This is a genomic window from Microbispora sp. H10836 (assembly GCF_012999525.1).
GTDB lineage: Bacteria > Actinomycetota > Actinomycetes > Streptosporangiales > Streptosporangiaceae > Microbispora.
In genome coordinates, this window is sequence record NZ_JABBWU010000010.1 from 57672 (window position 1) to 115201 (window position 57530).

Consider the following 57530-nt stretch of genomic DNA (forward strand, 5'->3'; position numbering starts at 1 on the left):
CCACCCAGCCGCTGATTCCACACATAAGGATGACCCCCCGATCATCGCCCCCGAAGATGGTTAGTACACCTAAATAACGGACTAATCACCTCTTTTATGCCCAAAGCGGACAGCTCTAAGGGACCGCGGAGTGTCGGCCCCGGCCTCTAAGGTGGGGGACGTGGCTGAGGACAAGCAGACCCCGTCGGACAAGCAGACCCCGTCGTACGAGCAGGCCCGCGAGGAGCTGACCGACGTGGTCCGCCGCCTGGAGACCGGCGGGCTCACGCTGGAGCAGTCGATAGAGCTGTGGGAGCGGGGAGAGCGGCTGGCCGCGATCTGCGAGGAGTGGCTCCAGGGCGCCCGCGCGAAGCTGGCCGCCGCGATGGCTCAGCGGCAGGAGCCCCAGCCCAACGGCCCGGAGGAAGCGCCCTTCTGACTCCTGGGCTCGGCTGCGACGCGTCCGCCTTGCTCCACGCTCGCGAGGGGCAACAACTGCCGGACCCTCAGGCGTTCCAGAGGGCGGCGAGCTGCCGGGTGGCCAGCCGGGACGGCACGGCGCGCAGCAACGTGTCGCGCAGCCACGCGGCGATGCCGGTCCGGGAGGTCAGCCGTGACTGCCGGGACGCCGCCCGCATCATGTGGTTGGCGCGGGGCCTGCGCTCGGCGTCGTAACGCAGGAGCCGCTCGGCCACATCCACCGGCTCGGCGTTGCCCAGGTGGCGGCACAGTGCGGCGGCGTCCTCGAACGCCTGGCTGGCACCCTGACCGAGGTCCGGTGACATGGCGTGCGCGGCGTCGCCGAGGAGCGCGATCCTGCCGGCCGCGAACGAGGACAGGGGTTCGGCCAGGCAGGCGATCGGATCGACGTAGACGGCGGCGGGCGGGGTGGCCTCGATCAGCGTCGTGACGAGGGGGTGCCAGTCGGCCATCAGCGACAGCATTTGGCGGCGCGCCTCGTCCGCGTCCGGCGGCGTGCCGTGCAGGGCGGAGTCGGTGAACCAGTACAGGCGGTCCTCGCCGACGGGGAACAGGCCGAACATCGCCCCACTCCGGCGGTCGACCAGCTGGCCGGCGAGCAGATCCGGGTCCAGGCCGGGCGGACGGGGCAGCATGCCGCGCAGGTCCATCCGGCCGGTCCGCCGCAGCCCGGGGTGGGCGGGGAACAGCTGTGCGCGCAGCGTGCTTCCGATGCCGTCGGCCACGATCACGGCGTCCGCTCTCGCGACGGGGTTTCCCTCGCTGATCACCGTCACTCCGGTGGGGCCGGGCTCCAGGCGTTCGACCGGAGTCGCGGTCCGCACCAGCTCGGACGGCAGCGGGGCGCGAAGCGATCGGTGCAGTTCCGCTCGCTCGATCATGGCGGGCGCCCCGATCTCCTGCCGCGCCCGGGCCATGTCGGTGACCAGCAGCGGCCGCCCGCGCCAGTCCCGCAATCCCCCGCGGGTCACCCGCATCACGTGCCCGCGGACGTCTTCGGCCAGCCCCAGTGCGTCCAGAGCGCGTAGCCCGTTGGGCATGACCACGATCCCGGTGCCCGCTTCCCTCAGCTCGGCGCCCCGTTCGAAGAGTGTCACCTCATGACCCAGGCGATGCAGCCCCACCGCCGCCGCCACTCCGCCGAGCCCGGCGCCGACTACCACGACCCGCACGAGACCTCCCAGTAGATTCACTACGCTCGTACTACTACGGGTATTGGTAACATGACCCCATGCCGCCCACCAACGCGGCCCGGCGCCGGGCCCTGGCCGATGCCGCCATCGGCTTGCTGGCGTCGGCGGGCGTGCACGGCCTGACCCACCGGGCGGTGGAGAAAGCGGCGGACGTCTCACCGGGAACCGCTTCGAACTACTTCCGCAGCCGGGAAGCGCTGCTGGTGGCCGCCGCGGAGCGCATCGCCGAACTGCATCACGCGGACACCGGCCAGGCCGTCGAACAGCCGGCGACACTGGTCGACCTGCTGACGGAATCGTTGTTCACAGCGGCGACCACACTCCGCAGCCGCTACCTGGCGATCTTCGAACTGCAACTGGAGGCCGCGCGCCGGCCGGTGCTCGCATCGGCGCTCGCGGGCCTGCGGGACACGGCGTCGCTGGTCACCGCCGGGCACCACGACGAACTCGGCCTCGACATTCCACGCGAGAAGATCCCCGCCCTGATCGCGCTCTACGGCGGTGCGCTGTTCACCTTGGTCGGCGCACCACCGGAACACGTCAGCAGGGACGTCGTGCGCAGCATGGTCGAGGTCATCGTGCACGGCTGTATTCCGCGGACGTGAGCGTGGGTCCGGCGTGACGGCAGGGGTCGTCAGACGCCGGACCGCCGCGCGTCCACCTCGATCTCGATCTTCATACGGGGGTCGGCCAGGCCGCACGCCAGCATCGTGGCGGCCGGCCGTACCTCGCCGAACCGGCGGCGCAGGACCGGCCAGCACGGCTCGAAGTCGGCCCGGTCGGGCAGCAGGTAGCGCACCCGCACGACGTCGGCGAAGGTGCACCCCGCCTCGGACAGCGCCGCCTCGATGTTCCGCAGGCACTGCTCGGCCTGCTCCACCACGTCCTCGGAGATCGTCATCGTGGCGTAGTCGAAACCGGTCGTCCCGGAAACGTGCACCCGGTCGCCGTCCACCACGGCACGGGCGTAGCCGATCTGCTCCTCGAACGTCGAACCGCCGAGGATCGCGCGTCGCTCTGTCATGCGCCAGAACGCTAGGCCGAGGCATGTCGATACGTCTAATACATCCTCAGACATCGCCTGATATCACTGGGCATATGGAGCGCCCCGAACTCCCCCTGGCGCAGTTGCACGCCTTCGTCGTGCTCGCCGAGGAACTGCACTTCGGCCACGCGGCCGCCCGCCTGGGCATCGCCCAGCCGCCGCTGAGCCAGCAGATCCGCCGCCTGGAGGACAAGGTCGGTCACGCGCTGTTCGCCCGGGAACCGGGACGTGTCGCGCTGACCGCGGCGGGTCGCGAGCTGCTGCCCGCCGCCCGGCGCGCCCTCGCCGATCTCGCCGACGGGCTGTCCGCCGCCAGGGCCGCCGGCAGCGGCCGGATCGGCCGCCTCCGTATCGGCTTCGCCGCCTCCGCCGCCCTGACCGTCCTGCCCGACCTGCTGCGCGCGTTCCGGCGGCGTTACCCCGGCGTCCGCCTGGACATCCAGGAGATGACCACCGCGCCGCAGATCGCCGCCCTGCGCGACAGGACCATCGACGTCGGACTGCTGCGCGAGCCCCCCGCGGACGAGCCGGACCTGAACTTCCGGACGGTGCTCACCGAGCCCTTCGTGGCCGTGCTGCCGTCCGCCCACCCGCTGGCCGCCCTGCGGTCCGTACGGCTCGCGCAGCTGGCGGACTCGCCCTTCGTGCTTCTGCCCCGCGCGGCCGGGCCAGGACTCCACGATCAGATCGTCGGTCTGTGCGCGGCGGCGGGCTTCACACCCCGGGTCGCTCAGCGCGCGGTGGAATGGCAGACCGTGTGCGCCCTCGTGGAGACCGGCCTGGGCGTCTCCCTGGCCCCGGCGAGCATCCGGCGCATCCGCCTCAAGGGTGTGGCCTTCCGCACGATCGAGTCCGGCGCGCGTACCCGGGTCGCCGTCGGCTGGCGCGAGGACGACCGCAGCCCCCTGGTCGCGCATCTGCTGGCGGCTGTCAGCCCGGCTCCCGAATCAGCCCGCTGACGGCGTCGCAGAGGGTTTGGCCTGGGGGGCGAGGGTCCGGACGAGGGCGGTCAGCTCGTCCCAGTCGGCCGACCCGGTGACGACCACCGCGTGGTCGGGGAAGACGCGGACCAGCGTCCGCTGGTTCTTGTCCTGGCGGAACCGCTCCTCCCAGGTCACGCCGTCGATCTGACGGCTTCCGCCGGGCTTGTCGGTGTTGGCCATGCGGTTGACGAATTCCGCGGACGGCCTCTCGTCGCTCTGGGCGAGCATGGCGTGCTGGCGCTTGGCGGTCGCGAACCCCAGCCGCCACGTCACGACGCCGTTCTTCTGGGTCAGCGAGGAGCTGTTGGGGACCCAGTTCTCCGGGACCCGGCCCGGGGCGACGACCTCGTACGGCGCGGTGCGCGCCGCGTTGACCTGGTCGATCGAGAAGTCCACCCGCGGGATGTGCTCGGTGCGGTTTTGCGGCGTGATGAGCAGGAACACGCCGACGGCGGCGAGGCAGACGAAGAGCGCGAACGCGTAGCCGTAGAGTCCCTGGGTGAATCGTCCCACGTAATGCGAGATTAGTCGGTGAAGCGGGTGGTGGCCGTACCGGCCGTCACGGGTGCCGAATATCGCCGATGATGCGAAGAGCGTCCTCGGCCATCCTCCGGGCCGCCTCCGGGTCGTCGGACAGCGTCACCTCCTGCACGACGGCCGCCAGGGCGCCGGTGACGACGACGACCAGCGCGTCCTCGTGCTCGAACAGCGCCGCGGTGCGCCTGGCCCACTGCCGGAGCCGGTCGCGCATGATGACCTCGAACCCGGGCGGGGCGTCGCCGCGCAGGAAGAGCGCGGCGAGGTCGCGCTCGGCGAGGCAGCCCTCCAGATAGGCCCGCGCAGCGGCGAGGAACTGGGGCATCGGGTCGGTCTCTCCGGCCCCCCGGGCCTCCTGCACGGCCTGCCGGGTGCGCTGGGCCTGCCGCTTCTGGAACTCCTCGAACAGCGTCAGGTAGAGGTCGGCCTTGCCGGAGAAGTGGTGGTAGAGGCTGCCGACACTGGCGCCGGCCCGGGCCACGACGTCGGTGACGCCCGCCTCGGCGAAGCCGCTCGTGATGAAGGTCTCCTTCGCGGCCTCCAGGAGGGCTCCCCTGGTCGCCGCGCCCCGCTCCGACGTGCGCATCGTCACTGGTCGTTCTGTGTCGCTGCTCATGCGGCGACGATATCCCCGAGCCGTCCGTTCCGGGGGTCCGCACTCGCAAATGGCCTCCTACCTGGCCCAACAGGTCCAGACCAATCGGACAAGAACGGCTTCGCGAACTACGATCGCTGGAACGGCACCTACCTAAAAGGGGACTAATGGCTGATCACGTACCGGCCGCTCTGGCGACGGGGGAACGCGCACCCGACCGCAATCTGGCTCTGGAACTGGTCAGGGTGACCGAGGCGGCGGCGATGGCGGCCGCGCGCTGGGTGGGACGGGGAGACAAGAACGGGGCGGACGGCGCCGCCGTGAACGCCATGCGTCAACTGATCAACACGGTCTCGATGAAGGGCGTCGTGGTGATCGGCGAGGGCGAGAAGGACAACGCCCCGATGCTGTTCAACGGCGAGGACGTCGGCGACGGGACCGGCCCCGAGTGCGACGTCGCCGTGGACCCGATCGACGGCACCCGGCTGTGCGCGCTCGGCATGAACAACGCGATCTCCGTGATCGCGGTCAGCGAGCGCGGCTCGATGTACGACCCGTCCGCGGTCTTCTACATGGAGAAGCTGGTCACGGGCCCGCAGGCGGCCGAACATGTGGACATCAACGCCCCGGTGGGCGACAACATCCGCGCCGTGGCGCGGGCCAAGGGCGCCAAGCCGTCCGACGTCACCGTGGTGATCCTGGACCGGCCTCGGCACGAGCGGATCGTCAAGGAGATCCGGGAGACCGGCGCGCGGATCCGTTTCATCACCGACGGCGACGTGGCCGGCGCGATCATGGCGGCGCGCAGCGGCACCGGCGTCGACCTGATGCTCGGCATCGGCGGCACGCCCGAGGGCATCGTCGCCGCCTGCGCCCTCAAGTGCATGGGCGGCGTCATCCAGGGCAAGCTGTGGCCGCGCGACGAGGAGGAGCGCCGCAAGGCCCTCGACGCCGGGCTCGACCTCGACCAGGTGCTCACCACCGACGACCTCGTACGCTCCGACGACGTGTTCTTCGCCGCCACGGGCATCACGGACGGCGAGCTGGGGCACGGCGTGCGGTTCCAGGGCGGCGCGGCGGTGACGCACTCCCTCGTCATGCGGGGGCGGTCGGGCACGATCCGGAAGATCGAGAGCGAGCACCAGCTCTGGAAGCTCGGCGCCTACAGCGCCATCAACTTCGACACAGCGGTCTAACGCCCGAACAGGCGGCGGCGGGGGCGCTTCGGCGAGCGGGCGACGACCTTGCCGCCGAAGACGAACCCGGCGAGCTCGATCACGGGCGCGTCCGGCGCGAAGTCGGTCGCGCCCGGCGGGAGCCGTACCTCGTTCCTGAACGACCGGACGCGGGCGTCCGGGGCGGTCACGATCCGCACGCCCTCGGGAACCATCAGGTTGACCGTGCCGGCCATGACGGCGAGCTGGACCACCACGTGCCGCGACTGGAGCAGCGCCTCGCACAGGTCCATCGACACCGTGCCGCCCAGGGACGTCACCGGCACCTGGGAGGGCACGACCCACCGGCCGCCGCGGGTCTCGGTGCGGAAGAAGGCGGTGACGGGACGGCTGTCCATGCGGAACGGCTGGCTCTCCGGCGGCAGCAGGTCCACGGTCAACTCGGCCAGCTCACCGAGGGTGCGCGCGGCCCACACGCGCTCGATCCGTTCCTCGTGCTCGATCGGGGTGAGCCGCCCGTCGGTGACGGCGTCCGCGAGCACCGCGACGATCCGCTCCCTATCGGCGTCGGAGGCCCGTAGCAGGGAGGGGTCCGGCGTGTCGGCGGTGCGCGGCGAGAGAAAGGCGGAGATCCACTTCACGGCTGAGGACTCGCTGCTGCTCACACCATCGAGAGTAAGCGGTCTTCACGCGGCGGTCACCACGCGACGCGGCGCCCGGCCCCGACCGGCGGCGACGTTGACCGGGGACTCGTGGCCGCTTAGCGTGAGGAGGTGGTCGCGGGGGCGGTGACACGGCAGGTCGGCAACCTTCCGGCCGACCTGACGAGTTTCGTCGGCCGCAGGCGTGAGCTGGCCGAGATCAGGCGGCTGCTTTCGGCGTCGCGCCTGGTGACCCTCACGGGAGTGGGCGGCGTCGGCAAGACCCGGCTGGCCCTGCGGGCGGCCGCCGAGCAGCGCCGCGCGTTCGACGGCGTCTGGCTGGTGGACCTGAGCACCGTCGGCGACCCCGGGCTCGTCGCGGAGACGGTGGCGGCGACCATGGGCGTACGGGACGAGGCCGCGGCCTGCCCGCTGGACGCGCTGGAGCGGGTACTGTCCTCCCAGCGCACCCTGCTCGTGCTGGACAACTGCGAGCACCTGCGCGACGCCTGCGCCGTGCTCGCCGACCGGCTCCTGCGGGCGGCTCCCGAACTGCGCATCCTCGCGACGAGCCGGCAGTCGCTCGGCATCACCGGCGAGCACCGGATGAAGATTTCGCCGCTGCCCGTCCCGGAGCCGGACCGGCCGCTCGACCGCAGGTCGCTGGAGTTGTACGACGGGGTCAGCCTGCTGACGGAGCGGGCGGCCGCGGTCCTGCCCGGTTTCGCCGTCACCGAGGACAACCAGGCGGCCGTCGCCGAGCTGTGCCGCCAGCTGGACGGCATCCCCCTGGCCATCGAGCTGGCCGCGGTGCGGCTGCGGGCCCTGTCGGTGAAAGCGCTGGTCGAGCGCCTGCGCGACCGCTACCGCCTGCTCACCGGAGGCAGCAGTACGGCGGTGCCGCGGCAGCAGACCCTGCACGCGCTGGTCGACTGGAGCTTCCAGCTGCTGCCCGCCGCCGAGCGGACGTTGTGGACCCGGTTGTCGATCTTTCCCTCGCACTTCGACCTGGACGCCGTCGAGGCGGTGTGCACCGGCGACGGCATCGAACGCGACGACGTGCTCGACCTGCTCGACGCGCTGCTGGACAAGTCGCTGCTGCTGCGTGAGGAGCACGCGGGCGCGGTCCGCTACCGCATGCTGGACACCCTGCGCGAGTTCGGCCGCAAGCGTCTCGGCGGCCCCGCGGAGCGCCGGTCGCTCCAGCGGCGGCACCGGGATCGGTATCTCCTGCTGGCGCGGCGGGCGGCCGCCGAGTGGTTCGGCCCCGACCAGCTCTCCTGGTCGAGGCGGCTGAACCTGGAGCAGGCGAACCTGCGCGCCGCGATGGAGTTCTGCCTGCATGAGCCCTGCGAGGCGGAGATCGGGCTGCGCATGGCGACCATGCTCATCGACCCCTACTGGATACCCAACGCCTTCTACAACGAGAGTCGCCACTGGCTCGACCGTGCGCTGGCGGCGGTGCCGCGACACACGGTGCTGCGCGCCCGCGCTCTGCTCTTCGACGCCTTCCTGGCACTCATGCAGGGGGACACCGCGGCGGGCCTGTCCCTTCTCGACGAGGGCCGGGCGCTGGGCGAGGAACTGGGCGATCGAGACGTCCTCGCGCACGCGACCCTGGTCGCCGGGCTGGCGGCGCACTGCGTGGGCGACTACCCGAGCTGCGCCGAGCTGCTGAATCGGGCCCTCGCCGAGCAGGAGGCCGCGGGTCACAAGATCGGGACACTGATGTCCCTGAACACGCTGGCGGCGACGGTGGGCCACCTCGGCGACCGCGAGCGCGCGACGGAGCTGTTCGAGCGGAGCCTCGAGCTGTCCAGGAGCCACGGAGAGAGAGCCGGCCTGGCCTGGAATCTGACGATCTTCGCGATCCACCTGTGGCAGTGCGGTGACGACGAACGCGCGACCGAGCTGGCGCGCGAAGGGCTGGCTCTGGGCCGCGTCTTCGGCGACCGGCTGAACGCCGCGACGAACCTGCAGACGCTCGCCTGGCTCCTGACGAGGAAAGGCCGTCACGCGGACGCCGCGCGCCTCCTCGGAGCCGCCGAGGAGATCGGGCGCGCGATGGGCCTGACCCCGACCAGGGTCAAGCGGCTCGCCGAGTTCCGTGAGAGCTGCCTGGCCGTGCTCCGGAGCGTTATGGGCGACAAGGCCCTCGGCAGGGAGCTGCGCCGGGGCCGCCGGATGACGCTGGACGAGGCGATCGAGGAGGCGCTCGGCGAGCGGGCCAAGGCCATGCCCGCGCGCCCGGACGAGACGGCCGCGGTGGCAGAGCCCACGCGGCCCGCGCCGGTGACCCCCGCGGCCGAGCCGTCCCCGCTCACCCGGCGGGAGCGGGAGATCGCCGAACTGGTCGCCCAGGGACGGAGCAACAAGGAGATCGCCTCGGCCCTCGTCATCTCGCAACGCACGGTGGAGGGCCACGTCGAGCACATCCTGGACAAGCTCGGCTTCGCCTCCCGGGCCCAGATCGCCGCCTGGGTGGCGGCACGCGAAGCAGGCGGCAGGCCCTGACCGGCGCACCCCATTGACCGGGCGGGTGGCGGATCCTACGCTGGCGAAAACTTGAACCCCCCTCATGTTTCGGAGGCCCGCGGTGTCAGCAGAGGGCACGGTGCCCACTCCTCGGCCCACTCCTCGCGACCGGCAGGCGCGCCTCGCCACGTTCGCGGTGTTCTTCGTCCAGGGCCTCACCTTCGCCACGCTGCTCACCCAGGTGGCGGCGTTGCAGAAGAAGCACGGCCTGACGGACGGTGAGCTGACCATCCTGCTCCTGGTCGTCCCGGTCATCGCGGGGGCCGGGAGCGTGCTCGCCGGCGCCGCCGCGTCGCGGTGGGGCAGCCGGCTGATCCTGCGCCTGGTGCAGCCGCTCGCCTGCGCCGCCGTCGTGCTCGCGGGCCTCGCCGCGAACGTCCCCATGCTGGTGGCGGCCAACGTCCTGTTCGGCCTCGGCCTGGGCGGGGTGGACGCCGGCATGAACATGCAGGGCGTCGCGGTCGAGCGGGAGTACGGCCGGGCGGTGCTCACCGGGTTCCACGCGCTGTGGAGCGTGGCGGCGGTCATCGGGTCGCTGTGGGCCTCGGCGGCGGCCACGTTCGGCCTCGGCCTGCCAGTCACGTTCACGATCGCCCTCGTCCCGGCCGCCGCGCTCGCCGTCCTGTCCTCCCTCTGGCTCTACCGGCCGCAGGAGGAACACCGCGCGCCCGCGGACCGCGACGAGCACGCGGACGCGGACGGGCCGGCCGGGGTCGCGTGGCGCCCGATCATCCCTCTCTGTCTCGCGATGGCGTTCCTCTACGTCGGCGACTCGTCGGTCTCCAACTTCGGGACCGTCTTCATGGACAAGGTTCTGCACGCCTCGGCGACCGTGATCCCGCTGGCTCTGGGGGCCTACCAGCTCACGACGTTCCTGGTGCGCGTCGGCGGCGACTTCGCGGTGCGCAGGTGGGGCCCGGCGGCGATCGTGCGCGCCGGGGGCGCCGTCGCGACGCTGGGCTTCGTCGCGATCGTGGCCGCGCCGTCCGTGCCGCTGGCGATCGCGGGCTTCGCCCTCACCGGGATCGGTCTGTCCGTCGTCGCCCCGCAGTCGTTCTCCGCGGCCGGCCGCCTCGACCCGGCGGGCACCGGCGTGGCGATCGCCCGGGTCAACATGTTCAACTACGTGGGCTTCATCGTGGGGGCCGCGCTCGTCGGAGGCGTCGCGGACGCCGCCGGCTTCCGCGTCGCCTTCGCCGCTCCGCTCGCGCTCGCCGCCGCGATCATCCTGCTCGCGCGCGGCTTCCAGCCCCGTACGGCCCGCCCGGCCCCTACGACGGCTCCCCTGACGTCCTAGCTGGGGAGCGTGGCGGCCAGGGCGCGGACGGCCTCGGTCACGCGGTGGGCGGGCAGGCGGGCGAAGCCGATCACCAACCCCGGCGACCCGTGGGCCGGCGTCACGACCTCGGCGGACAGGCCGGCGGCGTGGGCGGCCGCCACCAGTGCGGACGGGTCGCCGTCCGGCTCGGCGTACAGGTGCAGCCCCGCCGAGATGCCGTGCACGGTGACCCGTGGCAGGTGCTCGGCCAGGGCGCGGACCAGGGCGTCCCTGCGCCGCCGGTACTCGCGGCGCATGCGGCGCAGGTGCCGGTCGTACGCGCCGACGGCGATGAGGTGGGCGAGCGCGTACTGGTCGATGACCGGCGAGCCGAGGTCGAGCTCCCCGCGCGCGAGCCGTACGGCACCGGCGACGCGCGGGGGCGCCGCGACCCAGCCGAGCCGCAGCCCCGGGGCGAGGGCCTTGCTCACGCTGCCCGAGAGCACGACCCGGTCGGGCGCGAGGCCCTGCAGGCACCCGACGGGGTCCCGGTCGAAGCGCAACTCGGCGTCGTAGTCGTCCTCGAGCACGAGGGCGCCCGTGCGGCCCGCCCAGTCGACCAGCGCGGCGCGGCGGGCCGGAGACAGGACGACACCGGTCGGGTACTGGTGCGCCGGGGTCACCAGCACGGCGTCGGCGTCGCCGGGCAGGGCCCCGACGACGATCCCCTCCCGGTCGACGGGCACGGGGACGATGTCCGCTCCGGCCCGCCGGAGCAGCGGAAGCTGACGGGGGCTCGTCGGGTCCTCGACCGCCAGGACGACCCTGCGGCCCAGATCCCGCGCCAGCGCCTGCACGGCGAGGCTGAGCCCTTGGGCCACCCCGGTCACGATCACCACGTCATCCGCCGGCGCGTCCGCCGCGCGCACCCGGCCGAGGTACGCGGCGAGTTCGCGGCGCAGGGTGGGCACCCCACCCGGGTCGCCGTAGTCGAGCGCGTCGTTCGGCAGCGTGGCCAGGACGTGGCGGACGGCGGCGAGCCAGGCCTGCCGGGGGAAGGTGCCGAGATCGGGCGAGGTGGGCCGATGACCGTAGTGGGGCCGGCCGTCCCGATCCTGCGGGGTCTGCTCGGCGGCGTGCCGCCCCGCCCCCGCCGCGACCCGGGTGCCGGCGCCCGTCCTCGACTCGAGGACGCCCTCGGCCACCAGCTGCTCGTACGCCTCGACCACGACGCCGCGCGACAGGCCGAGGTCACGGGCGAGGTCGCGGGTGGCGGGCAGGCGGGTGCCGGGGGCGAGCCGGCCGGACCGGACGGCCTCCCGCACCTCGCGGGCTATCTGGGCGGCGAGCCCGCCCGCGGCCCTGTCGACCACAAGGTGAAGATCGGCCATTGGTCCACGATAACGCGCCACGATTGGACCGGTTGCGAGGACCAAGGTCTTCCTAGCATCGCCAGACATGAACACTCATGTCGCCGGCGCCGCCGGGGCGATGTTCCTCGTGGGGACGCTCGCGGCGGTCTCGGATGTCATCGCCGGCTATCCGGTCTACGGCGGCCAGGCGCTCCGCTACGCCCTCGCCGCCGTGATCCTGCTCGCCGCCGCCCGGACGCGCGGCCTCGGCCCGGTACGACTGCGGCCACGCCAGTGGGGCCTGCTCGGCGCGCTGTCGCTGACCGGGCTCGTGCTGTTCAACGTCTGTGTGATCGAGGCGACCCGGGCGGCCGGGCCGGCGCTGCCCGGCATCGTCCTCGGCGCGGTGCCGCTGGCGCTCGCCCTCGTGGGGCCGGTCGCGACGGGCGCCCGGCCGTCGCCACGCGTCGTGGCGGCGGGCCTGGTCGTGGCCGCCGGGGCGGTCCTGGCGACCGGCGCCGGCAGCGGGAACCTGGCCGGGCTGCTGTGGTCTGTCGGCGCCCTGGCCTGCGAGCTCTGCTTCTCGCTGCTGGCCCTGCCGCTGCTGCCGGTGATCGGGCCCGTCAGGGTGTCGGCCTGGTCGGCCGCGCTCGCGGTGCCGTTCCTGCTGGTCGCCGGCGTCGCCCTGGACGGCCGTCACGTGCTGCGCGTGCCGACCGCCGCGGAGGCGGCCGGTCTGGCCTACCTCGCCGTGGTGGTGACGACCGTGGCGTTCTTCCTGTGGTACCGCTCGCTGCCCCGGCTGGGCGCTGACCGGGCCGGGCTGTTCGCCGGGATGATCCCCGTGGGCGCGATCGCCACGGCGGCTCTCCTGGGCGTCGCCATACCCTCCGCGGCCGACCTGGCCGGAGCGGCCCTCGTGATCAGCGGGATCGCCCTCGGGCTCCGTTCGTCCTCACCTCGTCCGCCGGTTCGGGTCGCGGCTCGCGAGATGCCCTGACCTGGTCCGCGGCCTCGCTCGACGGCGGCCACTCCCCGGAGGGCCGCCCCGCGCCGGGAGAGGACAACCATGTGATGTCGCCGTCCTTGACCTGCCGCAGCACGAGCGTGAGCAACGACACCGCCAGGGCCACGAGGATGCCGATTGCGAATATGACCATGACCCATACTTCGCCGTCCATGGCCCCTCCCCTCTCTATGTCTCAATTATCCCCTTTTATGCTCGGATATTCAGTATGAACTTATTCAAAAGCTACTCATAGCCCGGACATGATGACCGCGGCCCGCGCGCCGTACGCTGTGCAAAGACCATGGGCGGTCCGCGCGGCGGGCGCGCCCGACCAGGCAGACCACGAGGAACCGAGGACGATGCCGGAGTTCGACTACACCGACCTGCTCCCGCTTGGACCGGACGAGACGGAATACCGCCTGATCACCACCGAGGGGGTGCGGGTCACCGAGGCGGCCGGGCGCAGGTTCCTGGAGGTCGAGCCCGAGGCCCTGCGGCTGCTCACCGAGACCGCGATCCACGACATCTCGCACTACCTGCGGGCGTCCCACCTGGCACAGCTGCGCAAGATCGTCGACGACCCCGAGTCGAGCGGCAACGACCGCTTCGTCGCCCTCGACCTGCTCAAGAACGCGAGCATCTCGGCCGGCGGCGTGCTGCCGATGTGCCAGGACACCGGCACCGCGATCGTCATGGGCAAGCGCGGCCGCCACGTGCTCACCGACGGGCGCGACGCCGAGCACCTCAGCCGCGGCGTGTACGACGCCTACACCCGGCTCAACCTGCGCTACTCGCAGATGGCCCCGCTGACGATGTGGGACGAGAAGAACACCGGCTCCAACCTGCCGGCCCAGATCGAGCTGTACGCCGAGGACCCGAACGGGCACCCGGACGAGTACAAGTTCCTGTTCATGGCCAAGGGCGGCGGCTCGGCCAACAAGTCGTTCCTCTACCAGGAGACCAAGGCGGTGCTCAACGAGAAGCGCATGCTCGCCTTCCTTGAGGAGAAGATCCGCTCGCTCGGCACCGCCGCCTGCCCGCCGTACCACCTGGCGATCGTCGTGGGCGGCACCAGCGCGGAGTACGCCCTGAAGACGGCGAAGTACGCCTCGGCCCGCTACCTCGACTCCATCCCCACCGAGGGCTCGCCCGCAGGGCACGGCTTCCGCGACCTGGAGATGGAGAAGAAGGTCTTCGAGCTGACCCAGAAGCTGGGCATCGGCGCGCAGTTCGGCGGCAAGTACTTCTGCCACGACGTGCGGGTCATCCGGCTGCCGAGGCACGGCGCGTCCTGCCCGGTCGCCATCGCGGTGAGCTGCAGCGCGGACCGGCAGGCGCTGGCGAAGATCACGCCGGAGGGCGTCTTCCTCGAACAGCTGGAGACCGATCCCGCCCGGTTCCTCCCGGACACGACGGACGAGCACCTCGGCGGCGACGTGGTGAGCGTCGACCTCAACCGCCCGATGCCGGAGATCCTCGCCGAGCTGAGCAGGTATCCGGTCAAGACCCGGCTGTCGCTCACCGGCCCCCTCGTCGTGGCCCGCGACATCGCCCACGCCAAGATCGCCGAACGGCTCGACGCCGGCGAGGACATGCCGCAGTACATGAAGGACCACGCCGTCTACTACGCCGGTCCGGCCAAGACCCCCGAGGGCTACGCGTCCGGTTCCTTCGGCCCCACCACCGCGGGGCGGATGGACTCCTACGTCGAGCGCTTCCAGGCGGCGGGCGGCTCGATGGTGATGCTGGCCAAGGGCAACCGGTCCAAGCAGGTGACGGACGCGTGCCAGAAGTACGGCGGCTTCTACCTCGGCTCCATCGGCGGTCCGGCCGCCCGGCTGGCCCAGGACTGCATCAAGAAGGTCGAGGTCCTGGAATATCCGGAGCTCGGCATGGAGGCGGTCTGGAAGATCGAGGTCGTGGACTTTCCCGCGTTCATCGTGGTGGACGACAAGGGCGACGACTTTTTCACCGATACGACCGGGCCCGTCCTTACCATCGGACGACGCTGATCCTGCGGGGAGGTTGTCAGGATCTTTGACAGAAGATCTCAACAATTTCCCGGCATGGTCTCTACAGGTCGCACTACACAAATCGGTAAGCTGCCACTCATGCGTGCGCCGTCCGGATACCTGCTAGCCGCGCGCTATCGGCTGATCGAGCCGGTCGGGCGCGGCGGGATGGGCACTGTGTGGCGCGCGCGTGACGAGCTGCTCGACCGCGAGGTGGCTGTCAAGGAGGTGCGCCTCCCCCTGGTCCTGGACGAGGACCTGCGGGCGGAGCTGTGCGCGCGCACCGAACGCGAGGGCCGGGCGACCGCCATGGTCGCCCATCCCTCGGTCATCACGGTCTTCGACGTCATCACCGAGGACGACCGTCCCTGGATCGTGATGGAGCTGCTCAGGGCGCGCTCGCTGGAGGAGCTCATCCGCCAGGAGGGCCCGCTGCCGCCACGCCGAGTGGCCGACATCGGCCGGCAGGTGCTCGGCGCGCTGCGCGCCGTCCACGCCAAGGGCATCCTGCACCGCGACGTGAAGCCCAGCAACGTGCTGGTGACCGACGACGACCGGACCGTGCTGACCGACTTCGGGCTGGCCGCCCTCGAAGGCGACGCCTCCATCACCCAGGCCGGGATCGTCCTCGGCTCCGCCGGGTACATCGCCCCCGAGCGCGTCCTCGGCGACAAGGCGAGCCCGGCGGCCGACCTCTGGTCGCTGGGCGCCACCCTCTACACCGCCGTCGAGGGCCGCGGCCTGCACGGGCGCCGGACGGCGGCGGCCGCGCTCGCGGCCCTGACAAGCGGCGCTCCCATCCCCATGGAGAAGGCCGGCCCGCTCGCCCAGGTCCTGCGCGGCCTGCTCCAGATCGACCCCGCGGCCAGGCTCGACGGCGTCCGCGCGGCCCACGCGCTGTCCAGGATCGCCGCCGGAGGCTCGGCCGAGGACCCCTTCGCCTCCCCGCTCCGCGGCGGCCGTTCCACACCGCCGCCGACCGCCCCGCAGCCCACGGCCCCGGAGACCCGCAAGCCGCCGCAGCGCAGCCAGCGGGGGCAGCACCGCGCCGAGTCGCGGCCCACGCCCAAGGTGACCCCGCGCGACCGCGACTCGGGGCCCCACCGGCAGCCGGGCCCGTACGGCCAGCCGTACCGGCCGGCGGAGTACGGCCAGCCCCACCCGTACGACTCGTACGCCTCGGGGCGCTACGACCTGTACGGCTCCCGCGGGCAGTCGGGACAGTACGGGCAGTTCGGCCAGAGTGGTCAGCTACGGCACAACGGCTCCTACACCGGGAGCCACAGCGGCTCCCACAGTGGCTCGTTCAGCGGCCCGCATCCGCAGTACGCGCAGTCCGGCCACCACCACCGGGAGATGCCGGCCGTGCCGTCCCCGCGCCGGCGGCCGAGCGAGGGCCTGCACCGCAAGCCGTCGGAGCCCGCTCTCCACCACGTCGTGCGCATCCCCATGATGCGGCACGTGGCGAAGATGATCAAGATCCTGCTCCCCCGCCGGTATTGGCCCAGAATCTTCATCAAGTAACCGGAAAGCGATTTTCAAGACAGAATCGCTATCTTTCTAACTATGCCGGAACAGCATTCGCCGCTGCTCGCCGACCGCTACGAGCTGCGCACCCGAATCGGCCGGGGCACCATGGGCACCGTCTGGCGTGCGTACGACCGGTCGCTGGGCCGGGAGATCGCGGTCAAGGAGATCCGCCAGGACCCCTCGCTCAGCCCACGGCAACGTCAGGAGCTGCGCGAACGCATGATGCGCGAGGGCCGTATGGCCGCGCGCGTCAGCCATCCCTCCGTCGCCACCATCCACGACGTGATCGTGTCCGACGGCATCCCGTGGATCATCATGGAGCTCGTCGAAGGACGCTCGCTGGAACAGGTGATCGACGAGGAGGGGCCGTTGCCGCCGCGTCTGGTGGCGGAGATCGGCTACGACCTGCTCGGCGCGCTGCGCGCGGCCCACGCGCGCAACATCCTGCACCGTGACGTCAAGCCGGCGAACGTGCTGCTCACCGAGACGGGCAGGGTGGTGCTGACCGACTTCGGCATCGCCAAGGCCCTGGGCGACAACGCGCTCACCCAGACCGGCATGGTGATCGGTTCTCCGGGTTACACCGCCCCGGAGCGGGCCCGGGGCGAGTACACCGGCCCCGAGTCCGACCTGTGGTCGCTCGGCGCGACGCTGTACTTCGCCGTCGAGGGGCGGCCGGCGTACGAACGGGCGACCGTGGGCGAGACGCTGGCCGCGTTGATGACGGAGAAAGCGGACCCGCCCAGGCAGGCCGGGCCGCTGCGGCAGGTCCTGGACGGGCTGCTGGAGAAGGACCACACCGCGCGCCTCACGCCCGAGCGAGCCGCCGCGATACTGCGGGTGATCGCCGACACCCCAACGGGCGCCATTCCCGCGGTGCCTCCGGCGCCCCCGGCGCCGTCCCCTCGCCCCGCATCCGCTCCCTCCGCCGCGCCTGCCGGGCCCGTCGCGCCCGTCGCGAGGCAGGACGGCCCGGCCGGGGCCGACGAGGACGACGCCAACCGCACGATGGTCGTCGTCCGTCCCAAGGGCGGGCTGCGCATCCCACCGCCCGGCGAGGCGCGGCAGTCCGGGCAGGACGTACAGGACGACGCCGCCCGGCCGCCGGCCGGCAACGGCTCGGAAGCCGCCGACAGGCACAGCACCACGGTCCCCGGGAGGCTCCCCGGCCGGGGACCGGCGACGCCCCCGCCACCCGGCCCCGCCGCCGGGAACCGTCCGGCGCCCGTTATGCCGGGACAGCCCGCCGGTCCGCACCCACCGCACACTCCGCACCCGCCGCACCCCGGCCCCTTCTTCCCGCCGGGGAACGGCGTCCCCGGCCGACCGCCCAGCCTGGGCACCGATCTGTTCACGATGCGCGGCCCCGACGAGCCGGACACCGGAACGCGGGTCCGGGTGCTCGTGACGATGGGGATCGTGCTCGTCGTCGTCCTCGTGTTGATCCTCCTGGGCGTGTTCTTCTTCTTCGCGAGGTGATGTTGCGCCGGGCGCCCGGACACTGCTAGCAAGGTCACGAACACGTTCGGTTTCCCCCTGGAGTGACCGGTGCGCAAAGGGATCAGCTACGCCGACGCCGTCCGCCTGCTCGGCCAGGAGAGCACGGTGGCGAAGGTCCTCACCGGCACCCTCGTCGGGGCCGTGCCGGTGCTGTCCCTGCTCGACGTCAAGGACGAGGCCGTACGGCTGGCGGGCGAGGCGAGCGGCAGGCTCCGCGACCGGCTGACCGGCCTGAACCGGTACGACCGCACGGCCCGGCTGGAGGCGGCCCAGACCGTTCTCGTCGTCGCGGCGTTCTTCGAGGCCCTCGGCGAGCTGTCCCTGCCGTTCGATCCCAAGGAACTGCGCATCACCGGGGACGAGCAGGCGACGCTGGCAGGGTCCGGCGCGGTTGAGGGATCATTCGTCGACAGACTGAAGGCGATCGAGCCGGCGGGCTTCCGTGCCGGCCACTCCTATGCGGAAATGGTCGACTCGATCGACGCGTACTACCGCACGCTCGGATCGGCGCTGACCGGGTTCATCGTGAAGCTGGCGGTTCGTGACCGGCTGAACGCGACCGAGTGGGCGCGCGCCAAGGCGGCGATCGAGGAGGAGCTGCCCGAGGCCGCCCGCCGGAAGTACGAGGAACTGCACCGGCGGCTGGCCCTGGACGTCCCCGAGTTCGCGCTGTGGCAGCAGATGATCGACCGGCAGCGGGTCGCCACCGGCCTGGGCGAGCTGGAAGCGCTGCTCACTCAGGTCGCCGCGCGGACAAGGACCCCGGAGCACCGGCACACGCTGTCGCGCGCCCACCGGGCCCTGTTGCACCGCCCGATCGCGCAGTCCGGCGAGGTCCCCTCCGGCATGCGCATGCCCACGCTCGTCGACGCGTACGTGAACCCGGACTTCCGGCTGGCCGAGTACGGCGAGCAGGCCGATCCGAGCGCGGAGTGGTGGTGGGACAAGGCGGAGCCGAGCGACGACATCGCCGGCTTCCTGGCCCATTACCTCACCTCACCCGAGGCGGCCAGGATGCCGCTGGTCGTGCTCGGCCAGCCCGGCGCGGGCAAGTCGGTGCTCACAAAGATCCTGGCCGGTCGTCTCCCCGACGGCGACTTCCTTCCGGTGCGGGTGCCGCTGCGGGAGGTGCCGGCCGACGGGACGATCCAGGAGCAGATCGAGGCCGCGGTCCTGGACGCGACCGGCGAGCACGTCAGCTGGCCGGAGCTGACGAGGTCCGCGGACGGCGCGCTGCCGGTCGTCATGCTCGACGGGCTGGACGAGCTGCTCCAGGCCACCGGAATCCACCGGTCCGACTATCTGACCAAGGTGGTCGAATTCCAGCTCCGGGAGGCGGAGCTGGGCCGGCCGGCGGTGGTGCTCGTGACCACCCGGACGGCGGTCGCCGACCGGATGCGCTTCCCGCCCGGGTGCCTGACGATCCGGCTGGAACCCTTCAAGGAGGAGCAGGTCCGCCGCTGGCTGACGGTGTGGAACGCCGCGAACCAGGACTACTTCACCGCTCACGGCCTGAGACCCCTGCCGCCGGAGACGGCGCTGGCGCAGGGTCAGCTGGCGTCGCAGCCGCTGCTGCTGCTGATGCTCGCGCTGTACGACGCCGACGGAAACCCCCTCCAGCGCGGCGAGACCGGGCTCAGCCAGGCCGAGCTGTACGAGCGGCTGCTGACCCGCTTCGCCCGCCGGGAGGTGGACAAGCACCAGCCGGGGCTCCCGGATTCCCAGGCCGCCCAGGCTGTGGAGATGGAACTGCGCACGCTGGCCGTCGCGGCGTTCGCGATGTTCAACCGGGGCAGGCAGTGGGTCACGACCGACGACCTCAACGGCGACCTGGCCGCGCTGCTCCCGGCGCCCCCGAGTCAGACAACGAGCTTCCAGACGCCCTTGTCGCAGGCGGACAAGGTGATCGGGAAGTTCTTCTTCGTCCACCAGGCGTCCGCCGTCCGCGATCACGCCTCGCTGCAGACATACGAGTTTCTGCACGCCACCTTCGGCGAGTACCTGATCGCGCGGATGACCCGCGACGTCCTGCGCCGCATGGTCACCCGCGAGATCGCGACCGCGGCCGATCCGTTCCTCGGCCGCCCACAGCCGGACGACGGGCTCCTCTACTCGCTGCTGTCGTTCTCCGTGCTGACCGAACGCCACCCGATCGTGGAGTTCCTCCACGGCCTGCTGCCCGCCCTCGACCGCGAGCCCACCGTCGACCTGCTCGTCCGCCTGCTGCACGCCGCCGAGACCCGCACCGGCGATAGTTACCCCGGCTACCAGCCCAAACGGTCCACCTTCATCACGCGGTACGCCTACTACACGGCCAACCTGGTGATCCTCGCCTCCCTCACCGCCGGCGGTATAGCGGGCAGTGCGCTGTTCCCACATGAGGAGAATCCCCGCCTCGCGTGGTCTCGCATGGCAGTTCTGTGGCACTCGCGGTTGAGTGAGGACAGCTTCGACAGCCTGTTCCTGCACTTTGGGATCGAGAGAGTGACGCAGAACGACGCCTTCGACCTGATCGTCCGCCACATTCTCGACACCGAGTACCAGCCGGAGGCAACTGGCTACAGGTTGAGGTGGCCACGTGATCAGCAGGGTTTCGCACCAGACACGCGAGCGCTCGACGTGGCCTATTTCCTCTGCAACCCACTAGCGGACAGCTTGGCCGGGGCCGCCGAGGCACCACTCATGGCGGAGGAATTCCACTCCGTGGTCGACTACCTCTACAGCGATGCAGATCCTGTGCTGTATCTGAGCGAAGCGTGGCATCTCACAGAGAGAATGCGGAACACGGCCGAGGACATCATCGCCAGACTGCGCGAGGAGTACCGAAAAGATCCCGAACGGGTCGCCGTCACCTTCCGGAAGGTGACGGGAGCGGAGCTGCCCGACGCGGTGCTCGAGACCGACCGTTCGGACGGCGCGGATCCGGGCAGGAACGATGCGATTAGGGACGGGCTGAAGGACTGAGACATGGATGAATTCCGCATCGAGCACGACTCCATGGGCGAGGTGCGGGTGCCCGCCCGCGCCAAGTGGCGGGCGCAGACGCAGCGGGCGGTGGAGAACTTCCCCGTGTCCGGCCGGGGGCTGGAGCCCGCGCACATCGCCGCGCTCGCCCGGATCAAGGCCGCCTGCGCGAAGGTCAACGCCGAGTACGGCGTGCTCGGCGAAGACATGGCGCAGGCGATCCAGGAGGCCGCCGGCGAGGTCGCCGAAGGCAGTTGGGACGACCAGTTCCCCGTGGACGTGTTCCAGACCGGCTCGGGCACCTCGTCCAACATGAACATGAACGAGGTCGTCGCCACGCTCGCCCAGGAGCGGCTCGGGCAGCCCGTCCATCCCAACGACCACGTCAACGCCGCCCAGTCGTCCAACGACGTCTTCCCGTCCTCGATCCACGTCGCGGCGACGTACGCCGTGGTGCACGAGCTGACGCCCGCGCTGGAGCATCTGGCGACCGCGCTGGAGGAGAAGTCCATCGAGTTCGCCGACGTGGTGAAGTCGGGCCGCACCCACCTCATGGACGCCACGCCGGTCACGCTCGGCCAGGAGTTCGGCGGCTACTCCACCCAGATCGAGCTGGGCATCGAACGGCTCCAGGCCGCGCTGCCGCGCCTGGCCGAGCTGCCGCTGGGCGGCACGGCCGTGGGCACCGGGGTGAACGTGCCCGGCCCCGGCTGGGCGCAGGCCGTGATCGCCGAGCTGAGCCGGACGACCGGCCTGCCGTTCACCGAGGCGAGGGACCACTTCGAGGCGCAGGGCGCGCGTGACGGGCTGGTCGAGCTGTCGGGCATGCTCAAGGTGATCGCCGTCTCGCTCAGCAAGATCGCCAACGACCTGCGGTGGATGGGGTCGGGCCCGCGCGCCGGACTGGGCGAGATCAACCTCCCCGACCTCCAGCCCGGCTCGTCGATCATGCCGGGAAAGGTCAACCCCGTGATCCCGGAGGCCGTCACGATGGTGGCCGCGCAGGTCGTGGGCAACGACGCCGCCGTCACGATGGGCGGGGCCTCGGGATCGTTCGAGCTCAACGTGATGCTGCCGGTGATGGCCCGCAACGTGCTGGAGTCGATCCGGCTGCTGGCCGGCGTGTCGCGACTGCTCGCCGACCGGTGCGTCGCCGGGATCACCGCCAACGTGGACCGCCTGCGCGAGTACGCCGAGTCGTCGCCGTCGATCGTCACCCCGCTGAACCGGTACGTGGGATACGAGGAGGCGGCCAAGATCGCCAAGCAGGCGTTGAAGGAGCGCAAGACGATCAGGGAGGTCGTCATCGAGCGCGGCCACGTGGCGAACGGCACGCTGACCGAGGAGCAGCTCGACCGGGCACTGGACGTGCTGTCCATGACCCGCCCCACATAGGAAGGCAGGCATCTATGTCGCCCACCGCCATGTGCCGGCAGCGGCGCGCTTTCTATCGTGAGGCGTCATGAGCCTTGAAGGGCGTACGGCCCTCGTCACCGGCGCGGGGAGCGGCATCGGCCGGGCGTGTGCCCGGCGCCTGGCCGCCGAGGGCGCGCACGTCGTCGTCGCCGACATGAACGCCGAGGCCGCGGGCAAGGTGGCGGCCGAGATCGGCGGTACGCCGGTGGCCGTCGACCTGTCCGACCCGGAGTTCCTGGTCGCCTGGCGAGGCCAGCTCCCGCTCTCGCCGGACACCCGCCTGCACGCCGACATCGTGGTGAACAACGCGGGGTTCCAGCACGTAGCCCCGATCGAGGAGTTCCCGCCCGAGATCTTCAGCAAGATCATGCGGGTGATGGTCGAGGCGCCGTTCCTGCTCGTGCGGGCCGTGCTGCCCGGCATGTACGAGCGCGGCTGGGGCCGGATCGTCAACATCTCCTCGGTGCACGGCCTGCGTGCCTCGCCGTACAAGTCGGCCTATGTTACGGCCAAGCACGCGCTGGAGGGCCTGTCGAAGGTGATCGCCCTCGAAGGGGCGCCGCACGGCGTGACCTCCAACTGCGTCAACCCCGCCTACGTGCGCACGCCGCTGGTGGAGAACCAGATCGCCGACCAGGCGCGCACCCACGGGATCAGCGAGGACGAGGTGGTGGAGCAGATCATGCTCGCCCCGGCGGCGATCAAGCGGCTGATCGAGCCGGACGAGGTGGCCGAGGTGGTGGCCTACCTGTGCGGGCCGCAGGGATCGTTCGTCACCGGCGTCTCGATCCCCATCGACGGAGGATGGAGCGCGCGCTGACCCCGAAGGCCTCGAGAAAGACGGACGGCGCCTACGCGTACCTCGACCTGCTTGCCCGGGAGGCGTCGGCGGTCGAGTTCGAGGGGCCGATCCTGCAGGCCAGGGCGGCCGGGGCCGACTCCGCCACGCTGGAGGAGCTGGAGCGGGCCAAGGTCGCCGCACTGCAGGTGCGGGCCGCGCTGCGCCGGCGGGCCAAGCGCGAGGCGGAGCTGTCGGCGCTGTTCGACACCGCGAGCGACCTGGCCGGGCTGCGCGACCTCGACGCGGTGCTGGAGGCCATCGTGCACCGGGCCAGGCAGCTGCTCGCCACCGACATCGCGTACATGACGCTGAACGACCCCGAGCGCGGCGACACCTACATGCGGGTGACCGACGGGTCGATCTCGGCCAGCTTCCGGCGGCTGCGGCTGCCGATGGGCGCCGGGCTGGGCGGGCTGGTGGCGCAGAGCGGCACGCCGTACAACACGGCGGACTACTTCGCCGACCCGAGGTTCCGGCACACGAACACGATCGACGTGGCCGTCCACGAGGAGGGCCTGGTGGCGATCCTCGGGGTGCCGCTGCGGCTCGGCACGCAGGTCATCGGCGTGCTGTTCGCGGCCAACCGCAGCGCCAGGCCGTTCGTGCAGGAGGAGGTGGCGCTGCTGTGCTCGCTGGCGGCGCACGCCGCGGTCGCCATCGACACCGCCCGGCTGCTGCAGGAGACCCGGGCGGCGCTGGCCGAGCTGAGCGAGGCGAACACGCTGATCAGGGCGCACAGCGAGTCGATCGAGCGGGCCGCGGACGCGCACGACCGGATGACCGGACTCGTGCTGCGCGGCGGCGGGGTCGAGGACGTCGCCGCGGTCGTCACCGAGGTGCTGGGCGGCCGGCTGACCGTGCTGGACGAGGAGGGCCGCCCTCTCGTGGGCGAGTCCGGCGATCTCGACACAGGCGTGTTCGACGCCGCCCAGTCGTCGCGGGCCCTCGGCCGCACGGTCAAGCGGGGCGGCGCGTACGTCGCCTCGGTGGACGTCGGCGCGGCGCCGCTGTGCACGCTGGTCCTGCGGACCGACCACCCGGTGTCCGACACCGACCAGCGGATCCTGGAGCGCGCAGCGATCGTCACCGCGCTGCTGCTGCTGTTCCGCCGCAGCGTGGCCGAGGCGGAGGGGCGGGTGCGCGGCGAACTGCTCGACGACCTGGTCTCCCGCCCGGAGCTGCGCGGGCTGGACGACCGGGCACGACGGCTCGGCGTCGACCTCGGCGCGCCGCACGTGCTGGTCGTGGCGCGGCACGACGGGCAGCGGGAGCGCGCCGCCTTCTGGGCGTCGTCGCAGGCGACGCTGGCGCACGGCCTGGCCACCGCCCGGGGCGACGAGGTCGTGCTGCTGCTGCCCGGCGACCGGCCGGGCGCGCTGGCCCGGCGCGTCGCCGCCGAGCTGAGCGCCTCTCTCGGCCGCCCGGCCACGGCGGGGGCCGCGCCGGCCTCCGGGCCGGTGACGGCAGTCGCCGCCGCCTACGCCGAGGCCCGGCGCTGCGCCGGGGCGCTGGTCGCGCTGGGCCGTACGGGTGACGGCGCGAGCGCGGACGAGCTGGGCTTCGTCGGCCTGCTGGTGGGCGAGCGGCGCGAGGTGTCCGGCTTCCTGTCCGGCGCGCTCGGGCCGGTGCTCGACTACGACGCGCGCCGGGGAACCGCCCTGGTCAAGACGCTGAACGCCTATTTCGGCACGGGCGGCTCGCTGTCGCGTACGGCCGAGGCCCTGCACATCCACGTCAACACGGTGACCCAGCGGCTCGACCGGGTGGGGCAGCTGCTCGGCGCGGACTGGCAGGAGCCCGAGCGCGCGCTGGAGATCCAGCTCGCCCTGCGACTGCACCGGCTGCGCACCCACATGCCGGATGCCTGAGGTGTGTGGCGACGCCCCATAGGAGTGACCTCCGTCACTGCGTACGGTGGCCGGAACCCCCCATCGGAGGAGTTCCCATGGCAAACACCCCACCCACCCGGATCGGAAAGGTCGTCGGGGCCAGCCTGATCGGCACCACGATCGAGTGGTACGACTTCTTCCTCTACGGCTCCGCCGCGGCCCTGGTCTTCAACAAGCTGTTCTTCCCCACCCACGACGAGCTGACCGGCACGCTCCTCGCGTTCCTCACCTACGCCGTCGGCTTCGTCGCCCGGCCCCTCGGCGGGCTGGTCTTCGGTCACTACGGCGACCGGCTCGGCCGCAAGCGGCTGCTCGTCATCAGCCTGCTGATGATGGGCGGCGCGACGTTCCTGATCGGCCTGCTGCCGACGTACGCCACCCTGGGCGTGGCCGCGCCCCTGCTGCTGACCCTCCTCCGCCTGGTGCAGGGCTTCGCCCTGGGCGGCGAGTGGGGCGGCGCGGTGCTGCTGGTCTCCGAGCACGGCCACCCCCGCAACCGGGGCTTCTGGGCGTCCTGGCCGCAGGCAGGCGCTCCCGGCGGGAACCTGATCGCCACCGGCGTGCTGGCGCTGCTGGCCGCGGTGCAGCCGGACGACGCGTTCCTCGCCTGGGGCTGGCGGATCGCGTTCCTGCTGTCCGGCGTGCTCGTGCTGATCGGCCTGTGGATCAGGCTCACGGTCGCCGAGTCGCCGGTGTTCCAGGAGGCGCTGGAGCGCCAGGAGGCCGCGCCCCAGGCTCCCATCCTCGGCGTGCTGCGGCACCACTGGCGCGACGTGCTGGTGGCGATGGGTGCCCGGATGGCCGAGAACGTCTCCTACTACGTGATCACCGCGTTCGTGCTGGTCTACGGCACCACGGCGGCGGGCCTGCCCAAGGGCACCGTGCTCAACGCCGTGCTGATCGGCTCCGCGATCCACTTCGTCACGATCCCGCTGTGGGGCGCGCTGTCGGACCGGCTCGGCCGGCGGCCCGTCTACCTGATCGGCGCGGCCGGAGTGGGTCTGTGGGCGTTCGCGTTCTTCCCGCTGATCGACACCAAGAACTTCGCCCTGGTCACCGTAGCGGTGACCGTCGGCCTGGTGCTGCACGGCGCGATGTACGGCCCGCAGGCGGCGTTCTTCTCCGAGCTGTTCGCCACCCGGATGCGCTACTCCGGCGTGTCCATCGGCTACCAGCTCGCGTCGATCGTGGCCGGCGGCGTAGCCCCGCTGATCGCGGTCGCCCTGCTCGACGCGTACGGATCGAGCGTGCCGGTCTCCGTCTACGTGGTGGCGGCGGCGATCCTCACGATGATCGCGGTGATCGCCTCCAGGGAGACCCGCGACCGCGACCTGTCCGCCATCGAACCCACCTCCGGCGCCGCCCAGGCCGCCGCGATCGCGAAGGAGGCCTGATGAGGGCTCTGGCCGTCCTGGCGCTGGCGCTCCCCTTAGCCGTCGCCGTCCCGTCCGAGGCCGCCGCCTGCCCGAAGGTGACCGTGCCGGGCGCGGCCAAGCAGGTTACCGCGTGCCTCGACGACCTGACCACCAAGGGCACGCTGGCCTCGGGCCACACCGACCAGTCGGACTGGTCGGGGCTCAACTCGGCGGGCGCCGTCAACCCCACCGGCGTCCCCGGCATGCAGATCGACGGCTACTTCCCCGACACCTCCACCGGGAACACCAACCACGGCTGGAACCACGACGCCCAGTTCGTGATCCGGCTGCCGCAGCAGTGGAACGGCGGCCTGGTCGTCGCCGGGTCGCCCGGCAACCGGGAGACCTACGCCAACGACTTCACGATCTCCGACTGGGCGCTGGCCAAGGGCTACGCGTACGCCGCGACCGACAAGGGCAACACCGGCGTCAACTTCTATCGTGACGGCGTACGGCCCGGCGACGCGGTGGCCGAGTGGAACCACCGGGTCAGCGAGCTGGCGGTCGCCGCCAAGGCCGTCGTACGGCAGCGGTACGGCAGGCCGGCCCGCACGACGATCGCGGCCGGCCAGTCGAACGGCGGCTACCTGGTCCGCTGGCAGATCGAGAACCGTCCCGACCTGTTCGACGGCGGCGTCGACTGGGAGGGCACGCTCTTCACCGCCGACGGGCCCAACCTGCTGACGTTCCTGCCGCCCGCGCTGCGCGCGTACGCGAAGGGCGACGCGGCCGGGGTCGCGGCGGCGGGCTTCGCCCCCGAGTCCGACTTCCTGTGGCCGTTCCACTACCAGTACTACTGGGACTTCACCCAGCGCGTCTTCCGTGAGGAGTTCGACCCGACCTACGACGGCGACGCCGAGGCGGGCACGCCGTTCTGCGCCTCCGGCACGCCCGGCTGCGACACGGACTACGACTACGCCTCCAGGCCCGCGGCCGTGAAGCAGGCGATGGCGCGGGTGAGCGTCACCGGGAAGATCAAGCGCCCGCTGATCGTCGTCCACGGCACTCTGGACGCGCTGCTGCCGATCCGGGAGGATTCGGACATCTACGCCAAGATGATCGCCGACCGGCACCGCGACCGGCTGCTGCGCTACTACCGCGTCGAGGACGGCACTCACGTCGACAGCCTCTATCCGGCCTTCCCCGACCGCCTGCGGCCCCTGCTGCCCTGCTTCCGCAGCGCGTTCACCGCGCTGGAGGCGTGGATCGGCACGGGCACGCCGCCGCCCCCGAGCGCCACCCTGCCCCGGCCGGCCACGGGCGACCTCGAGAACACCTGCACACTGGGAGCGACACCATGACCCTGCTCATATCCGCCGAGCGTGTCGGCACGCCCCGGCTGACCCTGAACGTCCTGTCCGTCCCCGGCTCGTCGGGCGACCCGGTGCTGTTCGTGCACGGCAACGTCTCCTCCAGCGCGTTCTGGCGCTCGACAATGACCGCGGTCGCGGCGGAGGGCTTCCGTCCGTACGCCGTCGACCTGCGCGGCTTCGGCGACTCCGACCCCGAGCCGGTGGACGCGAGCCGGGGCGTGCGCGACTACTCCGACGACGTGCTGGCGCTGCTCGACCAGATCGGACCGGCGCACCTGGTGGGCTGGAGCCTCGGCGGCGGGGTCGTCATGCAGGCCCTGCGCGACCGGCCCGCGGCGGCCCGCAGCGTGACGCTGGTCAACCCCGTCTCGCCGTACGGCTTCGGCGGCACCGTCGGCCCGGACGGCGTGCTCACCGGCTCCGACGGCGTCGGCTCCGGCGGCGGCGCGGCCAACCCCGACTTCGTGGCGGCGCTGCGGGCGGGCGACCGGTCGGCCGACTCCCCCGTCTCGCCCCGGAACGTGCTGCGCGCCACGTATGTCGCCCCCGGCACCGACCTGGGCGAGGAGGAGGACACGTACGTGGAGTCGATGCTGTCCACCCGGATCGGCGACGACCACTACCCGGGCGACTCCCTGCCCTCGGACGCCTGGCCGAACGTCGCCCCGGGCAAGCGCGGCGTGCTCAACACGATCGCGCCGACCAACTTCCGGATCGACGACCTGCACGAGATCGACCCGAAGCCGCCCATCCTGTGGATCAGGGGCGACCAGGACGTGATCGTCTCGGACACGTCGCTGTTCGACCTCGCCCACCTGGGCGCGATCGGCGCCGTGCCCGGCTGGGACGGCACGCCGGCCCAGCCCATGGTGACCCAGACGCGGGCCGCCCTGGACCGCTACGGCGTATACCGCGAGGTGGTCATCGAGGGCGCCGGCCACGGGCCGCAGCTCGACAAGCCCGAGGAGTTCCGCGCGGCGCTGCTCGCGCACCTGCGCCGATAGCCGGCGGGTAGCTATCGGCGGTCGCGCAGGACGCGTACGGCGATGCGCCGCAGCAGTGAGGGGGCCTGCGGCGAAGCCCCGGCGGGCAGGACGGACACCTGCCCGCCGCGGCGCACCGCCAGCCCGAACAGCAGGTCCACGTCCTTCTGGTCGACCCGGAGCGCGGGCCGCCAGGAGCCCGGGCCGAGGCAGTCGTCCCCGCCGATCCGGCTCACCGGCACCCGGGCGACGAGCTGCCCGGCCACCCTGCCGGGTATGCCCGGCTCGACCAGCGCGGGCACGACCATGCTGCGCCCGCGCCCGTCCTGCTCGCGCAGCACCAGCTCGGCCGGCGGCCCGCCGCTCGGCGGCACGTACGGCACGGGCACGACGACGAAGACGTGCCCCTCCTGCCGGGCCACGGTGGCCCGGGACGAGACCAGCGCGATCGACTCGGGAAACGACTTCGGCTCCACGCACACGCCCAGCTCGCCGTGCTCCGACCAGCAGGGCACCACGAGGCGCCTGGGCTCCCCGGCGAGCGCGCCCGCGCAGCTCATCGGCAGGGCGGGCCGCGCCACCCGGGTGCGGCCCGCCTGCACGCCCCGCATGCGCACGTGGACCTCCCACAGCCCGGCCGGCAGCGGCCGTCCGAGGGCCGCCGCTCCGGCGTCGAGGCGGGCCTGGCCGCTCACCCAGACCCGCACCTGGCCGCCGCCCGCCCGGTCGCCCAGGCCGGCGCGGCCCACGGAGCAGGTCACCGGCAGGGAGTGGACCACCCCTGTCTCCACGTGGCGGACGCAGACCTCGACGCGGGCCCTGCGCACCGCGTCGGTCATGTCGGCGCCCTCGTCGTCGAGCAGGCCGTCGAGCAGGCCCTCGACCGAGGGGGGCGGGGCCCACAGCAGCCGGTCGTCCCGCTGCCGCAGCCACACCGGGGCGCCCCCGGCCCGCAGGATCTCCACGCTCAGGTCGAGCAGCAGCACGCCCTGGTCCCAGCGCAGCTCCCGCAGCTCCGCGCTGAGCCTGGTGCCCCGGGACGCCTCGGCGAGGGCGACCAGCGCGTCGAGACGGTCCTGGCGCAGCAGCGCCGTACGGGCGCGCAGGTGCGCGGGCAGGTGGACGTCGAGCGCGGCGGGGAAGCGGTCGAGGGTGAAGCGGCGCAGGAAGGAGAACAGGACCATCCGCTCGTCCGGCTCGGCCGCGAGGAAGCGCGCGCCCGCAAGCCGGCGCAGCCCGAGCGTCCGATACCAGTGGGCGTGGATGCGCTCACGCTGCGAGCCCGGCTCGGTGTAGGCGTCCACCACGTCGAAGACGGCGTTCAGGCCGTCGAAGAGCGCCTCGCCGTCCGGCCCCTCCTCCTCCGCCGCCGTCCCCGCGGACGCCGGGGCCAGGTGGCAGCAGATCTCGCCGGCCAGCACGGCGATCACCTTCGCGGCGAGGTACGCCCTGGTCACGAAGGCCTGCTCGGACAGCGGCCGGTCGGCGAAGCGGAGCTGGCAGGTCTCCAGGAAGTCGCGGCTGAACAGCTTGTGCGCCGTGGGCAGCGCGAGGAGGTGGTCGCGCAGGACGTCCGCCCGGTCCCGGTCGCGGGCGAAGGCGGCCGCCGGCGGCCCCTGGCTCGCGAGCCTGCCGATCAGCACGTCGGCGTCGGTCTCCACCGCCCTGTCGTACATCACCTCCAGGGCCCGCGGCTCCAGCCTGTCGTACTGGCCGAGCAGGTAGACGTACTCGCCGCGCGCCACCGACAGGCCGACGTTACGGCCCCGCGCGGGCGAGCCGCTGTGGTCGAGGTGCAGGACCCGCACGTTGTCGCGCTGCCCGGCGATCGCGTCGAGCCGCCTGCGGGTCCCGTCCGTCGACCCGTCGTCCGCGAAGATGACCTCGTACTCTTCCGGCGGCAGCGACTGCTCCAGCACCGAACGCACACACGCGCCGAAGGCGTCGTTCGACAGCCCGGGGTTGGACACGGGCATAACCACGCTGACCTTCACACCCATGAGCCCAAGGGTGCAGTGCGACCCCCCGCCGGACGCGCGGGCTTGCCGAAAGGTCGAACAACCCTGACCAGAGTTTCGCGGATCAGGCGCCTCGACCGGCAGGAGCTAGTACCAGCCGGTGGACTGGGAGTGCGCCCAGGCGCCGCAGGGCGTCTTGTAGCGGCCGGCGATGTAGCCGAGGCCCCACTTGATCTGCGTGGCGGGGTTGGTCTGCCAGTCCGAGCCCGCGCTCGCCATCTTGCTGCCGGGCAGCGACTGGGGAATCCCGTATGCGCCGCTGTAGCGGTTCATGGCCCGCTCGTTCCAGTGGCTCTCCTTGTCCCACAGGCGCTCCAGGCAACCCCACTCCGCGCCGGACCAGCCGCGGGCCGCGGCCATCTCCTTGCCGACGGCCTTGTTGCTGCCCGGGTCGGGCGTGGAGCCGGGCGGGAAGTCGGCCGGGTTGAAACCGCCGCCGCCGGGGGCCTTCTCGACGATGTCGACCGGGTCGAGGCCGCCCTTCCGGTCGCGGGTCCGCTCCAGCCTGGCCTTGCGCAGCGCCTGGACCGCGTTCTCCTTGAGGATGTCGGCCTCGGGGTCGGGCGCGTTCGGGTCGAGGGCGAGGAAGCTGTCCGGCTCCAGCACCTTCTTGGGCGCGCTGTTGTTCGCCACCGAGGTGCGGTACAGGAAGGTCCCGCCGCCCGCGACCACGGCCACGCTGACGGCGAGGATGGCGACGCGCTTGAGGGTCAGCCGGCCGGGGCCGGAACCGTTGTCTCCTCCCCGCCGCGACCGGGAGGCGCGGGAGCGATCCTTCAACTGCTGACCAGAGCTCACGGCTTATGAGCTTGCCCTGTGTTGGGGGGTGGTCCGCAACCGATTCGTGGTACCTGTTGGGTGACACCTTGACCCGACCATCGATCACATGGACTTTCCCGCAGCATGTGATTTTGGTCACACTTTACGCGGCGTCGAGCGGCACGGCCTCCCGGCACCAGCGTGCTCCCCCTTCTTGACGATGAGGTGTGGACCAGTTCACAGGACCATGACAAATAGGGAATTGGTGCGGTCCGCACCATAATGACCGAGTGGCAGGCATCCTCCTGGTCGAAGACGACCCCTCGGTCCGGGCCGGACTCGAGCTCGCGCTCACCCGGCAGGGCCACTCGGTGACCGCGTACGCCACGGGCGAGGAGGCCCTCGAACACATACGCTCCCGGCGTCCGGAGATCGCGATCCTCGACGTCATGCTGCCCGGCATCGACGGGGTCGAGGTGTGCCGCCGCATCCGCAGGCTCGACCCGCTGCCCGTCATCCTGCTCACCGCCAGGGGCGACGACCTGGACGTGGTGGTGGGGCTGGAGGCCGGCGCGGACGACTACGTGGTCAAGCCCGTCGAGCCGCGGGTGCTGGACGCCCGCATCCGCGCCGTGCTGCGCCGCCTGGAGTCGGCCTCGCCCGACCGCCTCACCTTCGGCGACCTCGTGATCGACCGCGGAGCCCTCAAGGTGAGCCTCGCGGGCAAGGAGATCCACCTCACCCCCACCGAGCTTCGCCTGCTGCTCGAACTGGTCCGCCACCCCGGCCAGGTCCTCAACCGCCGCTACCTCCTGCGCGCCGTCTGGGACCACACGCACGTGGCGGACTCCCGGCTGGTCGACGCGTGCGTGCAGCGCATCCGCGCCAAGATCGAGCCGGTGCCCGCCGACCCCGTCTACATCCACACCGTGCGCGGCTTCGGGTACCGCTTCAGCCCGCCATGACCTGGGTGCCCACCGGGTTGCGGGCCCGGCTGGTGATCACCTTCCTGCTGGTGGCGATCACCGCGTCCGCCATGGTCGCGGGCCTGGGATACCAGATCGTCCGCCGGGGGCTGCTGGAGCGCGCGGAGCGGGGCGCGGTCGCCGACGTGCGCGAGACACTCTCCAGGATCACGCTGCCGATCGGCGCGAGCGAGGTGGTCTGGCCGAGCGACGCCACCGTCACCGACGAGGACCTCGACGGAGTGGTGCGGGCGCTGGAGGCCCCCGAGCGGACCGTCATCGTGACCTACGGGGACCACCGGCGCGCCAACACCGGGGCCCAGTTCACCATGACCGACGTGCCCGACCAGCTCCGCTGGCAGGCGGCGCGGCGGCTGGTCTACCAGAGGGTGCTGTTCAGGGACCGGGCCTGGCTGATCGTCGCCACGCAGATCCAGCGGGCCAACCGCGACGGCGTGCTACGCCCGACGGGCCTGACCGCCTATGTCTTCGTGCCTCTGTCGGACGAGGAGGCCGTGTTTACCCGCCTCAGGACCGCACTCGCGCAGGCCGGAGGCATCACGCTCGTCGTGGCGCTGACCCTGGCCCTGCTGTCGGCCCGGCGGGTGCTGCTGCCCGTACGGCGGCTGGGCGCGGCCGCCCGCGCGCTCGGCGCAGGGGAACTGCACGTCCGCCTCCCCGTACGGGGCAGGGACGAGCTGGCCGAGCTGACCGCGACGTTCAACGAGACGGCGGCGGCGCTGGAGGACACGGTCTCCGAGCTGCGGACGCTGGAGTCGACGTCGCGGCGGTTCGTCGCGGACGTCTCCCACGAGCTGCGCACGCCGCTGACCGCGATGACCGCGGTGACGGACATGCTGTCGGAGGACGCCGAGGACCTGCCGGACGACGCCGGGGAGGCCGTGCGGATCGTCGTCCGCGAGATCGACAGGCTCCGGGTGCTGGTCGAGCACCTCATCGAGATCAGCAGGTTCGACGCGGGCGCCGCCACGCTCCGCCGGGAGACCGTCGACGTGGGCGACACGCTGGCCGACTGCCTGGAGGTGCGGGGCTGGGCCGACCGGGTGAAGCTCACCGTGCCCGTCGGGCTCACGTTCTCCCTGGACGCCCGGAGGTTCGACGTGATGGTGGCCAATCTCGTCGGCAACGCGCTGAACCACGGCGCGCCGCCCGTCGTGGTGAGCGCGCGGGTCGCGGTCGGCGGCAAGGCCCACGGATGGCTGGAGGTGACCGTGCGCGACCACGGGAGCGGCATCCCCGAACAGGTCCTCCCCCTCGTCTTCGACCGCTTCTACAAGGCGGGCACCGACCGGGCCAGGAGCGCGGGCAGCGGCCTCGGCCTGGCCATCGCCAAGGCCAACGCGGAGCTGCACGGCGGCTCGATCACGGCCGAGCGGTGCGAGCCCGGCACCCTCTTCCTGCTGCGGATTCCCAAGCCATGAGCGCGCCGAGGCTCAGAACGGCGCTGGCGGCCCTGCTCGCAGGGCTCCTCGTGGTGCCGGCGGCTGCCTGCGGGGTCGCGCCGACCGGGGTGACCGACGCCGGTCCCGCGCCGGTCATCAGCGGCACCCCCACCCTCGTCACGATCTACCTGCTGCGGAACGGCCGCTTGGCGCCGACGCGGGTCGCGGCCCGGTCGCCGCACGTCAACGACGTGCTCGACGCCCTGTTCAAGGCCAGTGGACGGTCGTCGAACCGGCTGTCCACGGCGCTGACCGGGCTCACGCCGACGCAGGTGCAGCTCGTCAGGTACGCCCCGGACGCGGGCAGCCGCAACGACCCCGACAACACCCTCAGCCTGCGGGTGCGGCTGTTCGTGACCGGCTGGAAGATCACCAGGACCGCCATGGCCCAGATCACCTGCACGGCGCGGCTGCGTCCCGAGATCTGGGCCGTGGAAATCGCTCACGCGACTCCTGGCAGGAACGGGCCCCTCAAGACCCACACCTGCCAGGAGTTCTGGGATCTGGCCCCGAAGGACGGCCATCTCCCGCCGTGAGGGAGTTCTAGAGCGTGATGTCCTCCAGCATCTCGGTCACCAGGGCGGCGATCGGCGACCGCTCGGACCTGGTCAGCGTGATGTGGGCGAACAGCGGGTGGCCCTTGAGCTTCTCCACCACCGCGACGACGCCGTCGTGCCGGCCCACCCGCAGGTTGTCCCGCTGGGCGATGTCGTGGGTGAGCACGACCCGCGAGTTCGCCCCGATGCGGGACAGGACCGTCAGCAGCACGCCGCGCTCCAGCGACTGCGCCTCGTCCACGATCACGAACGCGTCGTGGAGGGAACGGCCGCGGATGTGGGTCAGCGGGAGGACCTCCAGCATGCCGCGGTCGATGACCTCCTCGATGACCTCGGGAGACGTCACCGCGCCCAGCGTGTCGTAGACCGCCTGGGCCCACGGGCCCATCTTGTCGTTCTCCGTGCCGGGCAGGTAGCCCAGCTCCTGGCCGCCCACGGCGTACAGGGGGCGGAACACGATGATCTTGCGGTGCTGGCGGCGCTCCAGCACCGCCTCCAGGCCCGCGCACAGCGCCAGCGCGGACTTGCCGGTGCCCGCCCGGCCGCCCATCGAGACGATGCCGACGTCGGGGTCCATGAGCAGGTCGAGCGCGATGCGCTGCTCGGCGGACCGGCCGTGCAGCCCGAAGACCTCCCGGTCGCCCCGGACCAGCCGTACCGACTTGTCCGGCAGGACGCGGCCGAGCGCCGAGCCGCGGCTCGACAGCAGCCGCAGGCCGGTGTGACACGGCAGGTCGCGCGCCTCGTCGATGTCGGCCGTGCCGGACTCGAAGAGGGCGTCCATCTCCTCCGTGGTGACCTGGAGCTCCGCCATACCGGTCCAGCCGGACTCGACCACCATGCCGGCGCGGTACTCCTCCGCGCTGAGGCCGATGGACGCGGCCTTGACCCGCATCGGCAGGTCCTTCGACACCAGCACCACGTCCTTGCCCTCCACCGCCAGGTTCTGGGCGACGGTGAGGATGCGGGTGTCGTTGTCCCCCAGGCGGAAGCCCGCCGGGAGGCAGGACGGATCACTATGGTTCAGCTCGACCCGGATGGTCCCGTCGCCGATCGGCATGGGCTCATCCAGCCGTCCGTACCGCACTCTGAGGTCATCGAGGAAGCGCAGCGCCTCCCTGGCGAAGTAGCCCAGCTCGGGGTGGTGGCGCTTGGCCTCCAGTTCCGTGATGACGACGATCGGAACGACGACCTCGTGCTCGGCGAAGCGGCTCATCGCCGCCGGGTCGGCGAGCAGGACGGACGTGTCCAGAACGTAGGTGCGGGATGTGGACGGGTTGCTCGAGGACACTGCCACGCGTTCTCCCCCGGGCGCCTGAGGTGTGCGCCCTGCCTTGACTGGTGGTGAACGGACCGGGCCCGTGACCTGCGAGGGCAGACCGGGGCTCCGGCCCTCCTCGCATGGTGGTCGCGCAAGGACGGGCCCTCTCCCGAGGTGGTGGCCGCCGATCTCCTCGACGGCCGCTCAGCTACCACGGTACGTAACGAATCTCCCCGGCCCAATAGGTCTGCGCCGTTTGGAAGATGCTGGTCACGTACCGTCTCAGGAGCCGTACCGACGGTGCCGTGCGGCGTACGAGCGGAGCGCCCGCAGGAAGTCGACTCTGCGGAAGTCGGGCCAGTAGGCCTCGCAGAAGTAGAACTCGGAGTGGGCGCTCTGCCAGAGCAGGAATCCGGAGAGTCGCTGCTCTCCCGAAGTCCGGATGACGAGATCCGGGTCGGGCAGGCCGCGCGTGTAGAGATGCTCCGCGATGTGCTCGACGTCGAGGACCTCGACGAGGTCCTCGATGCTCGCGCCCTTGCTGGCATGCTCCTGGAGGAGGGAGCGCACCGCATCAGCGATCTCACGCCTTCCTCCATACCCAACGGCAACGTTCACAATCAGGCCTGGACGATGCGATGTGGTTTCTTTTGCGTGTTTGAGGACACGAGCCGTGTGATCGGGCAGAAGGTCGAGCGAACCCATGGGGTTGAGGTGCCATCCCTGGTCCACGAGATCCTGCACGAGGTTCTCGATCACCTGGAGCAGCGGCTCCAGCTCGGCCTTGTCCCTGGTGAGGTTGTCGGTGGAGAGCAGCCACAGCGTCACGTACTCGACGCCGGCCTCGCGGCACCACGCGACCAGCTCGGAGATCTTGTCGGCGCCCTTCTGATGGCCCCGGCTGACGTCCCGCAACCCCATGGCCCGCGCCCACCGGCGGTTGCCGTCCACGATGACGCCGACATGGCGGGGAATCTGGTCGGAGGACAGCTTCCGTTCGAGCCTGCGCTCGTACAGCTTGTACACGAGATCGCGCACGCTCATGCCACCTCCTCGCCTGTCGGCTCGGAGTTCGGTCGTGCCGGAGGCGCGCAGGTCAGCACTTCGCGAAACGCGCTGTGTTTATCGATTCGCTCGCTGCGCTCGCTCATGCAACCCTCTTCCTCGCGACCGGTGGGGCTCGATCACCAATTATCGCGGGCGAACAGGCATGCCCTGCCCTCTCCTCAGAGGCTTTCCAGGGCACGGCCGGAGTAACCCGCGTCGCGTGTCCTGAGGCGTCCGCGGGCCCGCAGCCAGGCGGTGAAGTCCCGCGCGTCCGCCCTCGGCCCGCCCTCGGGCTTCACGTTTCCGGCGGCGTACGCGGCGAACAGACCGGCGAACTCGGCGCCGAGTGCCTCGGCGAGGTCAGGGGCGGCGCGGGCGACCGAGCCGCACCGCTTGGCCAGCAGCCCGCGGGCCTGGACGGCCAGCCTGCCGGGATCGAAGCCGTCCGGCACGCGTCCGCCCGCGACCAGGGCCGCCACCAGCTCCGCCTGGGCGGCGGCCAGCGCGGCCCGCGCGCGTGTCGTGCCAGAGGCCGTCGTGGGCGTGCCCGCCCGCCACGTGCACGTACGCGACGGCCTCCAGCGGCAGCGCGTCGAGCGCCCGCCGCGCGTCCAGACCGAGATTGACCTGGTTCGTGTAGAGGTTGGCCACGTCGACCAGCAGCCGCACGCCCGTACGCTCGACCAGTTCGCCGAGAAACCGCGCCTCGGTCAGTTCGTCGTCCGGCCAGCCGAACAGGGCCGCCACGTTCTCGAGCGCGAGCGGCACGGGAAGCGCGTCCTGCGCCTCCCGCACGTTCTCCACGATCACCGACAGGGCCTCCCGGGTGCGCGGGACCGGCAGCAGGTGGCCGGCCTCCACGCCCCCGGCCCGCACGAAGGCCACGTGCTCGCTCACGAGAGGCGCGTCCAACGCCTCGGCACACGCCGCGAGGCGCGCCAGCCGGGCTGGATCGGGACGGTGCGCCCCGCCGACACCCAGGCCCACGCCGTGGGGCACGACGGGCACCCCGGCGGCGCGCAGCACGGTCAGGGACTCGGGCGGCCGGGCCGGATCGACGTTCTCGGCGATCACTTCGACGAACCCGACGCCGGGCAGCCGCTCCACCGTGAGGTCGATCTCCGGCCGCCAGCCGATGCCGACGCCGAGACCGGCACTTCGACCGGCACTCTGGCCGACACCGGCGGCGTGCCTCTTGTGCCCCCCGGCAGGCCTGCCGGACGGCAGCCACCTCCCGAACCGGCGCTCAGCCACCGCCGCAACCGCCTCCACAGCCGCCGCCGCAGCCCCCTCCGCAGGAATGCGAGCCGCCGGAGCCGCATCCGCTCGACGCGCAGCCCACGAACCCGCCGCCGTCACCGCCCGAGGGCCAACCGTCGACGGGACGGCGCATGAGGACCTCGTCGGTCGCGATCTGGGCCGCGAGGTGCGGGTCGCCGAGCTGGCCCAGGCCGTACAGGGCGATGGGCGTCACCGCGGCGAGACCCGCCGCGCCGCCCACGCCGAGCGCCCCGGCGGTTCCGTGCGCGAAGACGCCCCTCGGATGCCTTTCGCGCGCCTGCCGCAGCGCCTCCTCGCCCGCCGGGCTCAGCGGGTTCCGCAGGGACGCGGCGTACGTGAGGGAGGCGATCAGTGCGCAGCCGCCGGAGACCGCGGCGATCCCGGCCGTGACCCAGTCGGCCGCGGTGGCGGCGCCGGTCCCGATGAAGAGGATCAGCACGAGCGTGACGGAGGCGGCGGCGAGGGCGAGCACCGCGAGTGCGCGCAGGCGTGCGTTGAGGCGGCGCGCGCCCTCCAGAGAGCCCTCGGGCAGCAGGTAGCCCTGCGCGAGCAGGCTTTCCTTCAGCGCCGCCATCGCGGAGCCGTCGCCCGCGCGGCGCCTGACCTCGGCCGCGCTCGCCCCGCCGGCCCGCGTGGCCAGGTCGAGGACGGCCTGCTCGACGGGATCGGCGGAGGTGGCGGGGGCGCCGGCGACGGCGGTGACCCTGCCGCCGCGCGCGACCCGCACCTGCTCACCGACGGCCAGCGAGGCGAGCGCCGTGTTGACCACCTGAGGCGGCCCGCCCGCGAGATAGGCCAGTTCGTAGGCGTCGAGGCCGGACCCGGGCCGCGCTCCGGACGCGAGCCTTGCTTCGCGCCGCTCCCGGCCGACGGCGAGAGCGGTCGTGACGATGAGTGCCGCGAGAATCGCCGCGGCGACGACGAGCACCAGTTACCGGGCCGGACGGCCCGCGCCCCGTCTATCCGCTAGACGAACCTCCCACGGGGAGAGTTCCGTGCCGGGACGACGGCGCGCGGGCCGTGGTCGAGGACTCAGCCGAGCCGCTGGACCAGGGCGCGGTATTCGTCCCACAGCTCCTTCGGCATGTGGTCGCCGAAGGTCTCGAAGTGGGACGGGATCAGCGCGGCCTCCTCGCGCCACACCTCGGGATCGACGCTGAGCAGAAGCTCCATGTCCTCGGGCGCGAGGTCGAGACCCTCGGTGTCGAGCGAGGCCGGCAGGTTGCCGATCGGCGTGGGCACGGCGTCGGCCACGCCGTTCAGCCGGTCGACGATCCACTTGAGCACCCGGCTGTTCTCGCCGAAGCCCGGCCACAGGAAACGGCCGTTCGCGTCCTTGCGGAACCAGTTCACGTAGTAGATCTTCGGCAGCTTCTCCGGGTCGGTCATCGTGCCGACCTCGACCCAGTGCGCGAAGTAGTCGCCCATGTTGTAGCCGCAGAACGGCAGCATCGCGAACGGGTCGCGGCGCAGCTCGCCGACCTTGCCCTCGGCGGCGGCCGTCTTCTCCGAGGCCACGTTGGCGCCCAGGAAGACGCCGTGCTGCCAGCTCAGCGACTCGGTCACCAGCGGCACGGCGGTCGCCCGGCGGCCGCCGAACAGGATGGCCGAGATCGGCACCCCGGCCGGGTCCTGCCACTCGCGGGCGATCGTCGGGCACTGCTCGGCCGGAGTGGTGAACCGGGCGTTCGGGTGGGCGGCGGGCTCCGGGGAGTCCGGCGTCCAGTCGCGGCCCTTCCAGTCGACGAGGTGCGCCGGCGGCTCGTCGGTGAGGCCCTCCCACCAGACGTCGCCGTCGTCGGTCAGCGCGACGTTGGTGAAGATGCTGTTGCCCCACAGCGTCTCGATCGCGTTGGCGTTCGTGGACTGGCCGGTCCCGGGCGCGACGCCGAAGAAGCCGGCCTCCGGGTTGATCGCGTAGAGCCTGCCGTTGGGGCCGAAGCGCATCCAGGCGATGTCGTCGCCGATCGTCTCGACCTTCCAGCCCGGGATCGTGGGCTGGAGCATGGCGAGGTTCGTCTTGCCGCACGCCGACGGGAAGGCCGCCGCGACGTACCGCGCCTCGCCCTGCGGCGGCGTGAGCTTGAGGATCAGCATGTGCTCGGCCAGCCAGCCCTCGTCGCGGGCCATCACGCTGGCGATGCGCAGCGCGTAGCACTTCTTGCCCAGCAGCGCGTTGCCGCCGTAGCCCGAGCCGTACGACCAGATCTCACGGGTCTCCGGGAAGTGGCTGATGTACTTGGTCGTGTTGCACGGCCACGGCACGTCGGCCTGGCCGGGCTCCAGCGGGGCGCCCACCGAGTGGACGGCCTTGACGAAGTCGCCGCGCTCCTCGATGAGGCGCAGCGCCTCCTCGCCCATCCTGGTCATGATCCGCATCGACACGGCCACGTACGGCGAGTCGGTGATCTCGACGCCGAGCTGGGAGATGTTCCCGCCCAGGGGGCCCATGCAGAACGGCACGACGTACATCGTCCGGCCCCGCATGCAGCCCTTGTACAGCGTGGCGAACGTCCGGCGCATCTCGTCGGGCGCGATCCAGTTGTTGGTGGGGCCGGCGTCCTCCTCCCGCTCGGAGCAGATGAACGTCCGGTCCTCCACCCGGGCGACGTCGCTCGGGTCCGAGGCGGCGTAGAAGCTGTTGGGACGCTTGACCAGCCGCTTGAAGGTGCCCTGCTCCACCAGCAGGTTGGTCAGGCGCGTCCACTCGGCCTCGGAGCCGTCGCACCATTCGATCCGGTCCGGCTGGGTCAGCTCCGCGATCTGGCTCACCCAGGCCGCCAGATCGCTGTGCGTGGTGGGCGTCGGTACCTCTACTGAAATGGACACGGGGGCGGCTCCTTAATCTCTCAGGGCCAGAGCATCATGAGCGATGAATGGCCTCCGAATCCAATTGGAGTAGACCACCGTGTTTCCACTCCGTTAAATCGGCGCCATTCTCGGCTTCACGACCTCCAACAGCGTCGCCGCAGGCAGTGGTCGTGATGTCGTGGGACCTTACCCACTCCGGCCCTGTTGGAAAAAACGTCCTTCTCCCCCTTACCCGCCTCGCCGGCGTTACACATTGGTATAGGCCAATTCAATTGGTCCAGACCACTGGGCGAATTGGTTCAGTCCAATCCGCCGGGCCCTTCCGCCCTGATCCGGTCCACGTGCTGGAGGGCATCGCGCAGGTCAGCGAGCCAACTGTCGGTGTGTTTGCCGACGAGCCGGACGCACCAGGCCAGGGCGTCGCTGCGGCTGCGCGCGACACCCGCGGCGACCAGTGTGTCGAGGACCTGCCGTTCGGGCTGCCGCAGCCGGGTCATGACCGGGACGCTGAGAGTGGTGAACATCACCGTCTCATCGCCCACGACGACGCCCCAGGAGACCTTGCGGCGGAAGCGGTGCTCGGCCTCCCTCGCGATGTCGATCCTGCGCTCGCGGGTCTCCTCGCGGAAGCGTTCGACATATCCCTCGACGGCCGCCGCGCGCTCCGGGCCGGGGAGCCCTTCGACCACCGACAGCGGCGGGAGCGTGCCCAGCACGCTGATCTCCTCGCGGTCGACGACGACCTCGGGGGTCCCGGTGAACCAGTTCTCGGGCAACCGGCCCGCGAACCAGGCGCTCAGCTGTTCGTCTGCATTCATGTAATCAACATTACATCGCTATCCACAGCGGAAGCCGAGGTTGACAGTAGCTACTTTTTGAGAGTTACTTTCAAATTATGGATTCTCCCACTTCCCGCTGGTGGGCGCTCGGCGCCCTCGTGCTGAGCGCCCTCGTCATCGGCATGGACGCGACGGTGCTCAACGTGGCGCTGCCTACGCTCGCGGCCGACCTGCACGCCTCGACCGGCGACCTGCAGTGGATCGTCGACGCGTACCTGATTCCGTTCGCCGCGCTCATGCTCCCTGCGGGCGCGCTCGGCGACCGCTTCGGCCGCAGGCGCCTGCTATTGGCCGGGCTCGCGGCCTTCGGGATCGCGTCGGTGCTCGCGACGTACGCGGGCGGCATCGGCGCCCTGATCGCGGCCCGCGCGCTGATGGGCGCGGGCGGCGCGGTGATCATGCCGCTGTCGACCTCGATCCTGCCGGTGGTCTTCCCTCCGGCCGAGCGTGGGCGCGCGATCGCCGTGTGGACGGCCGCCATGGCGCTCGGCCTGCCCCTCGGCCCCGTCGTGGGCGGCTACCTGCTCGACCACTTCTGGTGGGGCTCGGTCTTCCTCGTGAACATCCCCATGATCGTCGTCGCGGCGGTGGCGGTGGCCGTGTTCCTCCCCGAGTCGCGTGACCCCGCCGCGCCGCGGACCGACGTGCCCGGCGCGCTGCTGTCGGTGACGGGCTTGGCCGCGCTGGTGTACGGCGTCATCGAGGCTCCGGCGCGCGGCTGGGGCCACCCCGCCGTGCTGGGCGGTCTCGGCGCCGGGGCGGCGCTGCTGGCGGTGTTCGTCCGCGTCGAGGCCCGCACCCGGCAGCCGATGATGGACCTCGGCCTGTTCCGCAGCCGGGTCTTCGTGTGGGGCGCGGCCGGCGCGACGTTCGTGAGCCTCGGCATGTCGGGCGTGCTGTTCGTCGTCCCCCAGCACCTGCAGGCCGTGCTCGGGCACGACGCTCTCGGCACCGGCGTACGGGTGATCCCCATGGTGGCCGGGCTGATGGCCGGCGGCCTGGCCGGAGAGCGGCTCACGACGCGCCTCGGGCTGCGCGTGGTGATGCCGGCGGGCCTGGTCGTGCTCGCCGCCGGGTTCTTCCTGGGCGCCGGGACCACGGTGTCGGGCGGGGCGTCCTCGGCGTACGGCTACGTCGCGGCCTGGCTGGCCGTCCTCGGCACGGGCGTCGGCCTCGCCATGGTCCCCGCCATGGACGGCGTGCTCGCCACGCTGCCCGAGGATCGGTCGGGCTCCGGCTCGGCGACCCTGCAGACCGTGCGCCAGGTCGGCGGCGCGCTGGGCGTGGCCGGTCTCGGCAGCCTGCTCTCGGCGGCGTACGCCTCGGACCTGCCGGACGGAGTCCCGGAGGCGGCGGCCGACTCGATCACGGCCGCGGCGGTCCTGGCCGCGCGCGCGGGGGACGCCGCGCTGCTGAGCGCCGCCAGGGAGGCGTTCGTGAGCGGCATGGACCTGGTCCTGCTGGTGTGCGGGACCACGTCGGTGCTGGCCGCCGCACTGGTGGCCGTCTTCCTACCAGGGAGTACGGCCGGGGGCGGAAAGACGGCAGAATCGGGACATGAGCTCACCCCAGCGCGCTGACCGGACCTCGCCCCCCTCCGACCGCGCTGTCACGAGCCTGCGCGAGCGCAAGAAGGCCAAGACCCGCAGGACCATCCAGGAGCAGGCCCTGCGGCTGTTCGCCGAGCAGGGGTACGACGCGACGACGGTGGAGCAGATCGCGGAGGCGGCGGAGGTCTCCCCCAGCACGTTCTTCCGCTACTTCCCCACGAAGGAGGACGTGGTCACCCAGGACGACTACGACCCGATCCTGATGGAGGCGATCAAGGCACAGCCGGCGGACCTGCCCCCGCTGACCGCCCTGCGCGCCGCCTTCCGCACGGCGTTCGAGTCGATAGGGGCCGAGGATCTCGACCAGGTGCTCGCCCGGACCAAGCTGTCCACCTCCGTGCCCGCCCTGCGGGCCCGCACGGTGGAAGGGCTGTTCGCCACGATCGACATGCTCGCGGGCGCGGTGGCCGAGCGGGCGGGCCGCGACCCCCGCAGCCCCGCCGTACGGACGCTCGTCGGCGCGGTCATGGGAGTCATGCTCCCTGCGCTGTTCACCTGGGTGGAACAGGACGGCAGGACACCGCTGCCCGTGCTGCTCGACGAGGCCCTCGGCTACCTGGAGGCCGGGCTGCCGATCTGACCGGCTTTCCCGAGGCCGGGGTCAGCGGACACGGGCGGAGATCTGCGGGCTGACCCTGACGACCCCGGCGAGGTTCTTGGTGTAGACGTCGGCGATCTTCACGACGTCGCCGGTGTGCGGGGCGTGCAGCATCTTCCCGTTGCCCCAGTAGATGGCGACGTGCGAGATGTATCCGGGGTTGGTCGGATCGTTGCGCCAGAACAGCAGGTCGCCCGGCTGCGCCTGCGACAGCGGCACCTGCGGCCCGGTGACCCACTGCTGGTACGTCACGCGGGGCATGCGCACGCCCGCCTGCGCGTACGCCCACTGCACGAGCCCCGAACAGTCGAAGCTGTCGGGCCCCTCGGCGCCCCACACGTACGGCCGGCCGAGCTTGCCCACCGCCGCCGTGAGCGCGACCTTGAGCTGCTCCGCCGACATGAACGCCGTCTGCGGCCACACGGTCCGGCCCTTGGGCGTCACCACCACCGGGTTGATCGTGGCGACCTGGCTGCCCTTGGGCAGGATCTTCAGCAGCCTGAGGCGGAGCTTGCGGGAGTCGACCTTCGGCGCGCTCACCACCAGGGCGTTGCCGTCCGGGATGCCGAGCGCCGCCGCCGTCCCCTTCGAGACGATCGCCGCGATCGAGCCCATGCCCACCGTGGCGTACGCGCCGATGCGCAGGCGCCTGCCGCCGCTTTGGACCTGCGAGCCGAGCTGCACGCCGCCGTCGTTGCCGAGCTCGAAGGAGACCGCCATGTCGCCGGCGGCGATGTTGCGCCACAGCTCGTCGGAGGATGCCGTCACCTTCGGCGTGTACGAGCGGAAGGTCGACGGGTCGACGCCCATCGTCGGCACCCGCTTGCCGTCCACGGACACATCGGCCGCGCCGGTCACCTCGGCCGCCGTCACGCCCTTGACCCGGCGCACCTTCTCCACGACCTCGGGCGGCAGCGGCCGGTTGGCCACCACGAACAGGTGCGGGCGGACCAGCCGCCCCAGCGGGGCCACCGGCTGCCGCATCACCGTCTGGGCGGCCGGAGCCTGCCGCCCCGGCGTCGGGGACACCCCGTCGCGGGCCTGCCGTGCCGCCGCCACGTAGCGGTTGCCGGCGCGCCGGTCGGACAGGGACGCGACCACGCCCGAATCCGGGGAGCCGGACGAGAGTTCGCCGAGGACGAGCACGTCGGCCGTCAGCACGGTGACGAGCGAGACGGCGATGAGGGGAACCGTCCTGCGCAGGCGCCCCGGGCGGGGCAGCCGGGGGCGGTAGGCGAGGTCCTGGCGAGCCTCGGACACGGCTCTCGTGAGCTTCCTGCCTAACCGGGTGGATGGGCGCGCTCGGCGTTCGAGCACGATCTCACCCCTCCCGCGGCGAATGGTCCGGTCCAGGACGAGACTGCCGCACGGCCGGGAATACCGCAAACGAATGCGGAATTCCCGGCCGGGGCGGAAGCGGACTAGTTGCCGATGTACGGAACGGCCTCGAGGATCTCGACGGTGTTCTGCCTGCCGTTCGGCAGCGTGTACGTCGCCTTCTCCCCGATCTTCTTGCCGTTGATCGCGGACCCGAGGGGAGAGTTCGGCGAGTAGACGTCGATCGGCGCGCCGCTCTCCTCGCGGGAGGCCAGCAGGAAGGTGACCTCCTCGTCGTCGCCGTCGAAGCGGACCGTCACGGTCATGCCGGGACCCACGACGCCCTCGGCGCGGGGAGCCTCGCCGACCCTGGCGCTGTCCAGGATCTGCCGGAGGTGGAAGATGCGGGCCTCCATCTTGCCCTGCTCGTCCTTGGCGGCGTGGTAGCCGCCGTTCTCCCTGAGGTCACCCTCTTCGCGGGCGGCTTCGATCTTCTTGGCGATATCCGTGCGACCCGGGCCCGAAAGGTACTCGTACTCCTCCTTGAGGCGGTCGTACGCCTCTTGCGTCAGCCAGGTGACGTTGTCGTTCTGGGAGACGGCCACGGGCTCTCCTTGTTTCCGTAAGTGACTCGAAAGGCTGTCAAGATAACGCCTTCGAACGCTTCCCCAAAGATTCCACTATACGAGATCGCAGTAGTCGACATGTACCGCTGTGGCCTGCGCGCTCGTCCTCAGCCGCTCGGTGAACTCGAGGTCCGACCGGCCCTTGGGAATGTCGACCTCACGGCTGCCGACCTCCAGGTGCTTGGTGTCGAGCGCCTGGATCCGGCACGTCGCCGCCCGGTCGGCCGGCTTGTGCACGGTGAAGGTGATCACGGCGGAATCCGGAGCACTGGCGTCGAAGGTGATGACGTCCGCGCTCACGGAAGGATTCCCGTTGGCGCGCAGCATGACGTAGCCCCATCCGCCCGCGATCACCGCCACGATCAGCGCCATCACGACGTACGGCACCAGCCTGGCCGGCCGTGCGGGGCGGGGCGGGAAATCGTCCGGGGTGCCGAGCACCGGGCGTGTCCCCTGGCCGCCGGCCTCATCGGTGGGCATCGCGGAATCTCCCTGAGGATTGTCGGTGTTGTGCGAGACGATCGTCCCCACAAGTCGACCGTGGCGTGACGCGGGCCAGCCGGGTCCGGAACGCACGGTCACTTAGAAGCTAACCTCTTTCCGTAGCCAGAGGACACCATGAGGAGAGCCGTGAGTGCACCGTTGAGACTGATGGCCGTGCACGCGCACCCAGACGACGAGTCGAGCAAGGGCGCCGCCACGATGGCCCGCTACGTCGCGGAGGGCGTGGAGGTCCTCGTCGTCACGTGTACGGGCGGTGAACGCGGCTCGATCCTCAACCCCAAGATGGACCGGCCCGACATCCTCGAGAACATGGGCGAGGTGCGCCGCCAGGAGATGGAGAAGGCGCGCGAGATCCTCGGCGTGCAGCAGCGTTTCCTCGGCTTCGTCGACTCCGGGCTGCCGGAGGACGAGAACGAGCCGCTGCCCGAGGGGTGCTTCGCGCTGCAGCCGCTCGAAGCGGCCTCCGCGCCGCTCGTCGCCGCCGTCCGGGAGTTCCGGCCGCACGTGATCCTCACGTACGACGACAACGGCGGCTACCCGCACCCCGACCACATCATGACCAACCGGGTGTCGATCGAGGCGTTCGAGGCGGCGGGCGACCCCGACCGCTACCCGGGCACGGGCGAGCCGTGGCAGCCGCTGAAGCTCTACTACCACATGGGCTTCACGCGGGAGCGGTTCGAGGCGCTGCACAACGCGATGACCGAGCGCGACATGGGCTCGCCGTACGCCGACTGGATCGCGCGGTGGGAGGACCGGCCGCAGAAGTGGGAGGTCACCACCAAGGTCCCGTGCGCGGACTACTTCGAGATCCGCGACCTCGCCCTGCTCGCGCACGCCACCCAGGTGGACCCCGACGGGTTCTGGTTCGTCTGCCCCCGTGAGCTCCAGCAGGAGATCTGGCCGACCGAGGACTACCACCTCGCGCGGTCGCTCGTGGACACCGCACTGCCGGAGGACGACCTGTTCGCGGGGATCCACGCCGAGGTCACCCCTGCCTGCTCGTAAGCTGGGGGCGTGGATGCAAGCAGCTACGGGCCGGGTCTCCTGGGTTTCCTCGTCGTCGCCGCGATCGGCGTGGCCCTGTTCCTCCTTCTGAAGAACATGAACAAGCAGATGCGGAAGATCCAGGTGCCGCACGACGGCCGCGAGGACGAACGTCGCGGGAACGAGCCCGAGGCGTGAGCACGGACGCGCGGGTGGCCCACAACGCCGCCGCGTCGCGCTACGAGATCCTGCTCGACGACACGCTCGCCGGGTTCGCGCAGTACCGGCTGCGGGGCGGCTCGATGGTCTTCACGCACACCGAGGTGCGCGACGAGTTCGCGGGCCGCGGGCTGGGCGGCAGGCTGGTCGGCGCGGCCTTGGACGGAGCACGGGCGGCCGGCCTGCGGGTCGTGCCGCTGTGCTCGTTCGTGGCCTGGTACATCGAGAAGCACCCGGAATACCGCGGCCTGGTGGACAACGACTACCGCGGCCTCGTCGACACGCCGGAATAGGCCGGGACGGCGCCCGGCCCGCCGGCCCGCCGGTCGGCCGGGCGGCCCGGGACCGTCAGTCGGGTACGCGGGACCGCAGGTCGGGTAGGCGGAAACGCCGGCCGGGTACGGGGGGACCGTCAGTCGGGCAGCGCGGGGCCTGAGGACCAGGCGCGTTCCAGCGCCTTGGGCAGGCCCCACCAGCCCAGCGGGGTCAGCACCTCGGACCGGTCCACGATCCCGAGGTGCGCCCACAGCGGCGTCACCGCCGTGAACAGCATCTCCGTCGCCTCAAGGTCCTCCGGCTCGTCCGGGTCCACGTCGACGTCCTCGGAGTCGGCGATGAACCTGGCGATCCGCTCGGGCGAGGCGAGCACCCCCGGGCCGTACCGGACCAGGGTGATCACCGACGCGAGCCAGTCGGCGTGGTGGATGGCGCACAGCGAGGCCAGTATGGAGTCCTCGTGGCTGAGCTCGCCCTCCATGTCGAAGAACCGGGCGGCGTCCTCCTCGTCCGGCAGGTCCGAGATGGGCGCGGCGATTCCGGCCGCGACGGTGAGCCACAGGTCCTCGTCCCCTTCGGGCAGGTCGCCGTCCTCCAGGCCGGCGCAGGCGCGCAGCACGTTGCCCGGGTAGCCGGGCCGGGTCAGCGTCACGCGCAGCCGCCGGGCGGCCGAGCGGAGGTCGGCCTCGGGGAAGGGCGGCTCCGGCAGGTCGTCGAGCACCCGCCGCAGCTCGCTGAGCGCGAACGCCTCCTCCTCGTCCCAGGCGGCGTACAGCTCCCGGTCCTGCTCGTCGTTGACCACGACGCCCGGCACCCGGCCGTCCGGCAGCGGGGTGCCGAGCCAGTGCTCCTGGAGCTCCTCGTAGGCGTGCCGGGCGGCGGAGTCGCCGGCGGCCAGCGCGTCCGCGTCGATCTCTCCGGCCGCCAGCCTCTCCTCCAGGAACTCGACCAGCCGCTCGTACATCTCCGTGGCCACCGGGCCGCGCTCGCTCTCCTCGGGCCACAGGAAGTAGCTGCGGGTGAGCATGATCGGCTCGGTGCCGCTGGACTCCAGCCAGCGCTGCACGTCGCCGACCGTCGCGACGCCGGACTCGATGCTCGTCAGCACGGCCTTGGCCGAATCCCAGAACACGGGCGACAGCGGATTGCCCGCCGCGAGCAGCTGCCGCCGCAGGTCGGGAAGGGCGACCAGGGCCTGTCCGGACGGAACGGCCAGCAGCACCCGCGCGACGTCGCGCCGCGTCATGACGGCCGCGGGGCGTCCCGAGTGCCTGACAGCGAAGTCCAGATTCAAGCCCACGTCCTGTGAGCCTACGCCGGGACGCGCCGGAACACATCCCCGCGGTCTTCCGCGCGTTCTCCCGACATGACAAACAGCTCCACCCGGGAAAACAGACCATCCCGCATCACGGCGAGCGGCCCCGGAGCCAATCCGCACCCGGATCGTCCTTTTCCGACGGTGTGAGAGGCTGGCCCTATGAACCGGCTGGGTGGCGAGACCTCTCCCTACCTCCTGCAACACGCGGACAACCCGGTGGACTGGCTCCCCTGGGGCGAGGCGGCCTTCGCGGAGGCCCGCGGGCGCGACGTCCCCCTGCTGATCAGCGTCGGGTATTCGGCCTGCCACTGGTGTCACGTCATGGCGCACGAGTCGTTCGAGGACGAGGCCACCGCGAAGCTGATGAACGAGATGTTCGTCAACGTCAAGGTGGACCGCGAGGAGCGGCCCGACGTGGACGCCGTCTACATGGGCGCGGTCCAGGCGATGACCGGCCAGGGCGGCTGGCCGATGACGGTCTTCGCCACCCCTGACGGGCACCCGTTCTACGCCGGCACCTACTTCCCCCGTCCGCACTTCCAGCGGCTGCTGCACGCCGTCTCGCAGGCCTGGCGGCAGGACCGGGAGGGCGTCCTGGCCCAGGGGGAGAAGGTGGTGGAGGCGCTCGCCGGGCAGACCGGGGCTCCGTCGGGCCCGGTGCCCACCGCCGAGACCCTCGGCCTCGCCGTACGCGACCTCGCGGACGGCTTCGACGAGCGGCGGGGCGGATTCGGCGGCGCGCCCAAGTTCCCGCCGTCCATGGTCCTGGAGTTCCTGCTGCGGCACGGCGCCCGGGACGCCGTCGCCATGGCGGAGGCGACCATGGAGGCGATGGCCAGGGGCGGCATTTACGACCAGCTGGGCGGGGGCTTCGCCCGCTACTCCGTCGACGCGGGCTGGGTCGTGCCGCACTTCGAGAAGATGCTCTACGACAACGCGCTGCTGCTGCGGGTCTACGCCCACTGGTGGCGTGCGACCGGATCGGTCCTGGCCAGGCGGGTGGTCCTGGAGACCGCCGAATGGCTGCTGCGGGAGATGCGCACGCCGGAGGGCGGGTTCGCCTCCGCCCTCGACGCCGACAGCGAGGGACCGGACGGCACCCACGGCGAGGGCTTGTTCTACGTCTGGACCCCCGAGCAGCTCCGCGAGATCCTCGGAGAGGACGACGGAGCCTGGGCGGCCTCGGTGTTCGAGGTGACCGGCACGTTCGAGCACGGCACGTCGGTGCTCCAGCTTCTCGCCGACCCCGACGACCCGGCCCGGTTCGACCGGGTCCGTACGGCCCTGCGCGCCGCGCGGGAGCGCCGGCCGCGGCCCGGGCGGGACGACAAGGTCGTGGCCTCCTGGAACGGACTGGCGATCGCCGCCCTGGCCGAGGCGGGCGCGCTCTTCGACCGGCCCGACCTGGTCGACGCCGCGCGTGAGACGGCCGTGCTGCTCGACGGCCTGCACACGGTGAGCCGCGACCCGGCACGGCTGCTGCGCACCTCCCGGGACGGCCGGGCGGGGGCCAACACCGGCATGCTGGAGGACTACGCCAACACGGCCGAGGGCTTCCTCGCCCTTTACGGCGTCACCGGCGAGAGCCGGTGGTTCCACCGCGCCGGAGACCTGCTGGAGACCGTGCTGACGCGGTTCCCCGACGGTTCCGGGGGGTTCTACGACGCCCCCGACGACGGCGAGCGGTTGTTCCAGCGGCCCCAGGACCCGACCGACAACGCGACGCCGTCGGGCCAGTTCGCGGCGGCGGGCGCGCTGCTGTCGTACGCCGCGCTCACCGGCTCGGCCCGGCACCGGGAGGCGGCCGAGGCGGCGCTGGGCACGGTCTCCGCGCTCGCGAAGCGGCACGCCCGGTTCGCCGGATGGGGTCTCGCGGTGGCGGAGGCGGCGCTGCGCGGCCCCGCCGAGGTGGCGATCATCGGCCCGGCCGACGACGCCCGCACGCGCGCGCTGCACCGGGCGGCCCTCATGTCCGGCACGCCTGGCCTGGTCGTCGCGCTGGGCACCGGGGAGTCCGGCGCCGTGCCCGTGGACGTGCCGCTGCTGGAGGGCCGGGGCATGGTCGACGGCTCACCCGCGGCCTACGTGTGCCGTCGGTTCACCTGCCACGCGCCGGTCACCACCCCCGCCGAGCTGCGGGCCGAACTGGTCCGGTAGAAGCGGCGGGCGCCCTCAGGCGTGGCCGCGGACCTTCCGCGGCGACTTCCCCGTCCTCGCCGAAGGGTCACGGTCGCCCGCCGCTGGAGTGCCCGGCTGAAGCCGTCAGCGGGCGGGAACCTGCGCGACCGGGAGCTGGGGCCCGGGGATCTGCGCGAGCGGGCCGGTCTGGTCACCATGACCGTCCTGGCCGGTCTGGGTCTGGCCGGTCCGCCTGGCATCGGGCCCCGTGACGGCGCCCGGGGCCCTTCTGGCGCCCGTGCCCGTGGCGCCCGCGTCGGATCTACCGTTCCCCGTCCCGGGGGCGGCGTCCGCGGGACCCGTGTCGCGGGCACGGGCCGCGCCGGCCGGGCCTGGCACGCCGTCGGCTCCGTTCGCGCCGCCTCTCGGGCCGGTGTCGGGGTCCTGACCGGTCGTGCCCTGCTGCTCCTCCTCCGCGTCCGTGGTCGCGCCGGGCACGCCCTGGTCCGGCACCGCCGCTCCACCCGGGCCGTACGGTCCGTAGGGGGGCCCATACGGCCCGTCGGCACCGGGCGGACCCGACGGGTAGGGACCGGACGGGTAGGCGGTGGGAACGCCGCTCGGCTGGGGCATGGCCATGCCGTAGGTGTCCCAGTTGTAGGGGTTCCACGTGACCGGGTCGGGGAACTCCCGGACCGGCTTGCCCTCCATGGCGGTGCTCATGAAGGTCTTCCAGATCTCGGCGGGCAGCGTGCCGCCGTACAGCTCGCCGTAGCCGGGAACGGTCACCGGCTTGTTGTCGTCGCGGAACATGTCGACCGCGACGGCCAGCTGGGGGACGTAGCCGGAGAACCAGACCGCGGCGGACTCGTCGGTGGTGCCGGTCTTGCCCGCCACCGGGCGGTCCCACAGGCCCGCGGCGCTGCCGGTGCCGCTGCGCACCACCTGCTCCAGCGCGTACGTCGTGTCGGCGGCGGTGTTCTCGCTGAAGGCGCGGGTGCCGGCTGGGGCGAACCTGCGGGTGAGTCCGGTGCCGTCGGTGACCGCCCGGATCACGTGCGGCTCGTGGTGGATGCCCCCGGCGGCGAACGTGGCGAACCCGGAGGCCTGCTGCACGGCGCTCACCGACGCCACGCCGAGTGGCAGCGTGGCGGCGCCCTGGTGCGGGGCGAGTTGCGCCGCGGGGATCCCGGCGGCCCGCGCCGCCGCGACGACCTTGTCGACGCCGATCCGCTGGCCCAGGTCCACGAAGGCGGTGTTGACCGAGTACTGCGTCGCCTCGAGCAGCGTGATCGCCGAGCCGTACGACTTGCCGCCGGAGTTGGGGATGTCGGTGGAGCCGACGCGGATGGGCGAGTTGCCGTAGACCAGCGTGTCGAGCCCGTACCCGGCTTCGAGCGCGGCGGCCAGCGTGTAGGGCTTGAAGGTCGAGCCGGCCTGGACCTTGGCGGAGAAGGCGTTGTCGTACTGGTTGGTCTCGTAACGTCCGCCGTAGAAGGCGACGACCTCGCCCGTCGCGGGATCGACGGCCGCCAGGCCGGTGCGGACCTTCTTGGGGGTGTCGTCCGGCAGGACCGACTTGACCGCCTGCTGGGCCTGTGCCATCAGCTTCTTGTCGAACGTCGTGGTGACCTTCAGCCCGCCGTGGTTGATGTCCTCGTCGGTGAAGCCGAGCCGGTTCAGCTCGGCGCGCACCTGCGCCAGCATGTAGCCGTTCTGGCCGCCGAGGGACAGCGGCGCGCGCTGCTTGGCAAGCGTGGGGAACACCAGCGCGCCGGCCTCATCGCGGCTGATCGCGCCGATCTCGCGCATGCCGCGGACCACCGACGCCCACCTGGCCTTAACCGCGTCGAGCGCGGCCCCGGCCGGGTTGGCGAAACGGGTGGGCTGCTGGATCACGGCGGCGAGGTAGGCGCCTTCGGCCGCCGTCAGGTTCTGCACGTCCTTGTCGAAGTAGGCCCGCGCGGCGGCCTGGACGCCGTACGCGCCCCGGCCGAAGTAGATGGTGTTGAGGTAGCGCTCCAGCACCCAGTCCTTCGGCTTGGAACGATCCACCTTCAGCGCGATCATGACCTCTTTGAGCTTGCGCGCGATGGATCGTTCCTGACCGAGGCCGCTGTAGTAGTTGCGGACCATCTGCTGGGTGATGGTCGAGCCGCCCTGGAGCTGGCGGCCGGTGATCGTCGACCACACCGCGCGGGCCGTACCTGGCAGGGAGACGCCCTGGTCCTGATAGAACGTCCGGTTCTCCGCCGCGATCACCGCGCTTCTGACGACCTGCGGGACCTGCGTGAGCGGCACGTTCTTGCGGTTGACGCCCTCGGTGGCGAGGACGGTCTTGCCGTCCCGGTAGTAGATCACCGAGCCCTGGGCCGTCGCCAGTTCCTGGGTGCTGTCCGGGATGGGGGTCAGTGCCCACACCACGGCGAGGAACACGACGAACCCGGCGATTCCGGTGGCCAGACTCACGAGCAGGACGCGCGGCAGCCGTCTTCGCCGGCGAGGCGCCGGCGCGCGGCCGTCCTCGCCGCCTCCCCCGTTCGGGCCGCCGAGTGACGCCTGCGGATCCACGGCGCCCTCCTCGATCGGGCCCTCCTCGGCGCTGTCCACGCTGTGACCCCCGATAAGTCCGATACCCCCGCTACGCCCGTTTGTGCCCCTGAGCTGGGCGGATAGGACCACGGTAAACGATGGCCATCGATGGTCCGGCACTTCCCGCGACGTCTGTGGAAAAGCCTGGCCCACGGCAGGACGCTGTGGAAAACCGCCCGGTCAGCCCCCGGCCGCGCGGACGAGCGGAAGGGTCCGGTACGGCACCGGCGTGTCGAGCGCGATCACCGATTCGGTCCGTACGACGCCCTGCACGTCCACGATCCGGTCGATGACGCGCTGGAGGTCGGCGTTGCTGCGGGCGACCACGCGGCAGAACATGTCCCCGCCACCGGTGATCGTGTGGACCTCCAGGACCTCGGGGATGAGCGCGAGCTGGTCGGCCACCGGCACGTGCCCCGCGACCTGCCTGATGTGCAACGTCACGAACGCCGTCACGTCGAAGCCGAGCGCGGCCGGATCGATGTCCGGGCCGTAGCCGGTGATGACCCCGTTCGCGGCCATCCGGTCGAGCCGGGCCTGCACCGTGCCCCTGGCGACGTTCAGCCTGCGGGAGCACTCGAGTACGCCGATCCTGGGCTCGGCGGCCAGCAGCGCGACAAGACGTGCGTCGAGGTGGTCAATCGTCATAACGATTTTCCCTTGTACGAGACGAAGACTGAGCACATTGTCCACCTATTCGAGTCACTGTTGCACAAATTGGCCATGCGAACGGACGCTTGTCACATGAACGATGTCTTTCCGGTTCACGGCATGGACGCGGTGGTCTTCGCGGTCGGCAACGCGAAGCAGGCCGCCCACTACTACTCGACCGCCTTCGGGATGCGCCTGATGGCCTACCGGGGGCCGGAGACGGGCAGCCGCGACGAGGTGGCGTACGTCCTCGCGTCGGGCTCGGCGCGGTTCGAGTTGCGCGGAGCCGTACGGCCGGGCACGCCGCTCGCGCGGCACGTGGCCGAGCACGGCGACGGCGTCATCGACCTCGCGCTGGACGTGCCGGACGTGGAGGCGGCCTACCGGCACGCGCTGGAGAACGGCGCCCGGGGGCTGGAGGAGCCCCACGTGGTCGAGGACGAGCATGGCAAGGTCGTCGTCGCGGCCATCGCGACCTACGGCGAGACCCGGCACACGCTGATCGACCGCGCCAACTACACCGGCACCTATCTGCCGGGATACGTCGCGGCCGAGCCCATCGTCGCGCCGCCCGCGGTGAAGAACGGCCGGCTCTTCCAGGCGATCGACCACTGCGTCGGCAACGTCGAGCGCATGGAGGAGTGGGTGGAGTTCTACGAGAAGGTCATGGGCTTCACCAAGATGGCCGAGTTCATCGGCGACGACATCGCCACCGAATACTCGGCGCTGATGTCCAAGGTCGTCGCGGACGGCACCCGCAAGGTCAAGTTCCCGCTGAACGAGCCCGCCGAGGGCAAGAAGAAGTCCCAGATCGAGGAGTTCCTCGAGTTCTACGGCGGCCCGGGCGTGCAGCACATCGCGCTCGCCACCAACGACATCCTCACGACCGTGGACGCCATGCGCGAGGCGGGGGTCGAGTTCCTCGACACGCCGGACTCCTACTACGACGACCCGGAGCTGCGCGCCCGCATCGGCGAGGTCCGCGTGCCGGTCGAGGAGCTGAAGAAGCGCCGCGTCCTCGTGGACCGCGACGAGGACGGCTACCTTCTGCAGATCTTCACCAAGCCGGTGGTGGACCGCCCGACCGTCTTCTTCGAGCTCATCGAGCGGCACGGGTCCCTCGGCTTCGGCAAGGGCAACTTCAAGGCGCTCTTCGAGGCCATCGAGCGCGAGCAGGCACGCCGCGGCACCCTCTGAACTCAGGTCGTGGCCGGCGGATCAAACCCTGCACGGTCGCGACGGGCAGCATTTGCCAGACACTCCCCAGCCTTTGCGCCTGCCCGGCTTTGACCGAAGGGCGGCGGGGTGACCATTCAGCCATGGGAACACCGCCGCCTCCGGGAAGCCCGTACGAGGAACCGAGGAGTCCCTGGACACCCCCGCCCTTCGGGCAGACGGCGCCGCGGCTCGCCGGCCGCTGGCGCCGCCTGTTCGCCGGGATCCTGGACGCCGTGCTCATCGGGCTCGTCACCTCGCCGCTCACCTGGGACGACTGGCGAGTCGTGTACGAGGGCACGACGGGGGCCGTGGCCCGGTTCCCGGTCGGCAACGGTCTCCTCGTCGGGCTGATCGGGTTCCTCTACTACTGGCTGCTCCAGTCGTTCTGGAACGGCCAGACGGTGGGCAAGAGGCTGTTCGGCATGCGCGTGGTGCGGGAGACCGGTGAGCCGGCCGGCCCCGGGCCGATCGCGGTGCGGCAGGCGGTGGAGATCGTGCTGGGCTGGTTGTTCTGCCTCGGGCTGGTGAACCTCGCGTGGATCCTGTTCGACCGCAGGAAGCAGGCCCTGCACGACAAGGCCGCCCAGACGCTCGTCGTGGACGCCTGAGACGGCCGCCCCCGCGGCGCAACCCCTGCGAGCAGGGAAAACACGCGGCGTCAGTACCCGGACCACCTCGCCGCCTCGCATAGAGTTGCCAGACATATGGCCACGCATCGTCTTCCTCCGTTCTCCATGCCGACCAGGACGCCGACCGGCAGGCCGATCACCGCCCTGATCTGCGCGGTGGCCGTCGGAGCCGCCACGGCCTGCGCGCCGTCCCAGGGCGCGGTCGCGCCGTCCCCGGCCGCGGCCGCCCCCGCGTCAGCGGGTGTGGGCCAGTCGACCGGCACGCTGGGCGCCCCCGGCATCGGCGACCCCGACTTCCCCGGCGACGGCAACGGCGGCTACGACGTCCGGCACTACGACCTCCGCCTGTCGTACGACCCGTCGTCCAGGAAACTCGCGGGCAGCGCCACGATCGAGGCGAAGGCCGTGCAGGACCTCACGTCGTTCGACCTGGACCTGCACGGGCTCACCGTGAGCCGCGTGTCGGTGGACGGCGCGGCGGCCTCGTTCAGCCGCAGCAAGGACGAGCTCGTGATCGAGCCGGCCCGGCGGATCCGGAACGGCGACGGGTTCGCGGTCACGGTCGACTACTCCGGCGTGCCGGAACCGATGCACGACTCCGCCAACCTCGGCCGGTACGGCTTCATCGCCACCCCGGACGGGGCGTTCGTCACGTGCGAGCCGAACGGCGCGAAGACCTGGTTCCCGTCGAACGACCATCCCGCCGACAAGGCGACCTACGACTTCCAGATCACCGTGCCCGAAGGGCTGACCGCGATCGCCAACGGCGAGATGGCCGGGACGCCGCGGACCGCTGCGGGCAAGACGACGTTCGTCTGGCGGGAGAAGCACCCGATGGCGAGCTACCTCGCCACGATGACGACCGGCAAGTTCCAGGTCCGCACCGGCACGAGCGAGAAGGGCCTGCCGATCTACGCCGCCGTCGCCGACTCCTTCCGCGGCTCGCTGGACACCCTCTTCACGCAGACCGGGAAGATCACCGACTACTGGTCGACCGTCTTCGGGCCGTACCCCTTCTCCTCCACCGGCGGCGTGATCGACGACTACGCGGCGGGGTACGCGCTGGAGAACCAGACCAAGCCCATCTACGGCGGCTTCTCGCCCGAGCCCGCGATCATCGCGCACGAGCTCGCCCACCAGTGGTTCGGCGACAGCCTGAGCATCGGGCGCTGGCGGGACCTGTGGCTGAACGAGGGCTTCGCGACGTACGCCGAATGGCTC

At 71.7% G+C, this 57530-nt stretch carries 51 protein-coding genes (2 of these 51 cut by a window edge); 29 read left to right on the forward strand and 22 right to left on the reverse strand.

The features are described from left to right. Positions 1–25 carry the 5' end (the start) of an asparagine synthase (glutamine-hydrolyzing) gene (gene asnB, locus HHX30_RS19375; protein ID WP_169983385.1) on the reverse strand. 1817 nt of this gene lie to the left of the window's left edge, so only the first 25 of its 1842 coding nucleotides appear in the window; the start codon lies at positions 23–25; its stop codon lies off the left edge, out of view. Positions 26–160: 135 nt separating this feature from the next. On the opposite strand from asnB, the gene HHX30_RS19380 reads away from it, so the two are divergent. Further along, the gene (locus HHX30_RS19380; RefSeq protein ID WP_310742144.1) at positions 161–418 is read left to right on the forward strand and encodes an exodeoxyribonuclease VII small subunit; all 258 of its coding nucleotides are present in this window, start codon (positions 161–163) and stop codon (positions 416–418) included. A gap of 67 nt (positions 419–485) precedes the next feature. Here HHX30_RS19380 and HHX30_RS19385 read toward each other — a convergent pair whose 3' ends face one another. Continuing rightward, positions 486–1631 (reverse strand): FAD-dependent monooxygenase, encoded by a 1146-nt coding sequence (locus HHX30_RS19385; RefSeq protein WP_169983387.1) that lies wholly within the window; start codon positions 1629–1631, stop codon positions 486–488. A 59-nt stretch (positions 1632–1690) separates the two neighbouring features. Here HHX30_RS19385 and HHX30_RS19390 point away from each other — a divergent pair, with 59 nt between their 5' ends. Next, entirely contained in the window at positions 1691–2257 is a 567-nt protein-coding gene (locus tag HHX30_RS19390) for a TetR/AcrR family transcriptional regulator (RefSeq protein WP_169983388.1), read from the forward strand. A gap of 29 nt (positions 2258–2286) precedes the next feature. On the opposite strand, the gene HHX30_RS19395 is transcribed toward HHX30_RS19390, so the two are convergent. Beyond that, a complete protein-coding gene (locus HHX30_RS19395) occupies positions 2287–2676 on the reverse strand; it encodes a RidA family protein (RefSeq protein ID WP_169983389.1) in 390 nt (129 codons plus the stop codon). A gap of 74 nt (positions 2677–2750) precedes the next feature. On the opposite strand from HHX30_RS19395, the gene HHX30_RS19400 reads away from it, so the two are divergent. Then, a complete protein-coding gene (locus HHX30_RS19400; protein WP_169983390.1) occupies positions 2751–3656 on the forward strand; it encodes a LysR family transcriptional regulator in 906 nt (301 codons plus the stop codon). Here the strand turns inward: HHX30_RS19400 and HHX30_RS19405 are convergent. Then, on the reverse strand, positions 3645–4193 hold the full coding sequence (locus HHX30_RS19405; protein ID WP_169983391.1) for a DUF4245 domain-containing protein: 549 nt from the start codon (positions 4191–4193) through the stop codon (positions 3645–3647). The two genes, HHX30_RS19400 and HHX30_RS19405, sit on opposite strands and share 12 nt — an antisense overlap. A gap of 46 nt (positions 4194–4239) precedes the next feature. Further along, positions 4240–4833 (reverse strand): TetR/AcrR family transcriptional regulator, encoded by a 594-nt coding sequence (locus tag HHX30_RS19410; RefSeq protein WP_169983392.1) that lies wholly within the window; start codon positions 4831–4833, stop codon positions 4240–4242. Between the two features lie 146 nt (positions 4834–4979). Between HHX30_RS19410 and glpX the strand changes: the two genes are divergently transcribed. Continuing rightward, positions 4980–6008 carry a class II fructose-bisphosphatase gene (gene glpX / locus HHX30_RS19415; protein WP_169983393.1) on the forward strand — a complete coding sequence of 343 codons (1029 nt, stop codon included), beginning with the start codon at positions 4980–4982 and terminating at the stop codon, positions 6006–6008. On the opposite strand, the gene HHX30_RS19420 is transcribed toward glpX, so the two are convergent. Beyond that, positions 6005–6652 (reverse strand): DUF1707 domain-containing protein, encoded by a 648-nt coding sequence (locus HHX30_RS19420; RefSeq protein WP_169983394.1) that lies wholly within the window; start codon positions 6650–6652, stop codon positions 6005–6007. The two genes, glpX and HHX30_RS19420, sit on opposite strands and share 4 nt — an antisense overlap. A gap of 108 nt (positions 6653–6760) precedes the next feature. Here HHX30_RS19420 and HHX30_RS19425 point away from each other — a divergent pair, with 108 nt between their 5' ends. Both HHX30_RS19425 and HHX30_RS19430 read left to right on the forward strand, forming a co-directional pair. Next, positions 6761–9142 carry a LuxR C-terminal-related transcriptional regulator gene (locus HHX30_RS19425; RefSeq protein WP_211592226.1) on the forward strand — a complete coding sequence of 794 codons (2382 nt, stop codon included), beginning with the start codon at positions 6761–6763 and terminating at the stop codon, positions 9140–9142. A gap of 82 nt (positions 9143–9224) precedes the next feature. After that, entirely contained in the window at positions 9225–10460 is a 1236-nt protein-coding gene (locus HHX30_RS19430; protein ID WP_311922610.1) for an MFS transporter, read from the forward strand. On the opposite strand, the gene HHX30_RS19435 is transcribed toward HHX30_RS19430, so the two are convergent. Beyond that, positions 10457–11812: a PLP-dependent aminotransferase family protein gene (locus HHX30_RS19435; RefSeq protein WP_169983396.1), complete on the reverse strand. Its 1356-nt coding sequence runs from the start codon at positions 11810–11812 to the stop codon at positions 10457–10459. The genes HHX30_RS19430 and HHX30_RS19435 overlap by 4 nt on opposite strands. 67 nt (positions 11813–11879) lie before the next feature. On the opposite strand from HHX30_RS19435, the gene HHX30_RS19440 reads away from it, so the two are divergent. The 11 genes from HHX30_RS19440 to HHX30_RS19490 all read left to right on the forward strand — a co-directional run bounded on the left by HHX30_RS19440 (position 11880) and on the right by HHX30_RS19490 (position 28666). Further along, the gene (locus HHX30_RS19440; RefSeq protein WP_169983397.1) at positions 11880–12773 is read left to right on the forward strand and encodes a DMT family transporter; all 894 of its coding nucleotides are present in this window, start codon (positions 11880–11882) and stop codon (positions 12771–12773) included. Positions 12774–13141: 368 nt separating this feature from the next. Continuing rightward, entirely contained in the window at positions 13142–14794 is a 1653-nt protein-coding gene (locus HHX30_RS19445) for a fumarate hydratase (RefSeq protein WP_169983398.1), read from the forward strand. A 99-nt stretch (positions 14795–14893) separates the two neighbouring features. Continuing rightward, on the forward strand, positions 14894–16318 hold the full coding sequence (locus HHX30_RS19450) for a serine/threonine-protein kinase (protein WP_169983399.1): 1425 nt from the start codon (positions 14894–14896) through the stop codon (positions 16316–16318). A 42-nt stretch (positions 16319–16360) separates the two neighbouring features. Further along, positions 16361–17803, forward strand: coding sequence for a serine/threonine-protein kinase (locus HHX30_RS19455; RefSeq protein ID WP_169983400.1), 1443 nt, complete (start codon positions 16361–16363; stop codon positions 17801–17803). Between the two features lie 69 nt (positions 17804–17872). Next, positions 17873–20788, forward strand: coding sequence for an NACHT domain-containing NTPase (locus tag HHX30_RS19460; RefSeq protein WP_169983401.1), 2916 nt, complete (start codon positions 17873–17875; stop codon positions 20786–20788). Positions 20789–20791: 3 nt separating this feature from the next. Continuing rightward, entirely contained in the window at positions 20792–22183 is a 1392-nt protein-coding gene (locus tag HHX30_RS19465) for an aspartate ammonia-lyase (RefSeq protein ID WP_169983402.1), read from the forward strand. Positions 22184–22250: 67 nt separating this feature from the next. Then, a complete protein-coding gene (locus HHX30_RS19470; protein WP_169983403.1) occupies positions 22251–23024 on the forward strand; it encodes a 3-hydroxybutyrate dehydrogenase in 774 nt (257 codons plus the stop codon). Next, complete coding sequence (locus HHX30_RS19475; protein WP_169983404.1) at positions 23009–24913, forward strand: helix-turn-helix domain-containing protein; 1905 nt, start codon at positions 23009–23011, stop codon at positions 24911–24913. The genes HHX30_RS19470 and HHX30_RS19475 overlap by 16 nt, the downstream gene beginning before the upstream one ends. A gap of 77 nt (positions 24914–24990) precedes the next feature. Next, positions 24991–26328 (forward strand): MFS transporter, encoded by a 1338-nt coding sequence (locus tag HHX30_RS19480; RefSeq protein ID WP_169983405.1) that lies wholly within the window; start codon positions 24991–24993, stop codon positions 26326–26328. Then, positions 26328–27650, forward strand: coding sequence for a 3-hydroxybutyrate oligomer hydrolase family protein (locus tag HHX30_RS19485; RefSeq protein ID WP_169983406.1), 1323 nt, complete (start codon positions 26328–26330; stop codon positions 27648–27650). The genes HHX30_RS19480 and HHX30_RS19485 overlap by 1 nt, the downstream gene beginning before the upstream one ends. Further along, positions 27647–28666 carry an alpha/beta fold hydrolase gene (locus HHX30_RS19490; protein ID WP_169983407.1) on the forward strand — a complete coding sequence of 340 codons (1020 nt, stop codon included), beginning with the start codon at positions 27647–27649 and terminating at the stop codon, positions 28664–28666. The genes HHX30_RS19485 and HHX30_RS19490 overlap by 4 nt, the downstream gene beginning before the upstream one ends. Positions 28667–28677: 11 nt before the next feature. Here HHX30_RS19490 and HHX30_RS19495 read toward each other — a convergent pair whose 3' ends face one another. Both HHX30_RS19495 and HHX30_RS41745 read right to left on the reverse strand, forming a co-directional pair. After that, complete coding sequence (locus tag HHX30_RS19495) at positions 28678–30645, reverse strand: glycosyltransferase family 2 protein (RefSeq protein WP_169983408.1); 1968 nt, start codon at positions 30643–30645, stop codon at positions 28678–28680. Positions 30646–30750: 105 nt separating this feature from the next. Next, positions 30751–31461, reverse strand: a complete 711-nt coding sequence (locus tag HHX30_RS41745; protein WP_169983409.1) for a lytic transglycosylase domain-containing protein — start codon at positions 31459–31461, stop codon at positions 30751–30753. Positions 31462–31712: 251 nt separating this feature from the next. Here HHX30_RS41745 and HHX30_RS19505 point away from each other — a divergent pair, with 251 nt between their 5' ends. From HHX30_RS19505 to HHX30_RS19515, 3 genes are read left to right on the forward strand one after another with little or no spacing between them, the layout of a single operon-like run. Then, the gene (locus tag HHX30_RS19505) at positions 31713–32387 is read left to right on the forward strand and encodes a response regulator transcription factor (RefSeq protein ID WP_169983410.1); all 675 of its coding nucleotides are present in this window, start codon (positions 31713–31715) and stop codon (positions 32385–32387) included. Continuing rightward, positions 32384–33829, forward strand: coding sequence for a cell wall metabolism sensor histidine kinase WalK (locus HHX30_RS19510; RefSeq protein WP_169983411.1), 1446 nt, complete (start codon positions 32384–32386; stop codon positions 33827–33829). Before HHX30_RS19505 ends, HHX30_RS19510 begins: the two co-directional genes overlap by 4 nt. Then, a complete protein-coding gene (locus tag HHX30_RS19515) occupies positions 33826–34386 on the forward strand; it encodes a hypothetical protein (protein WP_169983412.1) in 561 nt (186 codons plus the stop codon). Before HHX30_RS19510 ends, HHX30_RS19515 begins: the two co-directional genes overlap by 4 nt. A 7-nt stretch (positions 34387–34393) precedes the next feature. Here the strand turns inward: HHX30_RS19515 and HHX30_RS19520 are convergent, their stop codons facing one another. The 7 genes from HHX30_RS19520 to HHX30_RS19545 form a co-directional block, all read right to left on the reverse strand. Further along, positions 34394–35704: a PhoH family protein gene (locus tag HHX30_RS19520; RefSeq protein WP_169983413.1), complete on the reverse strand. Its 1311-nt coding sequence runs from the start codon at positions 35702–35704 to the stop codon at positions 34394–34396. A 246-nt stretch (positions 35705–35950) separates the two neighbouring features. Continuing rightward, positions 35951–36712 carry an isoprenyl transferase gene (locus tag HHX30_RS19525; protein WP_169983414.1) on the reverse strand — a complete coding sequence of 254 codons (762 nt, stop codon included), beginning with the start codon at positions 36710–36712 and terminating at the stop codon, positions 35951–35953. Between the two features lie 182 nt (positions 36713–36894). Next, positions 36895–37167, reverse strand: coding sequence for a hypothetical protein (locus tag HHX30_RS40715; protein ID WP_211592227.1), 273 nt, complete (start codon positions 37165–37167; stop codon positions 36895–36897). Further along, positions 37076–37969, reverse strand: a complete 894-nt coding sequence (locus HHX30_RS19530; protein WP_311922612.1) for a DUF692 domain-containing protein — start codon at positions 37967–37969, stop codon at positions 37076–37078. Before HHX30_RS19530 ends, HHX30_RS40715 begins: the two co-directional genes overlap by 92 nt. Continuing rightward, the gene (locus HHX30_RS19535) at positions 37962–38924 is read right to left on the reverse strand and encodes a TIGR04222 domain-containing membrane protein (protein ID WP_169983415.1); all 963 of its coding nucleotides are present in this window, start codon (positions 38922–38924) and stop codon (positions 37962–37964) included. The genes HHX30_RS19530 and HHX30_RS19535 overlap by 8 nt, the downstream gene beginning before the upstream one ends. Positions 38925–39028: 104 nt before the next feature. Continuing rightward, positions 39029–40825 carry a phosphoenolpyruvate carboxykinase (GTP) gene (locus HHX30_RS19540; protein ID WP_169983416.1) on the reverse strand — a complete coding sequence of 599 codons (1797 nt, stop codon included), beginning with the start codon at positions 40823–40825 and terminating at the stop codon, positions 39029–39031. 281 nt (positions 40826–41106) lie between these two features. Beyond that, positions 41107–41625 carry a hypothetical protein gene (locus HHX30_RS19545; protein ID WP_169983417.1) on the reverse strand — a complete coding sequence of 173 codons (519 nt, stop codon included), beginning with the start codon at positions 41623–41625 and terminating at the stop codon, positions 41107–41109. A 77-nt stretch (positions 41626–41702) separates the two neighbouring features. On the opposite strand from HHX30_RS19545, the gene HHX30_RS19550 reads away from it, so the two are divergent. Then, positions 41703–43226, forward strand: coding sequence for an MFS transporter (locus HHX30_RS19550; RefSeq protein WP_169983418.1), 1524 nt, complete (start codon positions 41703–41705; stop codon positions 43224–43226). Beyond that, positions 43204–43836: a TetR family transcriptional regulator gene (locus HHX30_RS19555; protein WP_169983419.1), complete on the forward strand. Its 633-nt coding sequence runs from the start codon at positions 43204–43206 to the stop codon at positions 43834–43836. Before HHX30_RS19550 ends, HHX30_RS19555 begins: the two co-directional genes overlap by 23 nt. A gap of 21 nt (positions 43837–43857) precedes the next feature. On the opposite strand, the gene HHX30_RS19560 is transcribed toward HHX30_RS19555, so the two are convergent. From HHX30_RS19560 to HHX30_RS19570, 3 genes are all read right to left on the reverse strand, one after another. Then, positions 43858–45114, reverse strand: a complete 1257-nt coding sequence (locus tag HHX30_RS19560; RefSeq protein WP_311922613.1) for a C40 family peptidase — start codon at positions 45112–45114, stop codon at positions 43858–43860. 161 nt (positions 45115–45275) lie between these two features. Then, the gene (gene greA, locus HHX30_RS19565; RefSeq protein WP_169983420.1) at positions 45276–45776 is read right to left on the reverse strand and encodes a transcription elongation factor GreA; all 501 of its coding nucleotides are present in this window, start codon (positions 45774–45776) and stop codon (positions 45276–45278) included. Positions 45777–45851: 75 nt separating this feature from the next. Further along, positions 45852–46277: a DUF4307 domain-containing protein gene (locus tag HHX30_RS19570; protein ID WP_169983421.1), complete on the reverse strand. Its 426-nt coding sequence runs from the start codon at positions 46275–46277 to the stop codon at positions 45852–45854. 150 nt (positions 46278–46427) lie between these two features. Between HHX30_RS19570 and mca the strand changes: the two genes are divergently transcribed. Genes mca through HHX30_RS40725 form a run of 3 tightly spaced genes read left to right on the forward strand, consistent with a single transcriptional unit; the run spans position 46428 to position 47800 of the window. Beyond that, positions 46428–47309, forward strand: a complete 882-nt coding sequence (mca, locus tag HHX30_RS19575) for a mycothiol conjugate amidase Mca (RefSeq protein WP_169983422.1) — start codon at positions 46428–46430, stop codon at positions 47307–47309. Positions 47310–47318: 9 nt separating this feature from the next. Then, on the forward strand, positions 47319–47486 hold the full coding sequence (locus tag HHX30_RS40720; protein WP_211592228.1) for a hypothetical protein: 168 nt from the start codon (positions 47319–47321) through the stop codon (positions 47484–47486). Continuing rightward, positions 47483–47800 carry a GNAT family N-acetyltransferase gene (locus HHX30_RS40725; protein WP_311922614.1) on the forward strand — a complete coding sequence of 106 codons (318 nt, stop codon included), beginning with the start codon at positions 47483–47485 and terminating at the stop codon, positions 47798–47800. The genes HHX30_RS40720 and HHX30_RS40725 overlap by 4 nt, the downstream gene beginning before the upstream one ends. 119 nt (positions 47801–47919) lie before the next feature. On the opposite strand, the gene HHX30_RS19585 is transcribed toward HHX30_RS40725, so the two are convergent. Then, positions 47920–49083, reverse strand: coding sequence for a hypothetical protein (locus HHX30_RS19585; protein ID WP_310742149.1), 1164 nt, complete (start codon positions 49081–49083; stop codon positions 47920–47922). Positions 49084–49260: 177 nt separating this feature from the next. Between HHX30_RS19585 and HHX30_RS19590 the strand changes: the two genes are divergently transcribed. Next, entirely contained in the window at positions 49261–51258 is a 1998-nt protein-coding gene (locus HHX30_RS19590) for a thioredoxin domain-containing protein (RefSeq protein WP_169983423.1), read from the forward strand. A 105-nt stretch (positions 51259–51363) separates the two neighbouring features. Here the strand turns inward: HHX30_RS19590 and HHX30_RS19595 are convergent, their stop codons facing one another. Both HHX30_RS19595 and HHX30_RS19600 read right to left on the reverse strand, forming a co-directional pair. Next, positions 51364–53829: a transglycosylase domain-containing protein gene (locus HHX30_RS19595; RefSeq protein ID WP_311922615.1), complete on the reverse strand. Its 2466-nt coding sequence runs from the start codon at positions 53827–53829 to the stop codon at positions 51364–51366. A 162-nt stretch (positions 53830–53991) separates the two neighbouring features. Next, positions 53992–54459, reverse strand: coding sequence for an Lrp/AsnC family transcriptional regulator (locus HHX30_RS19600; protein ID WP_169983424.1), 468 nt, complete (start codon positions 54457–54459; stop codon positions 53992–53994). Between the two features lie 96 nt (positions 54460–54555). Here HHX30_RS19600 and hppD point away from each other — a divergent pair, with 96 nt between their 5' ends. From hppD to HHX30_RS19615, 3 genes are all read left to right on the forward strand, one after another. After that, entirely contained in the window at positions 54556–55659 is a 1104-nt protein-coding gene (hppD, locus tag HHX30_RS19605) for a 4-hydroxyphenylpyruvate dioxygenase (RefSeq protein ID WP_169983425.1), read from the forward strand. A 122-nt stretch (positions 55660–55781) separates the two neighbouring features. Further along, positions 55782–56288: an RDD family protein gene (locus HHX30_RS19610; RefSeq protein WP_169983426.1), complete on the forward strand. Its 507-nt coding sequence runs from the start codon at positions 55782–55784 to the stop codon at positions 56286–56288. Positions 56289–56384: 96 nt separating this feature from the next. After that, a protein-coding gene (locus HHX30_RS19615; RefSeq protein WP_249350219.1) for a M1 family metallopeptidase crosses the window boundary here: on the forward strand, positions 56385–57530 show its 5' portion. Its footprint extends 345 nt past the window's final position; the window shows 1146 of its 1491 coding nt (coding positions 1–1146); its start codon is at positions 56385–56387; its stop codon lies beyond the right edge, outside the window.

Excerpts from the sequence above, each read along its gene's own strand:
- HHX30_RS19390 (WP_169983388.1), top strand. The coding sequence starts at position 1,691 with ATGCCGCCCACCAACGCGGCCCGGCGCCGGGCCCTGGCCGATGCCGCC.
- HHX30_RS19395 (WP_169983389.1), bottom strand. The coding sequence starts at position 2,676 with ATGACAGAGCGACGCGCGATCCTCGGCGGTTCGACGTTCGAGGAGCAG.
- HHX30_RS19400 (WP_169983390.1), top strand. The coding sequence starts at position 2,751 with ATGGAGCGCCCCGAACTCCCCCTGGCGCAGTTGCACGCCTTCGTCGTG.
- HHX30_RS19410 (WP_169983392.1), bottom strand. The coding sequence starts at position 4,833 with ATGAGCAGCGACACAGAACGACCAGTGACGATGCGCACGTCGGAGCGG.
- glpX (WP_169983393.1), top strand. The coding sequence starts at position 4,980 with ATGGCTGATCACGTACCGGCCGCTCTGGCGACGGGGGAACGCGCACCC.
- HHX30_RS19435 (WP_169983396.1), bottom strand. The coding sequence starts at position 11,812 with ATGGCCGATCTTCACCTTGTGGTCGACAGGGCCGCGGGCGGGCTCGCC.
- HHX30_RS19440 (WP_169983397.1), top strand. The coding sequence starts at position 11,880 with ATGAACACTCATGTCGCCGGCGCCGCCGGGGCGATGTTCCTCGTGGGG.
- HHX30_RS19445 (WP_169983398.1), top strand. The coding sequence starts at position 13,142 with ATGCCGGAGTTCGACTACACCGACCTGCTCCCGCTTGGACCGGACGAG.
- HHX30_RS19450 (WP_169983399.1), top strand. The coding sequence starts at position 14,894 with ATGCGTGCGCCGTCCGGATACCTGCTAGCCGCGCGCTATCGGCTGATC.
- HHX30_RS19455 (WP_169983400.1), top strand. The coding sequence starts at position 16,361 with ATGCCGGAACAGCATTCGCCGCTGCTCGCCGACCGCTACGAGCTGCGC.
- HHX30_RS19465 (WP_169983402.1), top strand. The coding sequence starts at position 20,792 with ATGGATGAATTCCGCATCGAGCACGACTCCATGGGCGAGGTGCGGGTG.
- HHX30_RS19470 (WP_169983403.1), top strand. The coding sequence starts at position 22,251 with ATGAGCCTTGAAGGGCGTACGGCCCTCGTCACCGGCGCGGGGAGCGGC.
- HHX30_RS19475 (WP_169983404.1), top strand. The coding sequence starts at position 23,009 with ATGGAGCGCGCGCTGACCCCGAAGGCCTCGAGAAAGACGGACGGCGCC.
- HHX30_RS19480 (WP_169983405.1), top strand. The coding sequence starts at position 24,991 with ATGGCAAACACCCCACCCACCCGGATCGGAAAGGTCGTCGGGGCCAGC.
- HHX30_RS19485 (WP_169983406.1), top strand. The coding sequence starts at position 26,328 with ATGAGGGCTCTGGCCGTCCTGGCGCTGGCGCTCCCCTTAGCCGTCGCC.
- HHX30_RS19490 (WP_169983407.1), top strand. The coding sequence starts at position 27,647 with ATGACCCTGCTCATATCCGCCGAGCGTGTCGGCACGCCCCGGCTGACC.
- HHX30_RS19495 (WP_169983408.1), bottom strand. The coding sequence starts at position 30,645 with ATGGGTGTGAAGGTCAGCGTGGTTATGCCCGTGTCCAACCCCGGGCTG.
- HHX30_RS19510 (WP_169983411.1), top strand. The coding sequence starts at position 32,384 with ATGACCTGGGTGCCCACCGGGTTGCGGGCCCGGCTGGTGATCACCTTC.
- HHX30_RS19515 (WP_169983412.1), top strand. The coding sequence starts at position 33,826 with ATGAGCGCGCCGAGGCTCAGAACGGCGCTGGCGGCCCTGCTCGCAGGG.
- HHX30_RS19525 (WP_169983414.1), bottom strand. The coding sequence starts at position 36,712 with ATGAGCGTGCGCGATCTCGTGTACAAGCTGTACGAGCGCAGGCTCGAA.
- HHX30_RS19545 (WP_169983417.1), bottom strand. The coding sequence starts at position 41,625 with ATGAATGCAGACGAACAGCTGAGCGCCTGGTTCGCGGGCCGGTTGCCC.
- HHX30_RS19550 (WP_169983418.1), top strand. The coding sequence starts at position 41,703 with ATGGATTCTCCCACTTCCCGCTGGTGGGCGCTCGGCGCCCTCGTGCTG.
- HHX30_RS19555 (WP_169983419.1), top strand. The coding sequence starts at position 43,204 with ATGAGCTCACCCCAGCGCGCTGACCGGACCTCGCCCCCCTCCGACCGC.
- HHX30_RS19570 (WP_169983421.1), bottom strand. The coding sequence starts at position 46,277 with ATGCCCACCGATGAGGCCGGCGGCCAGGGGACACGCCCGGTGCTCGGC.
- HHX30_RS19590 (WP_169983423.1), top strand. The coding sequence starts at position 49,261 with ATGAACCGGCTGGGTGGCGAGACCTCTCCCTACCTCCTGCAACACGCG.
- HHX30_RS19600 (WP_169983424.1), bottom strand. The coding sequence starts at position 54,459 with ATGACGATTGACCACCTCGACGCACGTCTTGTCGCGCTGCTGGCCGCC.
- hppD (WP_169983425.1), top strand. The coding sequence starts at position 54,556 with ATGAACGATGTCTTTCCGGTTCACGGCATGGACGCGGTGGTCTTCGCG.
- HHX30_RS19610 (WP_169983426.1), top strand. The coding sequence starts at position 55,782 with ATGGGAACACCGCCGCCTCCGGGAAGCCCGTACGAGGAACCGAGGAGT.